The sequence below is a fragment of the Actinoplanes sp. NPDC049681 genome (assembly GCF_044465265.1).
In the GTDB taxonomy this organism is placed as follows: Bacteria; Actinomycetota; Actinomycetes; order Mycobacteriales; family Micromonosporaceae; genus Actinoplanes.
Genome location: NZ_JBITLP010000011.1, coordinates 120231 through 177901 on the forward strand (window position 1 = coordinate 120231; position 57671 = coordinate 177901).

The 57671-nt window shown below is 72.8% G+C and carries 44 protein-coding genes and 1 pseudogene (1 of these 45 only partly in view); 27 read left to right on the forward strand and 18 right to left on the reverse strand.

What is annotated here, in order from left to right:
* The 8 genes and pseudogenes from ACIBO8_RS34705 to ACIBO8_RS34740 form a co-directional block, all read left to right on the forward strand.
* Positions 1–332 (forward strand): annotated as a pseudogene (locus ACIBO8_RS34705) (hypothetical protein); the annotation flags it as partial.
* A 73-nt stretch (positions 333–405) separates the two neighbouring features.
* A complete protein-coding gene (locus ACIBO8_RS34710; RefSeq protein WP_396119709.1) occupies positions 406–897 on the forward strand; it encodes a chemotaxis protein CheW in 492 nt (163 codons plus the stop codon).
* Complete coding sequence (locus ACIBO8_RS34715) at positions 894–2306, forward strand: CheR family methyltransferase (protein WP_396119710.1); 1413 nt, start codon at positions 894–896, stop codon at positions 2304–2306. The genes ACIBO8_RS34710 and ACIBO8_RS34715 overlap by 4 nt, the downstream gene beginning before the upstream one ends.
* Positions 2303–2842, forward strand: coding sequence for a chemotaxis protein CheW (locus tag ACIBO8_RS34720; RefSeq protein ID WP_396119711.1), 540 nt, complete (start codon positions 2303–2305; stop codon positions 2840–2842). Before ACIBO8_RS34715 ends, ACIBO8_RS34720 begins: the two co-directional genes overlap by 4 nt.
* On the forward strand, positions 2842–4308 hold the full coding sequence (locus ACIBO8_RS34725; protein WP_396119712.1) for a methyl-accepting chemotaxis protein: 1467 nt from the start codon (positions 2842–2844) through the stop codon (positions 4306–4308). Before ACIBO8_RS34720 ends, ACIBO8_RS34725 begins: the two co-directional genes overlap by 1 nt.
* Positions 4305–6398: a response regulator gene (locus ACIBO8_RS34730; RefSeq protein ID WP_396119713.1), complete on the forward strand. Its 2094-nt coding sequence runs from the start codon at positions 4305–4307 to the stop codon at positions 6396–6398. The genes ACIBO8_RS34725 and ACIBO8_RS34730 overlap by 4 nt, the downstream gene beginning before the upstream one ends.
* The gene (gene cheB / locus ACIBO8_RS34735) at positions 6395–7462 is read left to right on the forward strand and encodes a chemotaxis-specific protein-glutamate methyltransferase CheB (protein ID WP_396119714.1); all 1068 of its coding nucleotides are present in this window, start codon (positions 6395–6397) and stop codon (positions 7460–7462) included. The genes ACIBO8_RS34730 and cheB overlap by 4 nt, the downstream gene beginning before the upstream one ends.
* Positions 7459–9414 (forward strand): response regulator, encoded by a 1956-nt coding sequence (locus ACIBO8_RS34740; RefSeq protein ID WP_396119715.1) that lies wholly within the window; start codon positions 7459–7461, stop codon positions 9412–9414. The genes cheB and ACIBO8_RS34740 overlap by 4 nt, the downstream gene beginning before the upstream one ends.
* Before the next feature lie 53 nt (positions 9415–9467).
* On the opposite strand, the gene ACIBO8_RS34745 is transcribed toward ACIBO8_RS34740, so the two are convergent.
* Positions 9468–12035 (reverse strand): FtsX-like permease family protein, encoded by a 2568-nt coding sequence (locus ACIBO8_RS34745; RefSeq protein WP_396119716.1) that lies wholly within the window; start codon positions 12033–12035, stop codon positions 9468–9470.
* Positions 12032–12823 (reverse strand): ABC transporter ATP-binding protein, encoded by a 792-nt coding sequence (locus ACIBO8_RS34750; protein ID WP_396119717.1) that lies wholly within the window; start codon positions 12821–12823, stop codon positions 12032–12034. The genes ACIBO8_RS34745 and ACIBO8_RS34750 overlap by 4 nt, the downstream gene beginning before the upstream one ends.
* Before the next feature lie 157 nt (positions 12824–12980).
* Here ACIBO8_RS34750 and ACIBO8_RS34755 point away from each other — a divergent pair, with 157 nt between their 5' ends.
* The 4 genes from ACIBO8_RS34755 (at position 12981) to ACIBO8_RS34770 (ending at position 16864) form a co-directional block, all read left to right on the forward strand.
* Entirely contained in the window at positions 12981–14150 is a 1170-nt protein-coding gene (locus ACIBO8_RS34755) for a sensor histidine kinase (RefSeq protein ID WP_396119718.1), read from the forward strand.
* On the forward strand, positions 14147–14785 hold the full coding sequence (locus ACIBO8_RS34760) for a response regulator (RefSeq protein ID WP_396119719.1): 639 nt from the start codon (positions 14147–14149) through the stop codon (positions 14783–14785). The genes ACIBO8_RS34755 and ACIBO8_RS34760 overlap by 4 nt, the downstream gene beginning before the upstream one ends.
* Before the next feature lie 75 nt (positions 14786–14860).
* Positions 14861–16024, forward strand: coding sequence for a PQQ-binding-like beta-propeller repeat protein (locus tag ACIBO8_RS34765; protein WP_396119721.1), 1164 nt, complete (start codon positions 14861–14863; stop codon positions 16022–16024).
* Positions 16025–16546: 522 nt separating this feature from the next.
* Positions 16547–16864, forward strand: a complete 318-nt coding sequence (locus tag ACIBO8_RS34770) for a MerR family transcriptional regulator (RefSeq protein WP_396119722.1) — start codon at positions 16547–16549, stop codon at positions 16862–16864.
* A gap of 14 nt (positions 16865–16878) precedes the next feature.
* Here the strand turns inward: ACIBO8_RS34770 and ACIBO8_RS34775 are convergent, their stop codons facing one another.
* The 4 genes from ACIBO8_RS34775 to ACIBO8_RS34790 are packed head-to-tail and all read right to left on the reverse strand — an operon-like array spanning position 16879 to position 19313.
* Positions 16879–17406, reverse strand: a complete 528-nt coding sequence (locus ACIBO8_RS34775; RefSeq protein ID WP_396119724.1) for a GNAT family N-acetyltransferase — start codon at positions 17404–17406, stop codon at positions 16879–16881.
* Between the two features lie 9 nt (positions 17407–17415).
* Positions 17416–17925: a MarR family winged helix-turn-helix transcriptional regulator gene (locus tag ACIBO8_RS34780; RefSeq protein ID WP_396119728.1), complete on the reverse strand. Its 510-nt coding sequence runs from the start codon at positions 17923–17925 to the stop codon at positions 17416–17418.
* 48 nt (positions 17926–17973) lie between these two features.
* Positions 17974–18570: a DUF305 domain-containing protein gene (locus tag ACIBO8_RS34785; protein WP_396119729.1), complete on the reverse strand. Its 597-nt coding sequence runs from the start codon at positions 18568–18570 to the stop codon at positions 17974–17976.
* Between the two features lie 2 nt (positions 18571–18572).
* Positions 18573–19313, reverse strand: a complete 741-nt coding sequence (locus ACIBO8_RS34790; RefSeq protein WP_396119730.1) for a lytic polysaccharide monooxygenase — start codon at positions 19311–19313, stop codon at positions 18573–18575.
* Between the two features lie 240 nt (positions 19314–19553).
* Between ACIBO8_RS34790 and ACIBO8_RS34795 the strand changes: the two genes are divergently transcribed.
* Positions 19554–20801 carry an EAL domain-containing protein gene (locus ACIBO8_RS34795; protein ID WP_396119732.1) on the forward strand — a complete coding sequence of 416 codons (1248 nt, stop codon included), beginning with the start codon at positions 19554–19556 and terminating at the stop codon, positions 20799–20801.
* A gap of 6 nt (positions 20802–20807) precedes the next feature.
* On the opposite strand, the gene ACIBO8_RS34800 is transcribed toward ACIBO8_RS34795, so the two are convergent.
* The 3 genes from ACIBO8_RS34800 to aceA all read right to left on the reverse strand — a co-directional run bounded on the left by ACIBO8_RS34800 (position 20808) and on the right by aceA (position 25361).
* Positions 20808–22286 carry a mannitol dehydrogenase family protein gene (locus ACIBO8_RS34800; protein WP_396119734.1) on the reverse strand — a complete coding sequence of 493 codons (1479 nt, stop codon included), beginning with the start codon at positions 22284–22286 and terminating at the stop codon, positions 20808–20810.
* A gap of 181 nt (positions 22287–22467) precedes the next feature.
* Entirely contained in the window at positions 22468–24084 is a 1617-nt protein-coding gene (gene aceB, locus ACIBO8_RS34805) for a malate synthase A (protein WP_396119735.1), read from the reverse strand.
* A complete protein-coding gene (gene aceA, locus ACIBO8_RS34810; RefSeq protein WP_396119912.1) occupies positions 24084–25361 on the reverse strand; it encodes an isocitrate lyase in 1278 nt (425 codons plus the stop codon). The genes aceB and aceA overlap by 1 nt, the downstream gene beginning before the upstream one ends.
* Before the next feature lie 134 nt (positions 25362–25495).
* Between aceA and ACIBO8_RS34815 the strand changes: the two genes are divergently transcribed.
* Complete coding sequence (locus tag ACIBO8_RS34815) at positions 25496–26950, forward strand: helix-turn-helix domain-containing protein (RefSeq protein WP_396119736.1); 1455 nt, start codon at positions 25496–25498, stop codon at positions 26948–26950.
* Between the two features lie 7 nt (positions 26951–26957).
* Here ACIBO8_RS34815 and ACIBO8_RS34820 read toward each other — a convergent pair whose 3' ends face one another.
* The 3 genes from ACIBO8_RS34820 to ACIBO8_RS34830 all read right to left on the reverse strand — a co-directional run bounded on the left by ACIBO8_RS34820 (position 26958) and on the right by ACIBO8_RS34830 (position 30268).
* Positions 26958–27326 carry a hypothetical protein gene (locus tag ACIBO8_RS34820; protein ID WP_396119737.1) on the reverse strand — a complete coding sequence of 123 codons (369 nt, stop codon included), beginning with the start codon at positions 27324–27326 and terminating at the stop codon, positions 26958–26960.
* A 124-nt stretch (positions 27327–27450) separates the two neighbouring features.
* Positions 27451–27843 carry a hypothetical protein gene (locus ACIBO8_RS34825; protein WP_396119739.1) on the reverse strand — a complete coding sequence of 131 codons (393 nt, stop codon included), beginning with the start codon at positions 27841–27843 and terminating at the stop codon, positions 27451–27453.
* 214 nt (positions 27844–28057) lie between these two features.
* Positions 28058–30268, reverse strand: coding sequence for a glycoside hydrolase family 9 protein (locus tag ACIBO8_RS34830; RefSeq protein WP_396119740.1), 2211 nt, complete (start codon positions 30266–30268; stop codon positions 28058–28060).
* A 177-nt stretch (positions 30269–30445) separates the two neighbouring features.
* On the opposite strand from ACIBO8_RS34830, the gene ACIBO8_RS34835 reads away from it, so the two are divergent.
* Positions 30446–33019 carry an Hsp70 family protein gene (locus ACIBO8_RS34835; RefSeq protein ID WP_396119742.1) on the forward strand — a complete coding sequence of 858 codons (2574 nt, stop codon included), beginning with the start codon at positions 30446–30448 and terminating at the stop codon, positions 33017–33019.
* Here the strand turns inward: ACIBO8_RS34835 and ACIBO8_RS34840 are convergent.
* Both ACIBO8_RS34840 and ACIBO8_RS34845 read right to left on the reverse strand, forming a co-directional pair.
* Entirely contained in the window at positions 33001–34431 is a 1431-nt protein-coding gene (locus ACIBO8_RS34840) for a dynamin family protein (RefSeq protein ID WP_396119743.1), read from the reverse strand. The genes ACIBO8_RS34835 and ACIBO8_RS34840 overlap by 19 nt on opposite strands.
* Complete coding sequence (locus ACIBO8_RS34845; protein ID WP_396119745.1) at positions 34428–36155, reverse strand: dynamin family protein; 1728 nt, start codon at positions 36153–36155, stop codon at positions 34428–34430. The genes ACIBO8_RS34840 and ACIBO8_RS34845 overlap by 4 nt, the downstream gene beginning before the upstream one ends.
* A 66-nt stretch (positions 36156–36221) precedes the next feature.
* On the opposite strand from ACIBO8_RS34845, the gene ACIBO8_RS34850 reads away from it, so the two are divergent.
* The 3 genes from ACIBO8_RS34850 to ACIBO8_RS34860 all read left to right on the forward strand — a co-directional run bounded on the left by ACIBO8_RS34850 (position 36222) and on the right by ACIBO8_RS34860 (position 41265).
* The gene (locus tag ACIBO8_RS34850) at positions 36222–36806 is read left to right on the forward strand and encodes an NAD(P)H-dependent oxidoreductase (protein WP_396119746.1); all 585 of its coding nucleotides are present in this window, start codon (positions 36222–36224) and stop codon (positions 36804–36806) included.
* A 140-nt stretch (positions 36807–36946) separates the two neighbouring features.
* Positions 36947–39646, forward strand: a complete 2700-nt coding sequence (locus ACIBO8_RS34855) for an Ig-like domain-containing protein (protein WP_396119747.1) — start codon at positions 36947–36949, stop codon at positions 39644–39646.
* Positions 39643–41265: an isovaleryl-CoA dehydrogenase gene (locus ACIBO8_RS34860; RefSeq protein ID WP_396119748.1), complete on the forward strand. Its 1623-nt coding sequence runs from the start codon at positions 39643–39645 to the stop codon at positions 41263–41265. The genes ACIBO8_RS34855 and ACIBO8_RS34860 overlap by 4 nt, the downstream gene beginning before the upstream one ends.
* Here ACIBO8_RS34860 and ACIBO8_RS34865 read toward each other — a convergent pair.
* On the reverse strand, positions 41262–42203 hold the full coding sequence (locus tag ACIBO8_RS34865) for a hypothetical protein (RefSeq protein ID WP_396119749.1): 942 nt from the start codon (positions 42201–42203) through the stop codon (positions 41262–41264). The two genes, ACIBO8_RS34860 and ACIBO8_RS34865, sit on opposite strands and share 4 nt — an antisense overlap.
* A gap of 135 nt (positions 42204–42338) precedes the next feature.
* Between ACIBO8_RS34865 and ACIBO8_RS34870 the strand changes: the two genes are divergently transcribed.
* From ACIBO8_RS34870 to ACIBO8_RS34890, 5 genes are all read left to right on the forward strand, one after another.
* The gene (locus ACIBO8_RS34870; RefSeq protein WP_396119750.1) at positions 42339–44567 is read left to right on the forward strand and encodes an EAL domain-containing protein; all 2229 of its coding nucleotides are present in this window, start codon (positions 42339–42341) and stop codon (positions 44565–44567) included.
* Positions 44568–44626: 59 nt separating this feature from the next.
* Positions 44627–46642: a molybdopterin cofactor-binding domain-containing protein gene (locus ACIBO8_RS34875; protein WP_396119752.1), complete on the forward strand. Its 2016-nt coding sequence runs from the start codon at positions 44627–44629 to the stop codon at positions 46640–46642.
* Between the two features lie 12 nt (positions 46643–46654).
* A complete protein-coding gene (locus tag ACIBO8_RS34880) occupies positions 46655–47104 on the forward strand; it encodes a (2Fe-2S)-binding protein (protein WP_396119754.1) in 450 nt (149 codons plus the stop codon).
* A gap of 160 nt (positions 47105–47264) precedes the next feature.
* On the forward strand, positions 47265–47669 hold the full coding sequence (locus ACIBO8_RS34885) for an NUDIX domain-containing protein (RefSeq protein WP_396119913.1): 405 nt from the start codon (positions 47265–47267) through the stop codon (positions 47667–47669).
* Positions 47670–47713: 44 nt separating this feature from the next.
* On the forward strand, positions 47714–48286 hold the full coding sequence (locus ACIBO8_RS34890; RefSeq protein ID WP_396119756.1) for an NUDIX domain-containing protein: 573 nt from the start codon (positions 47714–47716) through the stop codon (positions 48284–48286).
* On the opposite strand, the gene ACIBO8_RS34895 is transcribed toward ACIBO8_RS34890, so the two are convergent.
* Together ACIBO8_RS34895 and ACIBO8_RS34900 are read right to left on the reverse strand one after the other, a co-directional pair.
* Positions 48283–49638: a helix-turn-helix domain-containing protein gene (locus ACIBO8_RS34895; RefSeq protein ID WP_396119914.1), complete on the reverse strand. Its 1356-nt coding sequence runs from the start codon at positions 49636–49638 to the stop codon at positions 48283–48285. The genes ACIBO8_RS34890 and ACIBO8_RS34895 overlap by 4 nt on opposite strands.
* 610 nt (positions 49639–50248) lie before the next feature.
* Positions 50249–51706: an ATP-binding protein gene (locus tag ACIBO8_RS34900; RefSeq protein ID WP_396119757.1), complete on the reverse strand. Its 1458-nt coding sequence runs from the start codon at positions 51704–51706 to the stop codon at positions 50249–50251.
* Positions 51707–51913: 207 nt separating this feature from the next.
* Between ACIBO8_RS34900 and ACIBO8_RS34905 the strand changes: the two genes are divergently transcribed.
* Genes ACIBO8_RS34905 through ACIBO8_RS34920 form a run of 4 tightly spaced genes read left to right on the forward strand, consistent with a single transcriptional unit; the run spans position 51914 to position 57326 of the window.
* Positions 51914–53068: a DUF2786 domain-containing protein gene (locus tag ACIBO8_RS34905; RefSeq protein ID WP_396119759.1), complete on the forward strand. Its 1155-nt coding sequence runs from the start codon at positions 51914–51916 to the stop codon at positions 53066–53068.
* Between the two features lie 48 nt (positions 53069–53116).
* Complete coding sequence (locus ACIBO8_RS34910; RefSeq protein WP_396119761.1) at positions 53117–53497, forward strand: hypothetical protein; 381 nt, start codon at positions 53117–53119, stop codon at positions 53495–53497.
* A 17-nt stretch (positions 53498–53514) separates the two neighbouring features.
* Positions 53515–56043 (forward strand): caspase family protein, encoded by a 2529-nt coding sequence (locus ACIBO8_RS34915; RefSeq protein WP_396119915.1) that lies wholly within the window; start codon positions 53515–53517, stop codon positions 56041–56043.
* An 8-nt stretch (positions 56044–56051) separates the two neighbouring features.
* Positions 56052–57326 (forward strand): extracellular solute-binding protein, encoded by a 1275-nt coding sequence (locus ACIBO8_RS34920; protein ID WP_396119762.1) that lies wholly within the window; start codon positions 56052–56054, stop codon positions 57324–57326.
* A gap of 27 nt (positions 57327–57353) precedes the next feature.
* On the opposite strand, the gene ACIBO8_RS34925 is transcribed toward ACIBO8_RS34920, so the two are convergent.
* Positions 57354–57671, reverse strand: partial view of a M1 family metallopeptidase gene (locus ACIBO8_RS34925; protein ID WP_396119764.1) — the 3' portion only. The gene runs 1164 nt beyond the window's last position; the window shows 318 of its 1482 coding nt (coding positions 1165–1482); its start codon lies beyond the right edge, outside the window — the gene reads right to left on this strand; its stop codon occupies positions 57354–57356.

Here is a 57671-nt window from a genome sequence, read left to right on the forward strand (position 1 = left end):
GCGAGGCCGGCCCGGTGCGGCACGGCGAGGCCGGCCCGGTGCGGCACGGCGAGGCCGGCCCGGTGCGGCACGGCGAGGCCGGCCCGGTGCGGCACGGCGAGGCCGGCCCGGTGCGGCACGCGGACGCCGAGCCCGCCCGGCAGGCGGATGCGTGGCCGGCACCCGCCTGGGAGGGCGACGGCGGACCAGCACGGCACGCGGGGGCCGCGCCGGGGCCCGCAGGCGCTTCCGGGGGAAACGTGCCCGCCCAGCCGCCCGCCGGGGCGAGCCGGGCAGGCTCCGCCGAGGAGCCGGTCGTGTCGTGGTTCGCGGGGGGCCCGGAGCGGGAGTGACCGCGCCCCCGCACGGGCGGACGAAGTGAAACAATCTCGCTGATCGGCCGGAAATGCCCGCTAGCCTGAGCGAATGGGGCAGCCGGGACAAATGGCGCCACCGTCCGGGGCGCCCGGCGGTGCGGCGTCGCTCGTCTTCCGGGCCGGTCCGCTGCTCTGCGCCGTCCGCATCGAGGACGTCATCGAGACGATGCGTCCCCTGGCCGTGCACCCGCTGGCGGGGACGCCGCCGTTCGTCACCGGCATCTGCATCATGCGCGGGGTGCCGACCCTCGTCGTGGACGTTGCGCGGCTGCTGGGCGGTGTGACCGCCGCGGTGCAGCGGTTCGTCGCCGTGCGTACCGAGCGGGGTCCGGTGGCCTTCGCCATCGGGGAGATCCAGGGCGTACGGCCGGTCGCGGCGGACCCGGGGGCGCGGCAGGAGGCGCTGCTGGGCGAGGCGCCCGCCCGCCTCGTCGCCGCCGTCGGCACGCTGGACGCCGAGCCGGTCCTGGTGCTGCAGAGCATGCGGCTCGTACCCGACGAGGTGTGGGCGGCCGCCGCGGACCTGGCGGTGTCCTCGTGAGAGCGGGTCCCGACGTCATCCGGTTCCGGTCGGTGCTGGCCGTCCAGCTCGGGTGGGTCTTCGACGACAACGACGTGCCCCAGCTGACCGAGGTGCTGCGGCGCCGCGTGGACGCCGCGGGGCTGCCGCCGACCGCGTACCTGAGGCGCCTCGCCGGCGGCGGCTGGGACTCCGAGCTGAGCGCCCTCGCCGAGGACCTGACGATCAACGAGACGTACTTCTTCCGGCACGGCGAGCAGTTCCGCGCGCTGGCCGAGATCGTGCTCCCCGAGCGGATCCAGGACCGGTACGCCCAGCGGGTGCTGCGGATGCTCTCCGTGGGGTGCTCGTCCGGCGAGGAGGCGTACACGATGGGCATCGTCGCCCGGGAGGCCCAGCCGCATCCGGACTGGATCGTGGCGGTGCTGGGGCTGGACGCCAGCGCCGCGGTGCTGCGCCAGGCCGAACGCGCCGTCTATTCGGCATGGTCGCTGCGGGAGACGCCGGACGCGGTCCGGGAGCGCTGGTTCCGGCCGCAGGACGGCGACTACGTGCTCGACCCGCGGATCCGCGCGGCCGTGCGGTTCCGCCGCTACAACGTGGCCACCGAGGACGAGCTGCTGTGGCGCGCCGGGCAGTACGACGTCATCTTCTGCCGCAACCTGCTCATGTACCTGACCCCGGAGCTGCGGGAATCGCTGATCGAGCGGATGACCCGCGCGCTGGTCACGGGCGGCTATCTGTTCCTCGGGCACACCGACTCGCTCGGTACGCGTCCCGAAGGGCTCGAGCCGCGGCACACGCACGGGGCGTTCTACTACCGCCGGTCAGGGACGACGGCCCCGGCTCCGCGCGCCGTGCCCGCCGAGCCCGTCCGGACGGCACCGCCGCGGCCGCTGCCCCCGCCGGCGCCCGCCCCGGTCGCGTCGCGCAGCGCGTACGACAAGGCGCTGGGACTGCTGCGGGACGAGCGGTTCGCCGACGCCCTCGCGTGCATGGAGGCCGGCCTGGGGGCCGCACCGTCGTCCCGCGAGCTGCTGCTGCACTGCGTGCTGCTGGCCCAGGCCGGCCGTCTCGAGGAGGCCGAGATGGGCTGCCGCCGGCTGCTCGACGCCGACGGGCTGTACGCCGACGCCCATCACCAGCTCGGCGTCTGCCTCGAGGGCGGCGCGTCCGTCGACGTGGCGGTCGGCCACTACCGGCTGGCCGCGTACCTCGACCCCGGGTTCGCGATGCCACGGCTGAGGCTCGGCCTGCTGGCGCGCCGCCGGGGCGAGCGGGACGCCGCCGGCGTAGAGCTGGAACGGGCCCTCGACCTGCTCCGGCAGGAGACGGAGGACCGTCTGACGTTGTTCGGCGGCGGCTTCGGGCGGATCGCGCTGACCGCCCTGTGCCGCGCCGAGCTCGAGTCCGGCGGGGTGCGCCGATGAGCCTCAACGAGGTGGCCGGGCGGCTGGCGGAGCTGCGGGACGAGTTCGACCGCTCGTTCGCCGAGCCGGCGCGCCGCCACGACGTCGAGTACGCCGAGCTGCTCGCCGTGCACGCGGGCGGCCGCCCGTACGCGCTGCGCCTCTCGCAGGCCTCGGGGCTGCACTCCGACCGGCCGGTGACGCCGTTGCCCGGCCCACAGCCCGCCCTGCTCGGACTGGCGGGCTTCGGCGGCGCGATCGTCCCCGTGTACGACCTCGCCGCGCTGCTCGGGCACGCCGTACCGGAACGGCCGCGCTGGCTCGTGCTCGCCGCCGGCGCTCCCCCGCTCGCGCTGGCCTTCCACGAGCTGGACGGCCACGTCCGGGTCCCGGCGACGGAGATCGTCGAGGAGTCCGGCGGATACGACGGGCCCGCCGTGCTGCGCGGCATGGTGCCCATCGCCGGCCGGAGCCGCCCGATCGTCGACCTGCCCGCCGCCCGCACGGCGGTCCACCAGCTCACCGGCCACAAACCGTACGTCCACGAGGAGCAATGATGGCCAGACGCACCTTCGGCACCAAACTGGCGACCGGCCTCGGTATCAAGATGGCACTGACGGTGATCACCTGCGTCGCGTCGGTCGCCGCGCTCTCGGTCGTCGTGGACGCCAAGGACGGCGCGATCGAGCTTGCGGTCGACGACCTGGGCATGGCGCAGCAGATGGCTACCACGGCCGGGGACCGGATCTCCGACTACCGGGGCTACCTCGTGAACGGCACCCAGGACTGGCTGGATGCGACGACCGCCGACCGGCAGCAGTTCCTCGGCCTGGTCACGCAACTACGCAGCGGACTGTCCGATCCGACCGCGCGGACCCTGCTGGAGGCGGTGTCGACGGCGGAGGCCCGGCACGCCGCGGCCGTCGACCCGGTCATCGAGCGCCGGAAGACGATGACCGATCTGTCCGACATCGGCCGGCTCAACGAGACCGAGGTCGGGCCGGCCCGCAAGGCGCTGACGGAGGCCATCACCGCCCTGATCGCCCGGCTCCGCGCCGACGTGGAAAGCGCCCGGCGCGCGTCCTCGGGCAAGGCCACGCGCTCCATCATCGTCATCATCGCGCTGAGCGCGCTGGGCGTGCTCCTCGGCGCCTCGATCGCCTGGAAGCTCAGCCGCGACCTGCGCCGCGAGGTCGGCACGGCGGTCGGGCACATCCAGAGCTCCTCGGCCCAGCTCGAGGCCGCCGCCACCCAGCAGGCCGGCGGCGGCCGGGACCAGGCCAGCGCGATGAGCGAGATCACCACGACGATCAGCGAACTGCTCATCACCTCGCGGCAGATCGCGGACAGCGCCCAGCGGGTGTCCAAGATCGCCGAGGAGACCTCGGAGGCGGCGCGGACCGGTGACGCCACCATCGACCAGACCCGGGCCTCGATCGGGGCGATCCGCACCCAGGTCGACCAGATCGTGCAGCACATGCTGGCGCTCGGGGAGAAGTCCCAGCAGATCGGCGGCGTCGTGGACCTGGTGTCCGAGCTGGCCGAGCAGACCAACATCCTGGCGATCAACGCCACCATCGAGGCGAGCGGCGCGGGCGAGTGGGGACGCCGTTTCGCGGTGGTCGCGGAGGAGATCCGCAAGCTGGCCGACCGCACCGCCGGTTCCGCCAAGGAGATCCGCGCCCTCATCGAGGACGTCCGCGGCGCGGTCAACACCACGGTCATGGCCACCGAGATCGGCGCGAAGTCGGTCGACGCGGGCGCCCGGCAGTTCGACGACGCCACCGACTCCTTCCGGCGCATCGCCCAGCTCGTCGCCACCACCAACGACGCCACACGCGAGATCGAGCTGTCCACCAAGCAGCAGACCACGGCGGTGGAGCAGGTCAACGTGGCCGCGAACGACACCGCCCGGGTCACCCGCGAGACCGAGGCGAGCGCGGTGCAGACCCGGCAGACCGCGGCGCACCTGTCGACGCTCTCCAGCGACCTGCTCCAGCTCGTCGGCAGCGGCCGCCGATGAGCACGGATCCGCTGCGCTACTTCCGGGTGGAGGCGCGGGAGCTGGTCGACCAGATCAGCGCCGGCGTCCTCGACCTGGATCAGCGCCCCGGCGCCGAACCGGTGGCCCGGTTGCTGCGCTTCGCCCACACGCTCAAGGGCGCCGCCCGGGTCGTGCGCCAGCAGGAGATCGCCGACCGGGCGCACGCCTTCGAGGAGGTGCTCGTACCGCACCGCACCGACGAGGGGCCGCTGCCCGCCGACGACCTGCGGGAGCTGCTGCGTCTCAACGACGAGATCGAGGCGTACGTGGCGGCACTGGAACCGTCCACGGCGGTCGAGACGGCCGATCCGCCCGCGGCGCAGGAGGTGGCCGAGCCGGTGGGCGCGCGGGCCGCACCGGCGCCCGCTCCCCCGCCCGCCGCCGACCCCGCTCCGGCCGCGCGCGCCGCCACCGCGGACGTCGACGACCTGCTCGACGCGGTCGGCGAGGCGCACGCCCGGTTCGCGCCGCTGCGCAGCGGCGGAGCCTCGCTGGACCACTTGCACCGGGCCGCCGAGGCGCTGGCCGAGCAGCTGCGTGCGGGCCGGGGCCCGGCACCGCCCCCGGCAGCGCGGGCCGCCGCCCTGCGGCTGGCCGCGGACCTGAGCGCGTTCGGGCGCCGGCTCGCCACGACGGTCGACCAGGTAGAACGCGAGCTCGACGAGGTCCGCGGCCGGGCCGAGCGCCTGCGGCTGGTCGCCGCGTCCAGCATCTTCACGGCGCTGCACCGGGCGGTGCGCGACGCGGCCGAGGCGCAGGACCGGCGGGTCCGCTTCGAGGCCCGCGGCGGGGACCTGCGGATGGATCCCCACGTGCTGGCGCTCGCCAACGGCGCGCTGCTGCACATCGTGCGCAACGCCGTCGTGCACGGCATCGAGCCGCCGGACCGGCGGACCCGGGACGGCAAACCCGCGGAGGGCACGGTGGTCGTCGCGGTCGAGCGCCGCGGCCGCTACGCGGCATTCCTCTGTACGGACGACGGCCGCGGCTTCGACCTGGCGGCGCTCCGGCGCACCGCCGAGGCCCGCGGGCTGCTCACCCCCGGCAGTACGGAACCCGACGAGCGCACCCTGCTCGACCTCGTGCTGCGCGGCGGCATCAGCACCTCCCCCACGGTCACCGAGGTGGCCGGGCGCGGCATCGGCCTCGACATGGCCCGCGACGTCGCCGATCAGCTGGGCGGGAACGTCAGCGTACGAACCACCGCCGGCCAGGGAACCACGATCGAATTGGTGCTGCCGCTGGCCCTGCTGTCGCTGCACGGGCTCGTCGTGGAGGCGGCGGGCACCGTCGCCACCGTGCCGCTGGACAGTGTGCGCACCTGCGTACGCCTGGTGCCGGAGCAGGCGACGGCTGCGGCGATGACCGGCAGGCTCGCGCACGACGGCGAGGCCGTGCCCTTCCTGCCCCTGGCCCGCGCCCTCTACGCCGGAACCACCGTGCCGGAAGGTGGCGGCCCCGGCGTAGCGGTGCTCGTCACGGCGGACGGCGAGGCCGTCGCGGTGGGAGTGGACCGGCTCGCCGGCACGTCCACGCTGGTCGTACGCCCCCTGCCGGAGCTGGCACCCGCCGCCCCGGTGATCGGCGGCGTGGCCATGGACCTCGACGGCAATCCCCGCCTGGTGCTGGACGCGCACGGCCTGATCGCCGAGACGTCGCGGATCGGTCCCGGCGGTGCGCTGCCTCCGCCACCGCCGGAACCGCTGCCTATCCTGGTGGTGGACGACTCGCTCACCACCCGGATGCTGGAGCGCAGCATCCTCGAGTCCGCCGGCTTCGAGGTGGACCTGGCCGCGTCCGGCGAGGAGGGTCTCGAGAAGGCCCGCTCCCGCCGGTACGGGCTGTACCTGACCGACATCGACATGCCGGGCATCGACGGCTTCACCTTCGTCGCCGAGACGCGCGCCGACCCCGAGCTCGCCGGCGTGCCCGCGATCCTGGTCAGCTCGCGCGCCAGCGCCGAGGACCGGGCCCGGGGCGTCGCGGTGGGCGCCAGCGCGTACGTGGTCAAGGGCGAGTTCAACCAGGAGGAGCTGCTCTCCCACATCCGACGGCTGGTGGCGTCGTGATCCGGGTGCTCGTCGTCGAGGACTCGGCGACCATGCGGCACCACCTGCGCGAGTCGCTCGCCGCCGATCCGGAGCTGCAGGTGGTGGGCGAGGCCCTGGACGGCGGGCAGGCGGTGGAGATGGTCGGCCGCCTGCGCCCGGACGTGGTGACGATGGACATGATGCTGCCGACCATGAGCGGGCTGGTCGCCACCGAGCACATCATGGCCGAGTTCCCGACACCGATCCTGGTCGTCTCCTCGGCGGACCGGCAGGAGCTGTTCAGCACGTACAACGCCCTGGCGGCGGGCGCCGTGGACGTGCTCGAGAAGCCCCGGGGCGACGACTCGGACGCCGGGTGGGGGCGGCGGCTGTGCTCGGCCGTACGGATGGTGGCCCGGATCCGGGTGATCACCCACCCGCGGGCCCGGCTCGAGGGCCGCAGCCGGGCCGAGGCCGCCGCCTTGCCGGCGCCGGTGCCGGCGCAGACCGAATCGGCCTTGCAGGTGGTCGCCGTCGGCGCCTCGACGGGCGGGCCGGGCGCCGTCACCGACCTGCTGCGGGCGCTGCCGGTCGACTTCCGCACGCCGGTGCTCTGCGTGCAGCACATCGCGGCGAGCGAGCCGTTCGCCGTGGCGTTCTCCGACTGGCTCGCCGGGCAGACCGGGCGCAACGTCAGCTACGCGACCGACGGCGTGCCGCTGCGGACCATGGCCGGGCGGGTGCTGCTGGCGCCGCCGGACCGGCACATGCTGGTCGCCGACGGCCTGATCCGGCTCAACCAGGCCCCGCCGCGCCACTCGTGCCGGCCCTCCGTGGACGTGCTGTTCGAGTCCGTGGCCGCGGAGTACGGGGCGTCGGCGGCCGGCTGCCTGCTCACCGGCATGGGCCGCGACGGTGCGGAAGGGCTGCTGCGGATGCGCACGCGTGGCGCTGTCACGTTCGCGCAGGACGAGGCGAGCTGCGTGGTGTACGGCATGCCCCGCGAGGCCGCGCTGCTGGGCGCGGCCACCTACGTGCTGCCCCCGGCCAGGATCGCCGCCCGGGTCGGCGAGCTCGCCCCGCGGGTGGGGGTGCGCAGATGACGCCCTCCGTGTTGATCGTGGACGACAGCCTCACCGTGCGGATGGATCTGCACGAGGCCTTCGAGGCCGACGGCTTCACCACCGTGCTCTGCGCGACCGGCGAACAGGCACGGGCGGCGTTCCGCGCGGGCGGCTTCGACGTCGCGGTGCTCGACGTGCTGCTGCCCGACGCCGACGGCGTGGACCTGCTCCGGGAGCTGCGGGCCATGCCGGACCGCGCGGACACCGTCACCGTGCTGCTCTCCACCGAGGCGGAGGTCGCCGACCGGCTGCTCGGGCTGCGGACCGGCGCCGACGAGTACGTGGGCAAGCCGTACGACTCCGGCTATGTGGTTGCCCGTACCCGCCAGCTGCTCGGCGAGGACCGCACGCCGGCCGACCCGCGGACGACGGTGCTGGTCATCGACGACAGCGTGACGTTCCGCGAACAGCTGCGCCAGCTGCTGGAGCCAGAGGGATACGCGGTGCTGACGGCCGCCTCCGGCGAGGAGGGCCTGCGGACGGCGGCGGAGCGGCGCCCGCAGGCGGTGATCGTGGACGGTGTGATGCCGGGCATCGACGGCGCGACCGTGATCCGGCGCCTGCGGCTCGATCCGGCGCTGCGTGACACCCCCTGCCTGCTGATGACCGCCGCCGACGACTACGCCACCGAGGTGCAGATGCTGGAGGCGGGCGCCGACGCGTTCGTCCGCAAGCAGCAGGATCTGGCCGTGGTGCTCGCGAAGCTGGCCGCGGTGCTGCGGACCAGCGCCGAGCAGCTGCCCATCGAGGCGACCGGCAGCCTGCACGGTCCCGGCAAGGTCCTGGCCGTGAGCGGGGACCGGCGGCGGGTCGACGAGTGGGCCGACGCCCTGCGCGACGACGGCTTCGACGTGGTCGCGGCGACCGGCGGCGACGAGGCGCTCGACCTGCTCGCCGCGCAGCCGGTGGACTGCATCGTGCTCGGGCTCGACGGCGACGCCCGGCGGACGTGTGCCCGGATCAAGGAGGTGCCGCAGATCCGCGACACCCCGCTGGTGATGACCGGCGACCGGGACGACGCGCTGCTCGAGAGCCTGGCGGCGGGGGCCGACGACTACGTGCGCTCGGCGGACGGGGCGGCGACACTGCGGGCGCACGTACGGGCCCAGATCCGACGCAAGCAGTCGCTGGACGAGAGCCGCCGGATCCGCGAGGAGCTGATGCGCCGCGAGCTGGACGCCGCCGGTGAGCGCGCCGCCCGGCAGCTGGCCGAGACGCGGGCCGCGCTGGTCGAGGAGCTGGAGTGGCGCAACCGGGAGCTCGAGGCCTTCAGCGGCTCGGTCTCGCACGACCTGCGCGGACCGCTGCAGGTGATCAGCAGCTACGCCGAGACCATCCTCGAGGAGGACGATGAGCCGATCGGTGCGGAGACCCGGTACCGGCTGCAGCGCATCCACGCGGCCGCCGGGCGGATGGCGGACCTGGTGGAGTCGCTGCTGATCCTGGCCCGGGCCAGCCGCGGAGACCTGCGCCGGCAGCGGTTCGACATGACCGAGACCGCCTGGCAGGTGATCCGCGACGTGGAGGCCCGCGACCCGGAGCGTGGGATCGAGTTCCGGGTGGACGAGGCGATGACGGCCGACGCGGACGAGGGCCTGGTCCGGGTGATCCTCGAGAACCTGATCAACAACGCGGCCAAGTTCACCCGCAAGGTCGAGAAGCCGGTGATCGAGGTGGGCTGGACCGGGCCCGGCGAGGAACCGCGCTTCCACGTCCGGGACAACGGCGCGGGCTTCCCGGCGGGAAAGGCGGGCGAGCTGTTCCGGCCGTTCGCGCGGCTGCACAGCGCCGCCGACTTCCCCGGCACCGGCATCGGCCTGACCACCGTGCACCGCGCGGTCGAGCGGCACGGCGGGGAGATCCACGCCGAGGGCGAGGACGGCCGCGGCGCGACCTTCTGGTTCACGCTGCCGTCGGCGCGTCAGGCCTGACCGGCGTCACCCCCGGCCCGCACGGGACCGGGGGTGAGCACCGAGCACTGCGGTCAGTCCGTGGCGAGGGCCGCCACCGGGCTGACCTTCGCGGCGCGGCGCGCGGGCAGCACTCCGGCGGCCGCGGTGAAGAGCACCAGGACGAGGAACACCACCACGAGCTGGCCGATCGGCAGTTCCAGCGGTGCGTTCACCCCGAGCGCCTTGAGCGCCAGCCAGGCGTACGGCACGCCGAGCACGACACCGATCGTCGCGCCGATCACTCCGTACAGGCTGGACTCCGCGGTGAGCATCATCCGCAGGCTGCCGCGGGAGAGACCGACCGCCCGCAGCAGGCCGGACTCGCGGACCCGTTCGACCACCGACAGGGCGGTCGTGGTGCCGACGCCGACCACGGCGATCAGCACGGTCAGCCCGACCAGTCCGATGACCACCGCCAGCACGCCGTCGAGCACGGTGTTGAACTGGTCACGCTCGTCGGCGAGGACGTCGACGCCCAGCCCGGCGTGCCCCTGGGCCAGCTGCCGCATGGCCTTCTGCCCGGCCGTGCGCCCGTCCTCGCCGGCCTTGGCGGCGTCCGCGAGCAGGCCCGAGAAGGTGACCGGCGCGCCGAGCTTCGTCAGGTCGGACGGATCCATCACGATGGACGACTGCAGCGGCGCGGAGTCCGGCAGGGTCGCCGCCACCTCGACCTGGATCTTCTTCTTGCCCGAGGTGAGCGTCGTGGTGTCGCCCACCTTGAGCCCGGAGATGTCGGTCGCGAAGGCCGCGAGGGCGACCTTGCCGGGGCCCACGGCGGCGAGCGAGCCGCCGTTCACGTCGATCTTCTGCAGCGTCGGCAGCGCGGACATGACCAGGTCGGTGGCGGTCACCTTGGTGTCGCTGGTGCCGCCGATCTGGACCTCGGGCAGCCGCCGGTACGGCGTCACGTGGGTCAGTTCCGCACTGGCCTTCGCCTGCTCGACGAGGGCGGGCGCGACGGGGTCGTCCCCGTTCGCGGTCAGCTCGAAGTCCGCCGGCACCGACGATGCCATCTCGCGGTCGGCGAGCACCCGTACCGAGGCCCCGGTCACGACCACGCCGGCGATCAGCGTGACACCGAGCGCGACCACCACCGACACGGCGGCCGCCCGGCGCGGCGCACCGCCGACCCCGCCGACCGCGAGCCGGCCGATCGGTCCCAGCCGGCGCAGCGGCCAGCCCACCGTGGCGAGCACGGGCCGCACCAGCAGCGGGCCGAGGGCCATGAGCGCGAAGAAGGCCAGGGCTCCGGAGCCGACCACGGCGAGCATCATCGGCTGGGGGTCGTAGTCCCGCGGGTCGCGGCCGGGCAGGTTCAGGAACACGTACGCGGCCAGCAGCGCCGCCCCGCCCGCGAGCAGGAGCCCGAACGCGGCGCGCACCTTGCCGATGCTCTTGCGCCCGGACGTGGTGCTGGCGGAGCGCAGCGCCTCCAGCGGAGCCACCTTCGCGGCCGAGAACGCCGGTGCCAGTACGGCCAGCACGGTGATCGCCACGGCCAGCAGCACCACGCCGGCCGCCGGCATCAGCGGCAGGCCGGGGGCGGCGAGGTCCACGTCGAAGGCGCCGGCGATCGGCGGTACGGCGTACCCGAGGGCCAGCGCACCGAGCACGCCGGCCACGCCGGCGACCAGGCCGGTGAGCGCGCCCTCCGCGGCGAGCGCCCGCCACAGCGCACCGCGCCCCGCGCCGACCGCGCGCAGCAGGGCCAGCTGGCGCATCCGCTGAGCGAACACGATGCGGAAGGTGGAGGTGGCGACCAGCCCGGCCGCGCAGACCGCGACGGCCACGAAGACACCGACCGCGATGAAGACCTCGTTGAGCTCGGAGGCGGCCTGCTCGGCCTCGGCCCGGCGCACGTCGTCACCGGTACGGACCGCGGCCCGCTCGAAGCCTTCCTTCGGTGCGGGGGCGGCCGCGACGATCCGCTCGGCGGCGGCCTGGACGGCCGCGGCGTCGGTACCGGGCTGCAGCCGCAGATCCACCCGCTGCACGAACTCCGAGTCCTCGCCGAGCAGCGGCGACACCGTGCTCTGCGGCGCGTACGCGGTGAAGCCGAAGTCGCTGTCCGCGTCCACGATCCCGGTGACCTTGAGCTTCACCGGCTTGATCGGCTTGCCCTTGTCGTCCCACGCGGTGTGGACGGTGGCCGTGGTCCCCAGGGGCAGACCCATCCGGTCGGCGGTACGCGGGGTCACGGCGATCTCGCCGGGCGCGGACGGATAGGTGCCCTGCTTGACGTGGATCGAGGCGAGCGGCCCGGTGCCCGGGTCGGCGACGATGGTGAGATAGTCGCCGTTGAGCTCGCCGGACGCCTCGACCCGGCCGGCCGCCTCCGCCACGCCGGGCAGGCCCCGGAACTTGGCGAGGTCGGCGGTGGTGATCCGGGCCGATCCGCCGTTCTCGTCAGCGGTGCCGATGACGAGGTCCACGGCGGCGGGGGTGCCGCTGAGGCCGTCCAGCGCGGTGCGCTCGGTGATCTGCTGGGCGAGCACGGTCGCGTAGACCACGAAGGACGCCACCAGCACGGCCAGGCCGGTGAGCAGCAGCCGGGCCGGGCGCTTGGCGACGCCCGCGAGCTGGGTGCCGAGAACCTTCATCGGTGGTTCCCCAGGCTCTGCAGGGCCTCGGCGACGGAGGCGCGGTCGGGGTGGTCGATCTCGCCGGCGATCCGGCCGTCGGCGAGCAGGACGACGCGGTCGGCGTACGCGGCGGCACCCGGGTCGTGGGTGACCATGACGACGGTCTGGCCGAGGTCGCGGACGGAGTTGCGCAGGAACGACAGCACCTCGGCACCGGAGCGCGAGTCGAGGTTGCCGGTCGGCTCGTCGGCGAAGACCACCTCGGGGCGCGCGACCAGGGCCCGGGCCAGCGCCACCCGCTGCTGCTGGCCGCCGGAGAGCTCGCTGGGCCGGTGCTTGAGGCGGCCGGCGAGGCCGAGCACCTCGGTGAGGTGCGCGAGCAGCCCGCGCTCGGGGGTACGGCCGGCCAGGTCGAGCGGCAGTGTGATGTTCTGCTCGGCGGTGAGCTGCGGCAGCAGGTTGAAGGACTGGAAGACGAAGCCGATCCGCTCGCGGCGGACCTTCGTCAGCACCCGGTCGGGCTGCACGGTCAGGTCCGTGCCGCCGAGCAGGGCCCGGCCGGAGGTCGCCGTGTCGAGCCCGGCGAGGCAGTGCATCAGCGTGGACTTGCCGGAGCCGGACGGGCCCATGATGGCCGTGAACTGGGCGCGGGCGAAGCCGACTGTCACGCCGTCGAGGGCGCGGACCGCGGTGTCGCCGCTGCCGTACACCTTGACCAGGTCCACGGCCGCGACGGCGGTCAGACGCCCGTCCGGTCCGCCCGCGGCGGGTGTCGTCGGCACGTCGGCCGGGGACTGCGTGTACATGGGGATTGCCTCCGGGATCGCAGATGGGTCGAACGGGGTGAATCTTGCGGGAGGAGGCACGCTGGGCGCATCGGTCCGCAGGTGGGGATCGGTGCCGGGCGCGGATCTGCCTTTCGGCCGATGGAGGGCGCGTGAGCAGCCGTTACGCTGGGTCACGATGTTGAAGCAACGCGACCTGTTCCTGCGCCTGGCGCAGCTCGCCGCCCTGTTCCTGATGGCCTGTCTCGGTCTGTTCGACCTGGCCAACGGCCTCACCAACAGCGGCTCGCTGGTGCTGCTCCAGGTGTTCAGCGCGGTCGCGACCGCGGTCGTCTGGCTGCCGCGGCATCGCCAGGGTTCGAAGCGTCTGCCGAAAGTCGCAATGGCACTGGGCGTCGCGTCGCTGCTGCTCACCATGGTGGTCGCGGCGGGCGGTGCGGACGGCGGCAGTTACGGCATCGCGGAGACGGTCGGGCTGCTCGGCGTGCTGTTCGTGGTCAGCCGCCGCGGCGATGCGCAGTGGGCCGTCGGCGCCGTCCTGGCGGTCTCGATGGCGCTCGGCTTCCTGCCCCTGCGCAGCGGCCTGGACACCGAGCGGATCATCATCGGGCTGGTCCAGGGCCTGTTCGCCACCGCCGTCATCGGCCTCGGCGTCTACCTGCGGACCATCGAGGCGACCCGGAGCCGGGCCATGGACGCCGTACGCGCGGAGCAGCGCGCCGAGTTCGCCCGCGACCTGCACGACTTCATCGCCCACCACGTGACCGGCATCGTGGTGCAGGCCCAGGGCGCACGCTTCATCGCCGAGCAGGACCCCAAGCGGGCGATCCTCGCGCTGGAACAGATCGAGGCGGCGGGAGCCGAGACCATGGCGTCGATGCGGCGCATGGTCGGCGTCCTGCGTGACCCCCACGCACAGCCGGACGCGCCGCTGACCCCCCTCGCCGGGGTGGACGAGCTGGGCCCGCTGCTGGAGCAGTTCACGAACTCCGGCGGCCCGCTGGCCCGGCTGCACGTGGACGGCAGCACGGCCGGGGTGCCGGTCGAGGTCTCCACCTCGGCGTACCGGGTGGTGATGGAGGCGCTGACCAACATCCGGCGGCACGCCCAGGGCGCACGGGTGGCCGACGTCTGGGTCCGGCGTACGCCCGACTGGCTGCTGGTCCGGGTGGCGAACGACGGATTGCCGCCCAAGGCGCCCGCGGTCCGGGAGGCGCCGGGGTACGGTCTCGTGGGCCTGCAGGAGCGGGTCCGCGCGGTTGGCGGGCGCATCACCGCCGGGCCGGGCATCGACGGCGGCTGGGTGGTCGACGCGGCCCTGCCCCTGGACCAGGAGGTGGCGCGGTGATCCGCGTGATGATCGCCGACGACCAGGCGATGGTACGCACCGGCTTCGGCATGATCATCGGTGCGCAGCCGGACATGGAGCTGGTCGGCGAGGCGTCCGACGGCGTCGAGGCGGTCGCCATGGCTCGCAAGCTGAAGCCCGACGTGGCTCTGTTCGACATCCGCATGCCGCGTATGGACGGGCTGGAGGCGCTACGGCTGCTCGCGGGCCCCGGCGTCGCCGACCCGATGAAGGTCGTCGTGGTGACGACCTTCGACCTCGACGAGTACGTGCACCAGGCCCTGCGCAACGGCGCGGCGGGCTTCCTGCTCAAGGACTCCGGCCCGTCCCTGCTGGTGGAGGCGGTGCGCGCCGCGGTGTCCGGGGACGCGCTGATCAGCCCGTCGATCACCGTACGGCTGCTGGAGCACCTGTCGCCGCCCGCACCGAGCACCGACGACGGGGGTCTGTCCCCGCGCGAGCTCGACGTGGTGAAGCTCGCGGCCCGGGGCCTGACCAACGCCGAGATCGCCACCGAGCTGTTCATCTCGGTCGGCACGGTCAAGACGCACCTCGGCAGCGTGCAGACCAAGCTGGGCGCCCGTAACCGGGTGGAGATCGCCGCCTGGGCCTGGGAGCGCCGACTGGTGAGCTGACCCTGATCGGGGGAATCGGCGGCTTTGTCGATCAATACCCGGCGGGCCGCCCGCCGAGCCCCGACGATCGTGCCCATGCAGCTCAAGCGATGTGCACGCCTCGGCCTGGCCGCGGCGACCGTGCTCCTGACCACCGTCACGCTCGCCGGGCCGGCCGCCGCGGCCGGCCCGGCGGAGAACTGGGCCCAGGACGGGTACGGCGCCGGCCACACCTTCTACAACCCCGGCGAGTCCGTCATCAACTCGGGCACGATCAAGAAACTGAAGACCCGCTGGACCGTGACCCCGAAGGCGGCCGTCGACAGCTGTCCCCTGGATCCCGTCGCCCCGGTGGTCGTCGGCGGCCGGATGTTCGTCCTCGAGCCGGACGGCAACGGCGTCGGCGCGTACGACACGAAGACCGGCAAGAAGCTCTGGTCCTACTTCGCCGGCTACCTGGAGGCGACCGGGCTGGCCGTGTCCGGCGACACGGTCGTCGTCACGGACGTCGCCTGCTACTCCAACAGCAACTACGACAGCAACGTGATCGCCCTGGACGCCGCGACCGGTGAGGAGCGGTGGAGCAGCCTCACCGGCTGGACCACGGACACCGTGGTGGTGGACGCCGGTACGGTCGCGGTCTCGGGCTACTGCGGGGTCTGCGACGGCGAGGAGAACGGCGTCCAGGCCTTCCGCCTCTCCGACGGGGCATCCCTGTGGAGCCGCCCCAACGCGGTTCTGGCCGGGCCCGTCTCGGCGGGCGGCCGCATCCTGCTCGCCGGTACGACCAGCCCCTACACCCAGGCGGTCAGCATCAGCACCGGCATCGGCACCTGGACCACCGGCCTGCGGTACGCCGCCGGGGCCGCCGACCCGGCGCGTCCCCAGTTCTACGTGTCGAACACCGCGGGCCTGCGCGCCCTCGCCACCACGAGCGGCAAGACACTCTGGACGGTGAAGAACGAGTCGGGCGAGCTGTCCACCGACGGCCGGCGGGTCTACGTGGCGTCGGCGGGGCGGATCAACGCGTACGACGCCGTGAAGGGCAAGCCGCTGTGGACCCGGGCGCTCAAGACGCCGGGCCACCTGGTCCGCGCCGGCGGGCTGCTCTACGCCACCAGCGGGACCTCCCTGATGGTGCTGGCGCCCACCAGCGGCAAGACGATCCGTACCTTCGGCACGGCCACCGACCATGTGGTCCTCGCCGGCGGCCGGCTCTTCGTCACGAACGGGCGAACGGTGCGGACGTACACGCCCTGACCCGCGGCAGCGCCGGAAGCTCAGGCGGCCACCGAGAAAATCTCTGACGAGGTTACTAGATTTTCTTGGCGAGGGCGGCTAAGGTTTCTGACGTCGCACAGAGATCCAGCAAAGACGCAGACGTATCAGCCGAGCGTCAAGCAGGGCCCGGGACCACGCCGTGGCTCGCTCGGCAAGGAGCTCGTCGCACGTGTCCGGGGCCATGAAGTCGAGTGGGGTTCCGGCACCGGCGGGCCAGCACGGCAGCACCATCAGAAAATCGGAAGCAGAGGAAAGGGAGGGCTGAGCACCGTCGGATCGCCCGCCACCGGGACGTAGTTCGAGTCCGGGGCGGTCACCGCAGTATCCATCGAACGAGAGGTGGTCTCCGGTCACGCTTATGCGATCCTCGCACCCGACGCCGCCGACGGCGGCCGGTGCGGATACGACAAACCGACGAACCTGTCGGTAAATGGTGTTTCTTCCCGTAAATCCCGGGCCCCGGCGCTCCCGCGCCGGGGCCCTCGTCTTGGAGAGATGTATATGGGCCAACCCGACGACATGTTCGGCGACGACGACTACCCCGCCTACACGATGGGCCGCGCCGCGGAGATCACCGGCGCCTCGCAGGACTTCCTGCGCCGGCTCGACGAGGCAAAGCTGATCACCCCGTCCCGGTCGGCCGGCGGCCACCGCCGGTATTCCCGCTACCAGTTGCGCCTCGCCGCGCGGGCCCGGGAGATGGTCGAACAGGGCACGGCCCTGGAAGCGGCCTGCCGGATCATCATCCTCGAGGACCAGCTGGACGAAGCCCTCCGGCAGAACGAGAACTACAAGCGCCAGCAGGAAGCCGGCGCCTGATCCGGCGGCCGGCTCTACGCCAGGGCGATCCAGTAGCGCCGCACCCCGCGACCCTCGACTTCACGGATGTCCTCCAGCGCGCCGCCGTTGCGCTCGATCGTGCGGCGCGACGCCTCGTTGTCCACATCGCACGTGATCAGCACCCGGTCCAGCCCTCTCCCCTGCGCGTACGCCAGCACCTCGGCCAGCGCCCAGGAGGCGAGGCCGCGGCGGCGGGCGCTCGGGCGTACGCCGTAACCGATGTGCCCGCCGCTGCGCAGCAGCGAATCGGTGAGCTCGTGCCGCAGCGCGATCGCGCCCAGCATCTCGTCGCCGTCGACCATCCACCAGTACGTGCAGTGCACCCACCCGGGCACCGGCGGCACGGCCGGATCGGACTCCCGCAGCAGTTTGCGCACGAAGGCCGCGAAGCCGTCCGCGGTGTCCACTTCGTCGTCCGGGCGCAGGCCGGACCCGTCCTGGTGCACGCCGCGCCCCCACTCGTCGCGGGAGGCGAGCCATTGCCGGTGCAGACGGGTGGTGGGGGCGATCAACTGCGGCATGCAGGGAGGCTAGCCGGGGGCCGGCCGGGCGGCGACCGGATTCGGCTCGGCGCTCTCGAGGCGGGCCAGGATGCGGCGGGCCATGGCGCCGAGCTCGGCCAGCTCCTCGCCGGTGAGGACGTCCAGGACGAGGGTGCGTACGGCCTCGACGTGGCCGGGCGCGCTCTGCTGCACCTTGCGCCAGCCGGCCTCGGTGAGCACGGCGTTGGTGTAGCGGCCGTCCTCGCGGCAGGCCGTGCGCTCGACCCAGCCCTTGCCCTCGAGGCGCTTGACGACGTGCGACAGCCGCGACAGCGAGCCGCTGGCCAGCGCGGCCAGGGCGCTCATCCGCCGGGTGCGCTGCGGCGCCTCGGACAGGTTGGCCAGCACCAGGTATTCGAAGTGGCTCAGCCCCGAGTCACGCTGCATCTGGGCGTCGAGGGCCGCCGGCAGGCGCAGGAGCAGGCCGCCGACCGGCAGCCAGGACGCGAGCTCGTCCGGGCTCAGCCAGCGGGCCGGGGTGGCGGATTCGGCACTCACCACCCCATCGTACCGACGGTTTGAAGCTTCAACTAGGAATCGATCGGGCTACGCCGCGAGCGCGAGCAGCCGCTGGATCTGGATCTGCCGGGCCGCCGTCATGCGTTCCGCCAGCGCGCGGGCCGGCGGATAGGCGCCGCCGGCGGCCTCCATGCGGCTCACCTCGACACAATTGTGCAGGTGTCCGAGGAGCAGGCTCACCGCCGTACGGTCGAACTGCTCACCCTTCGCCGCCGTGAGCTCGGCGATGTCCGACGGCCGCAACGAGTGCAGGTCGCCGTGACCCGCGTGCGCCCCGGCGGTGGGATCCGCGGACGGCGGTTGCTGCCAGCCGGTGAGCCAGCGCCCCATGGTCAGGCCCTCCGACCGCCACTGCCCGGCCAGCTCGGCGGCAAGCGCCCGCAGCCGGGGCGCCGTCGCCCGCTGCGCGGCGACGGCGACGACCTGGTCACCCTGGTCGATGTAGGCCAGGCTCATCTGCAGGAACATCACGTCGGTGCCGTTGTACGCCGGGGACGGCGCGGACGCCCCAGGACGCGGGGCTTCCCCGCACGCCGCGAGCAGGAGCAGGAGCACGGCGGCCACGGCGGCCACGACGGCCGGAACGGGCCCACGCCGGAGGACATGGACCCGTTCCGGAGTCATCGTCAGATCCGTTCCCAGAGCGCCGGGACGTTCGGCGGCTCCCAGCCGGCGATGGCCGTGTGCGCCTGGCGGCAGCGGTACGTCGCCCCGCCGTACGTAACAGTGTTACCGACCGAGTACGCCGTGCCGGCCGCCCACGTGCCCCCGGCCGGAGGCTGCGTGGGCGGGGTGGTCGGCGGCGTGGTGGGCGGGTTCGTCGGCGGCGTGGTGGGCGGCGGCTGCGTGCCGCCACCGCCGATGTTCAGGTCGACGCACGAGTAGAAGGCGTTCGCCGTGTCGGCGATGTTCCACCGGGCGAGCAGCGTCTGGCGCCCGGTGAAGCCACCCATGCTGACCGTGTGGGACTTGGTGGCCCCGGGCTGCGCGCCGCCGTCGTTGAAGACCGCCAGCCGCGTGTTGCCGATGAAGTATTCCCACGTGCTGGTGGCGTGGCGGGCGGTGAGCACCCAGTTGAACGTCACGGTCTGCCCGACCGAGGCGGCGGGCCAGTTCTTGCTGTTGTCGTTGAGCACGGCGAAGCGGCTGCCACCGCCGTTGCACTGCATCGAACCCTTGGGCGCCTCGACGCTCTGCGGCTCGTAGATGATGTCGCCGCAGTTCGCCACCGCACCACTGGCGCAGTTGGCCTGCCGGCTGGGCGGTGACGAGATGTACCCGTGCGCGGACGCGGGCGCCACGGCAACGAAGAACGAGGCGCCCAGGGTGGCGGCGCTCAGCAGGGGGAGAGTGATTCTGCGTCTCATGAAGGGCTCCTCTTCATGGGGGACGGCAGGCCGGGAGGGGGTGACCCGGCCCGCCGCGGGAATCGACCGGGATGAGCATGGGGGACGCTCCCGGCTCTCCGCCCAACATAATTTAAAGCTTGTTAACAGTAAAGAGAGATAACGAAGATTTTCAATGCGTCATGACGAAGCTGTTACGCGGGCGGACCGGCGGGCCCGCACCCGGCTCAGCTTCCCGGCGTGCCTGCCGAAGTCGTCTGAGTGGTGGACATTCACGACGTGATCGACGCCCGCACCGTCACCTCGGTGTTCCAGCCGCTGGTGTCGCTCGCCACCGGCGCCCTCGTCGGCTACGAGGCGCTGAGCCGGGGCCCGGCCGGCACCGCCTGGGAGTCGCCGGCGGCCCTCTTCGCCGCCGCCCGCGAGGCCGGGCGCGACGGTGAACTCGACTGGGTCTGCCGTGCGGCGGCATACCGGGCCGCCATCGATGCCGACCTGGGCACCACGCTGTTCGTCAACATGGAGCCGGCGGCCTGGCGCGTGCCCTGCCCTCGTGACCTCACCGACGTCGTCGCGGCGGCCCAACGCCGGCTGCACGTGGTGACGGAGATGACCGAGCGCGCCATCGCCGACGACCCGTCCGCCCTGCTGGCCGCGACGGCGAGCTGCCGGGAGGCGGGCTGGGGCGTCGCCCTCGACGACGTCGGCGCCGACCCGATGTCCCTGGCCCTGATGCCGTTCGTCCACCCCGACGTGGTCAAACTCGACATGAGCCTGCTGCGCTCACCGTCGGAGCCGTACACCGCGCAGGTGGTCGCGGCCGTGCAGGCGTACGCGGAGGACAGCGGCGCCACCATCCTCGCCGAGGGGGTGGAGACGGAGGACCACGAACGCACCGCCCGCACCATGGGCGCGACCGTCGGCCAGGGCTGGCGCTACGGCCGCCCGGCGCCGCTGCCGGACACTCCCCCGGCCTGCGACCCGCTTCCGCCACCGGCATCGCGGCCGCCGTCCGCGCCGGGCACCCCGTACGAGATCGTGTCGGCCCGCCGGCCGGTCGTGGAGACCACGAAGGCCGCCCTCATGCCGATGAGCCGGCACGTCGAGGCGCTGGCGGACGACGGCCAGATCCTGCTCGCCTGCTTCCAGGACGCCCGGCACTTCGGTGCCGGGACCGCCCGGCGCTTCGCCCGCATCGCCCGGCACAGCCCGATGGTCGCCGCCTTCGGCGCGGGCCTGCCGGAGGAACCGGCACCGGGGGTACGCGGCGCCGCCCTCGCCGCGGCCCACCCGCTGCGCGGCGAGTGGAACGTCATCGTCGTCGGCCCGCACCGGGCGGTGGCGCTCGTCGCCCGCGACCTGGGCGACACCGGCCCGGAGGCGGAGCGCCGCTTCACCTTCGCCACCACCTACGACCGCGCCCTGGTCGTCGCGGCCGCACGGTCATTGCTGCAGGTCATCTCCCCGGCGCGCGGTTCCGCGATCCCCGGCCTCCTGACCACCGTCTGAGCCGCCTCAGGGCGCGCTGTCCAGATCCTCCAGCGTCGCCCGCGCGCCCTTGGTGTGCAGGGAGGACAACATCGAGCGGTACGCCGACACGAACCGCTCGTTGTCGATCAGGTCGCCGAAGACCTCGCGGTTGGCGATGAAGGCGAGCGGCTCCTCGTACTGGCGGCGCGCGATCGGCACCAGGACGTCGCGGAGCCGGTCCACCACCTCGATCGGGTGCCCCTGCTCGTCCACGCCCTCGGCGTAGCGCGCCCACGATGCCACCACCGCGGCCGAGCGGAGGATCTCCCCGCCGGTCTGCAGATTGTGGCGGATCACCGGCAGCAGCCACTTGGGGATGCGGTCGGAGCTCTCCGCACACAGCCGGGCGACCGTGTCCTTCACCTGGGCGTTGGAGAAGCGGTCGATGAGCTGGTGCTTGTACTCGTCGAGGTCGATGCCGGGCACCGGCGCGAGCGTGGGGGTGGCCTCGCGGTCCATGTACGCGAGCAGGAACCGCGCGAACAGCGGGTCCTGGGCCACGTCGTGCACGAGCCGGTAGCCGGCCAGGTATCCGAAGTAGCACAGCGCCTGGTGGCTGGCGTTGAGCAGGCGCAGCTTCATCAGCTCGTACGGCTCGACGTCCGGCACGACCTGCACGCCGGCGTCCTCGAACGGCGGGCGGCCGAGCGGGAACGCGTCCTCCAGCGCCCACTGGGTGAAGGGCTCGCAGACCACCGGCCACGCATCGTCCACACCGAACCGCTTGCGGACCTCCTCGCGGTCGTCGTCGGTGGTCACCGGCGTGATCCGGTCCACCATGCTGTTGGGGAACGCGACGTGCTCCCCCACGTACGCGCCCAGCTCCGGGTCGCGCAGCGTGGCGAACGCGACGAAGCTGCGCCGGGCGGCGTGGCCGTTGCCCTGGATGTTGTCGCAGCTCATGATCGTGAACGGGGCCAGCCCGCGCTCGCGCCGCCGGGCCAGCGCCTCGGTGATCAGGCCGAACGTCGTCCGGGGCACCGCGCCGGGCCGCAGGTCGTGCTGCACGCCGGCGTCCTCCGCGTCGAACTCGCCGGTGACCGCGTTGAAGTTGTAGCCGCCCTCGGTGACGGTCAGCGAGACGATCCGTACGTCCTCCGCCGCCATCTTCTCGATGACGGCCTCGGGATCGTCGGGTGCGTACAGATACTCCTTGATGGAGCCGATCACCCGGGGCTCGAGGGTGCCGTCGGGCGCCTTGACGACGAGCGTGTAGAGGCCGTCCTGGGCGACGAGGGCGTCGCGCATCCGCTCGTCGAACGGCATGACGCCGACGCCGCAGATCGCCCAGTCCAGCGCCGCGCCCGCGGACATCAACCGGTCCAGATACATCGCCTCGTGCGCCCGGTGGAAACCGCCGACGCCGAAATGCACGATCCCGGTGCGCAGGGCGCCGCGGTCGTACGAGGGAACGGGGAGATCGGGCGGCAGGGACGCCAGGTTCCGGGCATTGAGCGGCAACATCGGGGTGTCCTCCCAGCGCTGCGAGGGGGCTCATGACGCCCTCAGCATGGCACTCGGGAAAGGTCCCCGCCCGGCCAGGAAGTCCACCATCTTTTCGCGGGATGACAACCCGGGCACGCCCGGGCCGCAAACGGTCACGGCCCGGCAGCGCATCGCCGCCGGGCCGTACCGTTCCCGCTGCTCAGGCGGACAGTGCCTCCGCCGGAGCAGGCTTGTCCCCGGTCATGTGCCGCAGGTACGCAGGCAACGTGAGGAACTCCGGGCAGGTCCGCTCCGTGAGCAACACGGTGAGCAGGGTGCGGGCCTGCCCGAAGCGCCGGGCGGCGTCCTCGTCGAGTGCGCCGGTCTCGGCGAGCACGTCCAGTTCCTCACGGAGCATCCGGGTCACGAGCCCGGCCGTCACCGGCACGCCGTAGTCGGTCGGGGTGCCCGTGGAGATCCACTGCCAGAGCTGGGCCCGGCAGATCTCCGCGGTCGCCGCGTCCTCCATCAGCCCGCCGAGCGCCACCGCGCCGCGGCCGCCGAGCCACGCCGCCACGTACCGCAGGGCGACGCTGACGTTGTTGCGCAGTGCCACCTCGCTGACCGTGACCGCCGTGGCGCGCACGTCCAGCAGCTCCTTCGCGGTGACGTTCACGTCGTCGCGGCGGCGCACGATCTGGTGCGGCTCGAAGCCGAGCCACTGGTCGAAGACCTCCTTGCAGGTCTCCACCAGGCCCGGGTGCGCCACCCAGGAGCCGTCGAAGCCGTCGCCGACCTCGCGCCGCTTGTCCTGCCGGACCTGGTTGAGGGCCCGCTTGGCCGCGACCGGGTCGCGGCTGGGCACGACGGCGGCCATGCCGCCGATCGCGTGGGCCCCGCGCTTGTGGCAGGTCTTGACCAGCAGTTCCGTGTACGCCCGCATGAACGGTGCCGTCATCGTCACCTGCGAGCGCTCGGGCAGCACCACGTCCGGCCGGTTCTTGATCATGCTGAAGAGGTAGTCCCACCGGCCCGCGTTCAGGCCGGCCGAGTGCTCGCGCAGCTCGTACAGGATCTCTTCCATCTCGAACGCCGCCGTGATCGTCTCGATCAGCACCGTCGCGCGGATCGTGCCGCGCGGGATACCCAGCAGCTCCTGCGCGTAGACGAACACGTCGTTCCACAGCCGGGCCTCGAGGTGACTCTCCAGCTTCGGCAGGTAGAAGTACGGGCCGCTGTCGCGCTCGAGCTGCTTGCGTCCGCAGTGGAACAGGTACATGCCGAAGTCGAACAGCGACGCCGACACCGCCCGCCCGCCGATGCGCAGGTGGCACTCGGGCAGGTGCCAGCCGCGCGGCCGCACCATGATGGTCGGGAGGTTGTCCCCGATCTTGTATTCCTTGCCGTCCGGCGCGGTGTAGTCCAGCGTGCCGTCCAGCGCGTCCCGCAGGTTGAGCTGGCCCAGGATGACGTTCTCCCAGGTCGGCGCGGTGGCGTCCTCGAAGTCCGCCATCCAGACCTTGGCGCCGGAGTTGAGCGCGTTGATGGTCATCTTGCGCTCCGGCGGCCCGGTGATCTCCACCCGGCGGTCGGTCAGGTCCTCGGCCGGCGGCGCCACGGTCCACGAGTCGTCCTTGCGGATCGCCTCGGTCGAGGGCAGGAAGTCCAGTTCGGTCGTGCGAACGGCCCGCCGGCGACGCCGGCGCTCGAGCAGCTGCACCCGCCGGGCGCCGAACTCACGGTCCAGCGCCACGACGAACTCGATCGCTTCGGGGGTGAGGATCTCCGCGTACCTGCCTTGGCTCTCGCCGCAGATGGTGACCTCTTCGCCGCCCATCAGAACTGCTCCGCCTCGGTGGAGCCCGACAGCGCGGTCGTGGAGCTCTCCGGGTTGAGGGCGGTCGAGACGGCGTCGAAGTAGCCGGTGCCGACCTCGGCCTGGTGCTTGGTGGCGGTGTAGCCGTCGGCCTCGGCCGCGAACTCGGCCTCCTGCAGCTTCACGTACGCGCTCATGCCGGTCTCGGAGTAGCCCTTCGCCAGCTCGAACATCGAGTGGTTCAGGGCGTGGAAGCCGGCCAGCGTGACGAACTGGAACTTGTAGCCCATCGCGCCGAGCTCCTTCTGGAACCGGCCGATCGTCGCGTCGTCCAGGTTGCGCTTCCAGTTGAACGACGGCGAGCAGTTGTACGCCAGCATCTTGTCCGGGTGCTTGGCGTGCACGGCCTCGGCGAACCGCTTGGCGAACTCGAGGTCGGGCTTGCCGGTCTCGACCCAGAGCAGGTCGGCGTAGTCGGCGTACGCGACACCGCGGGCGATCGCGGAGTCCTCGCCCGGGCGAACCCGGAAGAAGCCCTCGGCGGTGCGCTCGCCGGTCAGGAACGGCTTGTCGCGCTCGTCCACGTCGGCGGTCAGCAGGTCCGCGGCGAGCGCGTCGGTGCGGGCGATGACCAGGGTGGGGACGCCGGCGACGTCGGCCGCGAGGCGGGCCGCGTTCAGCGTGCGGATGTGCTGCTGGGTCGGGATCAGCACCTTGCCGCCCAGGTGGCCGCACTTCTTCTCGGAGGCCAGCTGGTCCTCCCAGTGCACGCCCGCGGCACCGGCGGCGATCATCGCCTTCATCAGCTCGAACGCGTTGAGCGGGCCACCGAAGCCGGCCTCGGCGTCGGCGACGATCGGCGCGAACCAGTCCTTGTCGGTGCGGCCGGCGGCCACCTCGATCTGGTCGGTGCGCAGCAGCGCGTTGTTGATCCGGCGCACCACGGCCGGCACCGAGTTGGCCGGGTAGAGGCTCTGGTCCGGGTAGGTGTGGCCGGAGAGGTTCGCGTCGGCCGCCACCTGCCAGCCGGAAAGGTAGATCGCCTTCAGGCCGGCCTTCACCATCTGCACGGCCTGGCCACCGGTGAGGGCGCCGAGCGCGTTGATGTAGTCCTCGGAGTGCAGCAGGTCCCAGAGCTTCTGGGCGCCGCGCTCGGCGAGGGTGTGCCGTTCCTGGAGGCTGCCACGAAGGCGGACGACGTCCTGCGCGGTGTAGTCGCGCTTGACGCCCAGCCATCGGGGATCGCCGGCCCACGCCCGAGTGAGGTCCGCGGCGGTACCGCCCCTGACTTCGGTCAGCTGATCAGTCATCTCAAGTTTCCTTTCCAGCCCTGCTCCGTGCGGGAAGAACTTGACTGTGGCGCATCGCGCAACCCCCCTTGAAGCCGTTTGTGAGGAGAAGAAATGAGAATCTTCTGCTAACGTGAAAACCCGTGACGGCTTCATCTTCTGACGGCTCGGTCGATCTCGTGACCCTCGGCCAGCGGCTGCGGCACCTGCGGCGCTCCAAGAACATGACCCTCGACCAGCTCAGTTCGGCGGTCGGCCGGGCGCCCTCCCAGCTGTCCCTCATCGAGAACGGCAAACGGGAGCCGAAGCTCAGCGTGCTGCAGGCGATCGCGGGTGCTCTGGGCGTACCGATGCAGGACCTGTTGCGACCGGAGGCGCCGAGCCGGCGTGCCGGGCTGGAGATCGAGCTCGCCCATTTCCAGCGGGAACCCGCCTATCAGGCGCTGGGGCTGCCGATGGTGCGCGGCGGCAGGCGCCTGCCCGCCGACGCGCTGGAGTCCCTGATCGGCCTGCATCGCGAACTGACCCGGGTGCTGACCGAGCAGAGCGCCACCCCAGAGGTGGCGCGGCGGGCCAACCAGCAGCTGCGCGAGCAGATGCGCGAACGTAACAACTACTTCGCCGACATCGAGCAGGCGGCGGCCGAGATCCTGCAGTCGGTCAAGCACACGACCGGCCCGCTCTCGCAGCGCGGCATCCTGGACATCGCGGCGCAGCTCGGCTTCACCCTGCACTACGTGCCGGACCTGCCGGACTCGACCCGCTCGGTCACCGACCTGCGCAACCGCCGCATCTACCTGCCCCAGGTGGCGAGCAACAAGGGTCACGACCCCCGCGCGGTGGTCCTGCAGACCCTCGGCCACTTCGTGCTCGGCCACGAGGACCCGTCGGACTACGGCGACTTCCTGCGTCAGCGGGTGGAGGCCAACTATTTCGCGGCGGCGCTGCTGATGCCGGAGAAGTTCGCGGTCGACTTCCTGCGCGACGCGAAGGCGGACCGGGCCCTGGCGATCGACGACTTCCGCGACGCGTTCGGCGTCTCCTACGAGACCGCCGCGCACCGCTTCACCAACCTGGCGACCCACCACTTCGGCATCCCGGTGCACTTCTGCCGGGTGCACGAGAGCGGCACCGTCTACAAGGCGTACGAGAACGACGGGGTGCGCTTCCCGGCGGACGTGACCGGCGCGATCGAGGGCCAGCCGGTGTGCCGCAACTGGGCGTCGCGCACGGTCTTCCAGAGTGCCAACCCGTATTCGTCCTTTTACCAGTTCACCGACACGGTGGGCGGTACGTACTGGTGCACGGTGCACGTGGAGTCGACCCGATCCGGCGAGTTCTCGGTGACCGTCGGCACGCCGTACGAGCACGCCCGCTGGTTCCGCGGCGGCGACACGACCCGGCGTACGGTGTCGCGCTGCCCCGACCCGGACTGCTGCCGCCGGCCGCCCGCGGCGCTGGTGGAGCAGTGGGCGGGCCACGCCTGGCCGAGCGCGAGGGTGCACTCCCACCTGCTGGCGGCGCTGCCGCCCGGAACCTTCCCCGGCGTGGACGCGCAGGACGTCTACGAGTTCCTGGAGCGGCGCGTCCAGTCCTGACGGCGGATCACGGCCACTCGGTGTTCTGAAGGACCGAAGTGATGAGAAGGCAGCCGCACAGGACCAGGGCGGCGCCGACGATCGTCGCTCGGCGCCGGGTCACGATCGCCGTGACGCATCCGGCCAGGACGAGAACCGCTCCGTAGCCGAGCAGGAGCAGGAAAACCGCGCCGAGGGTTGCCAGCCTTCGCCAGGTGTCGCCGTCGACGAGACAGTGCGCGATCGTGCGGCACAGCGGGAGCCGCGGCGACGCGATGTCGGTCAGCCAGAACGGAAGATCTCCGAGCGGGAGGCCGGCGATGACGCCGAGCCCGGCGGCGGCCACCAGCGTCAGCAGCACCTCGAGACGCCCGCGCCGCCTGTCACCGATGGCCACACCCGGCATTGAACCACCGGATCGAGTCCCTCAGGCCCTTTTCGCGCCCCGGTTCCCGCCGCCGGGGCACGGCGACGGGAACCGGGTCATCCCCCCAGTAAGGTCTGGCGAGCGAAAGGTGCGCTCAGCGCACGAGAAGGGTGTAGTTCGGCGCGATTCCGGTGCGGCAGCGGAATGTCGTCCACACCTTCCGGGCCACCCCGTCGGCACCCACCTTGTTGCATTCGCCCTGAGGGTCGGCAACCTCGTTGTACATCGCGGTGTAGACCTGCTTCTCGGCCGGGTAGGCGGCGGTGCGCGGGGTGTACGTGACGATCAGGTCGTCGCCGGCGAAGCCGGAACGGACCTGCGCTCCGGTCCAGAGTCCCGCTGCCTGACCACCGGCGGCGATCGCCTCGGCCCGGCCGAAGCTGTAGGTGCCCAGCAGATCGGTGGTCTGCCCGGGTGCGGCGTGAGCGGCACCGGGGGTGAACAGGGCGGCGGCGGCCACGGTCGCGGCCAGAACGACGCTACGCATTTCTCGACATCCTCCGAAACGGCTGCGGGGGTTTCCCGCAGCTCTCTTTGCAGTTACCCCGGGAGGGTCTTCTCCACAGCGGCAAGGAATGACCGTACGCGGCGATTTCGATGCGCGGTGCAAGCAAGCTCACACGAAATGAAGAAGAAGCTGTTAAACCATTAACGATTGTTCAGTCGAACGGTTTTCCCCGGGCTTTCGCGGAGGCGTGACGTCAGCGCTGGGCGGCCACGAAGGCCGACACCCAGGCGAGAGCGGAGTTCCAGTTGATGGTCAGCTCGTTGGTGGACCAGGACTGGATGTCGTCGATGTAGCAGAACTGGGCCACGCAGCCGGTGAGCTTGCCCTGGGCGTACGGGTCCTGGATGGACGAGTTGGCGCCGCCGGCCAGCGATCCGGCGGGCGGGTGGGGCAGGGCCGGGTCCAGCTCGTGCGCGTACCAGCGGCTGTGCTGGTTGCGGGAGCTGACCTCGCCGTAGCCGGTCACGTACGACACGTTGAGCGCGTTACGGCCCAGGATGTAGTCCATGCCCTCGAGGACGGCGTCGCGGTACCGGCGCTCGCCGGTGAGGTCGTACGCGGACGCCACCACGACCAGGTTGTTGAGGATCAGGCTGTTCGAGCCCCAGTCCCAGCTCGTGTTCCCCGGGGCGTAGGCGACGCCGTACGGGTGGGCCTGCTGCACGGCCAGGTACTTCTGCGCGCCGCGTACCACCGACGCCTCGACCTCGGCGCGCCCGGGCAGCTTGCTGGGCACCAAGGCGAGGTCGAGGCGGCCGGCGGCCGCGGTGTTGCCCCAGTCGAAGGCTCCGCCGGGGCCGAAGACGTCGGCGGTGTGCACCGGGGAGGCGAGAACGAAGTCCGCGTAACCCTTCTGCCCCGTGCTCAGGTACAGCTCGGCCGCGGCCCAGTAGAAGTCGTCGTCCACGACGCTGTCGTCGTAGGCGCCACCACCGTTGCCGTCGGAAGCGGGGGCGTAGAGCGCCGGGTTGGCCTGGGCCGCGGAGAACGCCGTGCGCGCGGCGGCCAGGGCGCGCTTCGCGAACGCCGGGTCGTAGCGGCGGTAGAGGCGGGCCGCCTGGGCCGCGGTCGCGGCCAGGTTCAGCGTCGCGGCGGTCGAGACCGGATGCAGCTCACGCTGCTGCGGATCCAGGTGCGGCAGCAGCGGCAGGCCGGTCCAGCTCGCGTCGTGGACCTTGTGGTGGACCATGCCCGCGTACGGGTGACCCGCCGGCACCTGCATCTCGAGCAGGAACTCCAGCTCCCAACGCGCCTCGTCCAGGATGTCCGGGACGCGGTCGCCGGACTCGGGGATCGCCAGCGCCGGGTTCGCGGCGTGCGTACGGGCGTTGCGCTCGTACTCGCTGAGCAGCTGCCACGTCGAGATGCCGCCGTTGACGACGTACTTGCCGTGGTCGCCGGCGTCGTACCAGCCGCCGGTCACGTCGAGGCGGTAGTCGCAGACGCCCGGCTGGCAGGGGACGTTGCCGTCGCCGAGGTTCGGGGGCACGTCGACGTGGCCCGCCGGGCGGGCGTACCCGGGACGCAGGTCGTCGCGGATCTCGATGCCGCTGCGCTGCGTGTAGAAGAACTTGAGCGCGTCGGTGCGCAGCCGGTCGTACGCGGCGGTGCCGAGATCGAACGGCCGGCTGGTCTCGCCGTCGGCGACCAGGGTGAACCCACTGCCGGCCCGGCGGTAGCCGCTGAAGTCGATGGAGTGCACGTTCTGGCCGGACGAGACGTCGACGCCCCTCGGCCTGGTCGCGCCGCGGGCGACGACCCGGCCGGCCGCGTTCCGCAGCTGCCACGGCAGCGCGGCGGTCGCGTCGGTGACCAAGGTGGCCCGCTTGGGCCCGGTCGGCAGGTAACCGACCTGGTTGACCCGGACCCGCGGGCCGGTGTCCGGCACGTAGACCTCGGGCGGGACGCCACCCAGCAGCGACACGTCATCCACGCAGAAACTCCAGCTCTCGGCGCTGCCGCCGAGCTGGAACGCCACCTGCGCCCGGTCGGTGGTCACCGCCGAGGTGAAGGTGTACGAGTACGCGTCACCCGCGGTGGTCAGGGCCGGCGAGGCTTCGTAGTACGTGTCGTACGGCGCGACGGAGAGCCCGGTCAGCGCGCGTACGACGTGCCCCTCGGGCGCGCCGGAGGCCCGGAACGAAAAGCGGTAGGTCTCCCCCGCGACGAGGTCGATGTCGTTCTGGCCGAGGGCGACGTCCCACTTGTTCGTCGTGCCGCCGGGCACCGTGACGCACGCCCGCCCGTCCGTGACCGCCATCGGCATTCCCGGGCTCGACCACCACGGGTCGGTGCCGTCGGTGAAGCCGCCGTTGACCACCTGCTCCACCTCGTCGGCGTGGGCCGGGACGGACGGGACGACAAGGAGAGCCGCCGCGAGAGCAGCACCGAGGGCACGTTGCACGGACAGCCTCCTGGGAGCGCTTCCATAGGTCAGTGGACATATGTTGATGGGTGCGTCACGCGCTGTCAACGTCGGGTTAACGAGTGGTGATCTTTTACGCCGTTGCGGGTGACACGGATCCGACACCGGCCGTCCGGCGGTGCCGCCCATGGCATGCGGGCAATAAGGTCGGGAACTGTGGAGGAGCAGTACGGCCTGGGCATCGACCTCGGCACGACCCAGACGGCGGCCGCCGTTCGCGTCGACGGCCGGATCGACGTCGTGCGCCTGGGCGGGCGCCGGGCGGAGATCCCGTCCCTGATCTTCGTGACACCCGACGGCGGCCTGCTCATCGGCGAGGCCGCCGAACGCCGCGGGCTGAGCGAACCCGCACGGCTCGCCCGCGAGTTCAAGCGGCGCATGGGCGACCCGGTGCCGGTGCTTGCCGGCGGCGTGCCGTTCTCCGCCCACGCCCTGACCGCCAAGCTGCTGCGCCACGTCCTCGACACGGTCACACGGCTGCAGGGCGGCCCGCCCGCCGTGCTGACCGTGACCCATCCGGCCAACTGGGGGCCGTACAAGCGGGAGCAGCTCGACCAGGCGCTGCGCATGGCCGAGACCGGGCCGGCGCTGCTGCGCACCGAACCCGAGGCGGCCGCCCTCCAGCACGCCACCGCCCGCCGCATCGCCGAGGGCGAGACCGTCGCCGTGTACGACCTCGGCGGCGGCACCTTCGACGCGGCGGTGCTGCGCCGCGAGGGCGAGGGTTTCCTGCTGCTCGGCGAGCCGGAAGGGGTCGAACAGCTCGGCGGCGCCGACTTCGACGAGGCGGTCTTCGCCCACGTCCTCGAGACGCTCGGCGACGCGGCGGAGGGCCTCGACCCCGACGACCCCGAGGTGCTGGCGGCCCTCGCCCGGCTGAGGCGCGACTGCGTCGAGGCCAAGGAGGCGCTCTCGTTCGACACCGAGGTGATGATCCCCGTGGCTCTGCCCGGGATGCACACGCGCGTCCGCCTCAACCGCTCCGAGCTGGAGTCGATGATCGCGCCGGCGCTCGAGGACACGGTCGCCGCGATGCGGCGCGCCCTGCGGACCGCCCGGGTGGCGCCCGAGGAGCTCGACGCGGTGCTGCTGGCCGGTGGCTCCTCGCGCATCCCACTGGTCAGCCAGCTGCTCACGGCGGAGTTCGGCCGGCCGGTGGTCGCGGACCCGCACCCCGAGCACAGCATCGCCATGGGGGCGGCGGTCGCGACGGCCCTCATCACCGGCGGCGAGTCACCGTTCGCCGCGGCGGTGACCCCGGCCTCACCCGACGGGGCCCAGAAAAGGGCCGCGGCCGGCGAGACTGCAGCGGACAAGACAGCCGCGGCCGGGACGGCCGACGACGCCGAGCAGACGACCGTGGTGGCCCTGCCGGCGACGAGCGCGACCGAGCCGGCGACCAGCTTCCCGCAGCCGACGACGAGCTTCCCGGAACCCGCGACCAGCTTCGCGGAGCCGGCGACGAGCGAGACACAGCCGCTGGTGGATCCGGTGACCGCGCGGGCGGCCGTCGGGGCCGCGCCGGCGCCGCCCGCGACCCGCGCCGCGGACAACCCGGCGGCGACCATGGTGGACACGCCGGCGCCGGCCGTGTCCTTCTCCCGCGGCACGGCCTCCGTCGGCGCGGCGAGCGCGTCGGCACCCGTGACCCGTACCCAGACCTTCGACGCCCCGCCGGTCCACCACCCGCCCGGTCCCCCGGTCTCCCCCGGCGCGCCGGTGCAGTACCCGCCCGGCGGGTTCGGCGCCGAGCCGCCGCCGTCACGGCGTACCGGGAAGCTGCTGCTCGCCGGTGCGCTGACCGCTGCCGTCATCGCCGCCGGGACCGTGACCGCCATCGTGCTCAACCGGGGCGGCGACGACAAGGACAAGCCGCAGGGGCAGGCCGCCGCACCGACGGCCGTGCCGTACCCGACCGACGGCATGCTCATCCGGGTGGACACCGGCGGCGCCGCACGGCCGGAGCGCAAGTCGAAGATCATGCTGCTGACGCCCGGCAAGGACGGCCGGAAGCTCATCTCCGACACCGGCGGCGACGCGCTGCCCGAGTGGTCGCACAACCGTCAGCGGATCGCCGTGACCCGCAATCTCGACGACGGCACCAACGAGATCTGGATCATGGACCGGGACGGCAAGGGTGCCAAGAAGCTCATCGGCGGCGTCACCGGCGGCCGGGCGTCCTGGTCCGCCGACGACACCAAGCTCGCGTTCATGATGCCGGTCGGCGGCCGGGCCCAGATGTTCGTCATGCCGGTGGCCGGCGGCGAGCCGAAGCAGCTCACCTCGTCGGGCGACACCAAGGACGACCCGGCCTGGTCACCGGACGGCAAGGAGATCGCCTACTGGGTGGAACGCGACGGGCGGCGCGACATCTACGCGCTGACGGTCGCCGACCCGCAGGAGCCCGGCCGGCGGATCACCGAGGGCGACGCCGGGCCCGGCGTCGACCCGGCCTGGTCGCCCGACGGCGACACGATCGCGTACACCCACGGCACCGGCCCGGGGCTCTCCGACATCTGGGCGGTCGACGCCGACGGCGGCAACCCGCGCGCGGTCGTCGAGGACGCCCCCCGGGAGATGGACCCGTCCTGGGCGCCGCACGCCGACTGGATCGCCTTCACCCGGGGCCTGTTGGAGCAGCCGCGGATCGTGATCGTGAAGGCCGACGGCACCGGCGAGGTGGAGCTCACGAAGGGCGATGCCCGCGAAGGTCACCCCTGCTGGTCCTGAGCGAGCATTCCCTCGCAGCTGCGGGTCACCGCCCGGGCCGCGGTGCGCAGGTCCCGCGCCGAGAGCGGATGCTCCGCCATCGCCTGCCAGCGCGCCAGCGCTTCGCGGGCCGCTGCGACGACCGCCTCCGGTGCGGCGTCCGCGGGCAGCCCGAGCCGCTGCTGCGCCGCCGCGCCCTCCCCGCCGAGCAGCCGGTCCATCTCGGCCAGCTGCTCCGGCCGCCCCGGCATCCGGCCGGAGCGGATCAGATGCAGCAGGCGCAGCTCGGCGAACTCGTGCGCGCTGGCCCGGATGCGCTCCGCCTCGGCCGCCGCGTCGGACTCCGGGTCCAGGTACTCGTCCAGGACCGCGAGCGCCGAGCGCGCCTTCAACACCGCGCTGCGGCCGGCGAACTGCGCGGCGAAGACCTCGCGCAGCCGCTCGATGCCGCTGTGCGCGGTCAGCGCCCGGGCCAGGTCCGCCGAGTCGTGCACCTTCTGCTCGCGGATCAGCCGTACGGACAGCCGTACGCCGAACAGCCCGAACCGTTCCAGCACCGTGCGCCGGGCGGGCGCCGAGGCGGCGAACCGGTCCGCGGTGAGCAGCAGCTCGACGATCGCGTCCATCGGCTCGGCCGCGACCGTGGCCAGCGTGCGGTACTCGTCCTCGCGCAACGTCGCACCCGCCGCCCCGAGGAGCCCGGCGACCGGCACCACCACCGGGCAGAGCCGGCGCAGCCGTTCGTCGGCGGCGTACCGCGCGGCGACCCGGGCGGCGGACTCCATCGCGTCCAGGCGGGCCCCGCCGATCTCGTCGGCGCGTGACAGCACACCCACCGCGTTGACCGGGCTGCCGCCGCTGACGCCGTCGCCGTGAAACGACTCCAGGAAGCGGACGTCGCTGGCGTGCATGTGGCGCAACAGGTAGAGGACCGCGTCGGTCTGCGTGGCCCGCGCCCCCTCGGCCTCCAGGAACGCCATGGTGCGAAGAGAGACGTCGGTCGACAGCGAGGCGATGCCCGGGGTGTCGATCAGCGTGTGCTGCCGCAGCCGGGCGCTGGGCACCCGCACCTCGAGGTGGTCGACCTGCTCGGCCGGCCGGCCCAGGCCGATCCGCACGGCACCCGCGACCCGCTCGAACGGGCGGGGCTCGGCCGTGCCGTCACGCAGGTGCGCGGTGACCGAGTACGCCGGCCCGTCGGCGTACCAGGTCACGATGCGCGTGCACTCCCCCGCGTCCGTGGCAGCGAGCCCCTCGCCGACCAGCGCGTTGAGCAGCGTGGACTTGCCCGCCTTGACCTTGCCCGCGATGGCTACCCGCAACGGCTCGTCGATCCGCCGGCGGGCGGCCGCGATCGCCGTGCGGACGGCGGGGTCCCGCGACTCGGCGAGGGCCCGGTCGAGCAGGCCCCGTACGTCGGCGAGCAGGCTCATGAGAGGCGGTCCAGTTCGGCGCGCAGGGCCGCCAGCTGCCGGGCGCGGGCCTGGCGGGCGTCGTCGGGCAGGGCGGCGGTCTCGCGTACGGCGGCCGCCGTGGCCGCGGCGGAGCGCTGCATCTCGGCGGCGCGGGCGGCGAACTCGTCGCGCAGGAAGCGCTGCGTCCGCCGGACCGCCTCCCGCGAGTCGCGCCCGACGTGGAACGTCACGTCGTCGACGTAGCGCCGTAGCGCCGCCTTGGCCTGCTGACGGCGCTGCAGCACCTGGCGTTCGCGTTCCTGCTTCATCAGCCGCCGGCCCAGCGTCAGCCCGGCGATCACGCCGATCGGCGCGGCCAGGGCCACGTTGAACAGGGCGCCGACCGCGCCGAGCAGGTAGAAGCCGCCGTAGGTGATCCGCGCCGCGGTGAACGCGCCGAGGAACTGCTGCATGCCGGAGCGCTGGAAGGTGACGTCGAGGTCGGCGACCTTGGCGAGGCCTTGGACGGGGGTGGGCAGGTCGGCGCCGGCGGCGTCCACCTCGAGGTCGAAGCGCTCGGCGACCTCGCGGGCGAGCTGCTCGCTGCGGGTCACCAGGAGCATCAGGTTGTCCGCGGCGGCCGAGGCGGCCTCCCGGGCGGCCCAGGCCTGGAAGTCGGTCCAGGTGTCCTTCGGGTCCGACGTGTCGATCAGGTCCTCGCCGTCGCGCAGCAGCCTGCGCAGCCGCTCGCGCAGGTCGTGGTCGACGTCGGCGGTCAGGTCCTGGATGCCATCGCCCAGCACCGTCTGCCAGGAGCCGGCCGCCTGGGTCCGGCGCTGCTTCTCGGCGTACCGCTGGGAGAGATCGGATGCGGCGGTGGGCGCCGCCGCGGCAGCGTGCTCGGCCACGACCCCCTCGCGGAGCTGACCGACCACGAACGCCAGCTCGGCGCGCGCCGCGGCCTCGGCACCCGCCCGGGCCGCGCCGAGCACATCGCGGCGCAGCATCTCGACCAGGCGCGGGAAGCCGGACTCGGCGTTGAGCTCGGTGCTGTCGCGGGCCTGGGCGCGCAGCCGCAGGAACGACGAGACGGCGACGATCGGCACGTCGAGTCCGGCCTTGGCCAGATGCGCGGCGTCGAGCTCGACGATGCGGCGCCACTCGGCGTGCAGATCCGTCTTCGTGACCACGCAGACGACGGCCGGGCACCGTTCCGCCACCCGGCGCAGGAAGTCGACCTCGGGCGCGGTCAGCTCCTGGGCGGCGTCGGTGACGAACAGCGCCGCCGCCGCGGTGGCGAGCGACGCCAGGGTCATGTTGCCCTGGGCGGAGTCGAGGCCGCCGACGCCGGGCGTGTCGATGAAGGTGAGCCCGGTGCCCAGCAGCCGCCGGTCCAGGCGGATCTCGACGCCGTGGGTGCCCTCGGTGACGTGCCGGCGTACCTCCTCGAACGGCACCGGGACCGCGGTCATCTCCCCGTCGTCGCCGGGCACCCGCAGGTGCACGGCCGCGGGCGTGCCGTAGCGCAGGACGGTCGGCACCGCGGTGACCACGTCGGCGTCGACCGGGCAGACGTCGGTGCGCAGCAGCGCGTTGACCAGGGTGCTTTTGCCCTGCTTGAACTCGCCGACCACCGCGACGGCGACCTCGCCCGCGCCGAGGCGCGCGGCGGCCCGGTGCAGCCGTTCGGCGAGATCGGGCCGGTCGTTGCCGGCGGCCAGGCGGCGGGCCGCCTCCAGCTCTGCCGGCAGGTCCCTGGGCAACCGTTTCTCACCCTTCCTCGACGCGGGCCACGAGGTCAAAGCGTACGGGTACGCAAGGATGGGCGCGTGACTCAGGTCCATGTCGTCTATGCGCATCCGAGCGACCGCAGCTTCACGCGTGAGGTTCTCGACGCCTTCACGGGCGGGCTCGACGATGCCGGGCACACGCGTACGGTGTCGGATCTCTATGCGATGGGGTTCCGCTCGGAGCTCTCCGTCGAGGAGTACGAACGGGAGTCCGGCCACCGTTCCGGCGCGGACGTTCCGGACGACGTGGCGGCCGAACACGCCAGGCTCGAGGCGGCCGACGTGTGGGCGTTCGTCTACCCGGTCTGGTGGGCGGACTGCCCGGCCCGGCTCAAGGGCTGGTTCGACCGGGTCTGGACGGTGGGATTCGCGTACAAGCCCGTACGCGTCCGCGTGGCGCGCAAGGCACTGGTGCTGTGCACCGCCGGTTACAGCGTCGCTGAGCTCGAGGCGTCCGGCTGCTATCAGGCGATGAGGACCACCATGCTCACCGACCGCATCGGGGAGCGTGCCCGGTCCAGCGAGTTCGTCGTGTTCGGCGGCTCGGCCGGCGGCGCCGGGCAATGGGCGGAGATCAGCGCCGGGCACCTGCGCCGGGCGGCGGAGATCGCGCAGTCGATCTAGGTTTGCCCCGATGCGCCGCAGCCTTCCGTTCCCGCTGATCGCCGGGGTACGGACGAAACGCACCCGGCCTTGAGCTGGGCGGACACCGGCGGCAGATTTCCGACAGCCGGGCCCGGCGGCCCCCGTGCTGGCATGGACGGGTGGGAAACCGTCGCTTGTGGATCGTCGTCACGGCCGCGCTCGCCGCGCCGTTCGCCGTCGCGGGGCCGGCCCGGGCGGCCGTCCCGCCCGTCGCCCGGGTGAATTTCCAGCCGGCGTCGTCCGCCGTGCCGGCCGGCTATACCGCCGACACCGGCGCCGCGTACGACGCCGGGCGGGGCTCGGGCTGGGTGGTGCAGGGGTCCGCGACGCCGCTGGACCTCAGCCGCAACACCCGGGACCGGGCCCGCACGGGGATCGACGCCCGGCTCAACACGCTCATCCACATGCAGTACGGCGACGTGGGCGGCAGCAACGGGGTACCCACCCCCGGGGCGTGGGAATACGCGCTGCCGGCCGGCTCGTATCAGGTGACCGTGTCGGTGGGTGATCAGCCCGCGTACGACAGCTCGCACACCGTGCGGGTGGAGGGCGTGGCGGCGATCTCCGGTTTCGTGTCGACGGCGGCGGCCGAATACCGTACGGCGACGGTGACCGTGGCGGTGACCGACGGCCGCCTCACCGTGGACGCGATCGGCGGCAGCAACACCAAGCTCAACTACATCGAGATCGCGCCCGCCTTCGCCTTGAAGGTCAACTTCTCCGACGCGGCCACCGCACCGCCGGCCGGCTACGTGCGCGACTCGGGCGGGGCGTACGCCGACTCCCGCGGCTACGGCTGGGTCAGGGCCGGGACGACCACCCCGCTCGACCTCACCGGCAACGGGCGCAACCGCAACCCGGCGGCCGGCCAGCCCGACGTACGCCTCGCGACGCTGATGCACATGCAGCTGCCGGCGGGCTCGGCCGGCGTGACGACCCCGGGGTCGTGGGAGGTCGCGGTGCCGGCGGGGGCGTACACGGTCACGGCGGCGGTCGGTGATGCGGGTACCGCCGTGGACAGCTCGCACTGGCTGAGCATCGAGGATCAGAACGGCGTGGCGGCGTTCGTCGCGACGGCCACGACCAAGCACGCCACGGTCACCCGTACGGTCACCGTCACGGACGGCCGGCTCACCTTGAGCGCGGCCGGCGGGACCAACACGAAGCTGGACTACGTGGACATCGCCGGCGTCCCCGCCGCCGGCACGATCCCGGCCGTGCGGACCAGCACGCCGGCGAACGGCGCCACCGGCGTCGCGCCGACGACCAGCGTCGTCGAGGACCTGATCCTGCCGAACGGCGGCGTCGACCAGGCCACCCTGACCAGCGCCACCGTGACGCTCACCCGGGTCGGCGACGGTTCCCCGGTGCCCGCCACCGTCATCACCAGCGGCGGCGGGGACGTCGTCAACCTCTCCCCCACCGCGCCGCTCGCGCCGTCGACGGCATACCGGTTCAGCCTGACCTCCGGGGTGCGCGACGTGAGCGGGCGGGCGTTCCAGCCGTACTCGATCGTCTTCACCACCGGCACCGGCGGCGGGCCCGGCGGCCCGGCCGCCTTCGACAAGGTGGTCGGCGTCGCGACCGGCGCGTCCTTCACGACGGTGGTCACCGGCCCCGACGGGCGCCTGTACGCGGGCACGCTCGACGGCCGCATCCTGCGCTTCCCGATCAACGCCGACGGCACGCTGGGCGCCGCCACGGTCATCACCGCCGTCCGGGACAACGCGGCGGCGCTGGGATTGCCGGGCGCACCGGACCGCACGATCATCGGCATGGCGTTCGACCCGGCGGGCGGCCTGTGGGTGACGGACAACTACGAATACGTGGGCCCGCTGAACGTCCCCGAGTGGTCGGGGCGCATCGGCCGGCTCAGCGGGACGGATCTGGGGACGTACACGCCGAAGGTGGTCAACCTGCCCCGCTCGGTGAAGGACCACGAGACGAACTCGCTGGCATTCGGCCCGGACGGCGCGCTGTACGTCTCTCAGGGCGCGAACAACGCCATGGGCGCCGCGGACTCCACCTGGGGCAACCGCCCGGAGCAGCTGCTGAGCGCGGCGGTCCTGCGGCTGGACACCACCCGGCTGGGCACCGGCCCGCTCGACGTGAAGACGGCCGACGGCGGGAGCTACGACCCGTACGCCGCCGCCGCCCCGCTGACGATCTACGCCTCCGGGGTGCGCAACGCGTACGACCTGGTCTGGCACCGCAACGGCCACCTGTACGCCCCCACCAACGGCTCGGCGGCGGGCGGCAACACCCCCGCGACCCCGTCCCCGCTGCCGTCGTCGTGCGCCCGCCGCGGCTACACCGGCCCGGCCGTGCCCGCGCTGACCTCGGTCCCCACCGCCGAGACGGACTACGTCTTCGACGTGAAGCGGGGCCGCTACTACGGCCACCCCAACCCGCTGCGCTGCGAGTGGGTGCTGGCCGGCGGCAACCCGACCACCGCGGCGGACCCGTTCGAGGTGGCCGCCTATCCGGCCGGGACCGGGGCCGACCCGAACTACGACCTGACGGGAACGTACGACGCCGGCCTGCACGCCTCGGCGGACGGCGCGATCGAGTACCGCGGCGGCGCCCTGGACGGCAGGCTCCTGGTGGTCCGCTACTCGTCCGGCCAGGACATCGAGACGTTCGACGTCGCCGCGAACGGCGTGCTGAGCAACCGCACGACCGGCATCACCGGTTTCACGGGCTTCAGCCAGCCGCTCGACCTGACCGAGGACCCGGCGACCGGCAACCTCTACGTCACCGAGCTCGGTGCCTCCCGTATCACCCTCCTCAGGCCCCGCGCGGCTACATTCACCCGATGAGCACCCACGAGGTCGTCAACCAGCCGCCGCCCCTTGCCGGTCACGACGTCGCCGCCGATGCCGCGTTGCTCGAGGCCGTCGACCGGGAGGGCGCCGGGTGGGCCGGGGACGAGCTGCACCGGCTGGGCAAGCTGGGCGGCGGGACCGAGCCGCAGCGCTGGGCCGAGGAGGCCAACCGGCACGAGCCGCGGCTGCTCACCCACGACCGGTACGGCCACCGCATCGACGAGGTGGAGTTCCACCCGTCGTGGCACCGGCTGATGGACGTGGCGGTCGCCGAAGGTCTGGCCGGCGCGCCCTGGGGCGATCCGCGGCCGGGGGCGCACGTCGCCCGTGCCGCCGGCGTGTACGTCTGGAGCCAGGTCGAGGCCGGCCACATCTGCCCGATCTCGATGACGTACGCCGTGGTGCCGGCCCTGCGCCACAACGCCGAGCTCGCGGGCGTGTACGAACCGCTGCTGACCAGCCGGGCGTACGACCCGGGGCTGCGTACCCCGCAGGCGAAGCGCGGACTGCTCGCCGGCATGGGCATGACCGAGAAGCAGGGCGGCTCGGACGTCCGCGCGAACTCGACCACCGCCACCCCGGCCGGCGACGGCACCTACCGGCTGCGCGGCCACAAATGGTTCACCAGCGCGCCGATGTGCGACCTGTTCCTCGTGCTCGCGCAGGCCCCGGCCGGCCTGTCCTGCTTCCTCGTGCCCCGGGTGCTGCCCGACGGCAGCCGCAACACGTTCCGGATCCAGCGGCTCAAGGACAAGCTCGGCAACCGCAGCAACGCCAGCAGCGAGCCCGAGTTCGACGAGACGGTGGCCTGGCTGGTCGGCGCGGAGGGCCAGGGGGTCCGCACGATCATCGACATGGTCGCGATGACCCGGCTCGACTGCGTCGTCGGCTCGGCGGCCGGGATGCGGGCGGCACTGGTCCAGGCGCTGCACCACGTGCGGCACCGCTCCGCCTTCGGCGGCCCGCTGATCGGCAAGCCGTTGATGCGCAACGTCTGCGCGGACCTGGCGGTGGAGACGGAGGCGGCGACGGCGCTGGCTCTGCGGCTGGCCGGGGCCGTCGATCGAGGGGTACGCGGTGACGCGGGCGAGCGTGCGTTCGGCCGCCTGGCGGTGGCGGTCGGCAAGTTCTGGGTCTGCAAGCGCCAGCCCGCCGTGGTGGGTGAGGCGCTGGAGTGCCTCGGCGGCAACGGCTACGTCGAGGAGTCGGGCCTGCCGCGGCTCTACCGCGACGCGCCGCTGAACTCGATCTGGGAGGGTTCGGGCAACGTGCAGGCCCTGGACGTGCTGCGGGCGCTGCGTCGCGAGCCGGGCAGCCTGGAGGCGTTCCGCGCCGAGATCGCCGCGGCGGCCGGGGCCGACCGGCGCCTCGACGAGGCGGCGGCCGGCCTGACGGCGATGCTGGGCGGCGACGACCTGGAGTCGCAGGCCCGGCGCGTCGTGGAGCGGATGGCGCTGGTGCTGCAAGGGTCGCTGCTGGTGCGGCACGCCCCGGCCGCGGTGGCCGACGCGTTCTGCGCGAGCCGGCTCGGCGGCGACTGGGGTCACACCTTCGGCACCCTCCCCGCCGGCGTCGACACCGCCGCCCTGCTGACGCGCGCGATGCCCGGCTAGGGCGCGAGCGTACGGTGCCAGACGGCGTCGTCGTTGCCGATCACCGCGACGTCGACGCCGGTGGCCGACCCGGCCGCCGCGGGACCGGAGTTCAGCCGGCCGCCCGCCGACGACCAGCCGGACCAGGTGCCGTCGTACGACTTGCGCCAGAGCGCACCGTCGTTGCCCGCGGCGAAGAGGTCCAGCCGGCCGGTCCCGGTGGAGGCGATCGCCGGGGCCGACGCCACGTCGCCACCTCGGGACACCCAGCGGCTCGACCAGGCGCCGGACGCGTACGTCTTCTGCCACACCGCGTCGTCCGTGCCGGCCACCACGACGTCGACGCGGCCGGGGCCCCAGGAGACGGCCGACGGCAGCGACGCCGCGTACCCGCCCAGGGAGGTCCATCCGGACCAGGTGGCCGACAGCGATCTGACGTAGATCTCGCGGTCGGTGCCGACCGCGACGAGGTCGAGGCTGCCCGGGCCGCGCGAGGCGATGGCGGGCGCGGAGATGAGCGTGCCGCCGAGCGACTCCCAGCGTGACCACGCGCCGTCCGCGTAGGCCAGGTGGATCACGTCGTCGGCCGAGCCGCGGGCGACCACGTCGATGCGCCCCGGGCCCCAGGACACCGCGGCCGGAGCCGAGGTCAGGGTGCCGCCCAGCGACTCCCAGGTCGACCAGGCCCCGGCGGTGCGCGCTTTGTGCCACAGCGCGTGGTCCGCCCCCGCGATGAAGACGTCCAGCCGGCCGGCGCCGTCGGAGGCCACGGCCGGCTGGGAGATCGCGGTGCCGCCGAGCGAGGCCCAGTCCGTCGCCGCGCCCGCCCGCGCGGAACGGTGCGTGACCAGCCCGCTCATCGGGTCGGGAGCCGCGGCGGCCTCCGCGGGTGCCGCTGCCACGATCAGCGCGCCTGCGACGATGACCGTCGCCAGCATCGACCGGACACGAGCCCTCATGAACACCCTCCAATGATTGATGTATATCAATCCGTGCATCCTAGGGGCCGGTCCGGGCCGGCCGCCCGGTGACACGCGTCTCGTGAACCGGTACAGCACTCAGCTCAGCGGCGCCGCGGCCGATGGCAGAACGTGGTGCGGGATCGGTACTGGTGGTGGTGGCTCGCGGCGGGATCGCTCGCCACGGCCGCCTACTTCCTGCTGCCGTCCGACGGTCTGGCGTCCAACCTCGGGTACGACGCCATCGGCCTGACCGCCACCGTCCTGATCGTGGCCGGTGTGCGGCTGCACCGGGCCCGCCGGCCGGCGATGTGGTACCTGTTCGCCGCGGGCCAGTTCACGTGGGTCGTAGGCGACCTGGTGTGGGAGTACTACCGGTACGTCCTGGACGTGGAGCCCTATCCGTCACCCGCCGACTACTTCTATCTCAGCGCGTACCCGATGCTCGTCGCCGGGCTCGTCCTGCTGATGCGCGGGCGCTCGGACGCGGCTCGCGACTTCGCGGCCCTGGTCGACGCCGCCATCGTCGCGATCGGGCTGGGCCTGGTCTTCTGGGTCTTCGTGATGCATCCCATCGCCGCCGACTCGACCGCGTCGACGTTCGAGCGCATCGTCGGCGTCGCCTACCCGGCCGCCGACGCACTGCTGCTGGCCATGCTCGCCCGCTTCTACACCGGCGTGGGCACCCGCTCCCAGAGCGTCCGCCTGCTCGGTGCCGCCGCCCTCCTGCTCCTGATCGGCGACGTCACGTACTCGCTCATCGAGCTGTACTCGGACGCCGACGAGGGGATTCTCGACGCCGCCTGGCTGCTGTCGTACGTGTGCTGGGGCGCCTCGGCGCTGCACCCGTCCATGCGTACCGCCGGCACGGCGCCGGAGCAGGTCCGCGGCGCCCGGGTGGGCCGGTCCCGGCTGGTGCTGCTGGCGGTCTGCTCGCTGCTCGCGCCCGGCCTGCTCTTCCTGCCCGGCATCGGGGCCGACCCCGTCGACCGGCTGGCCATCGCCGGCGGCGCCGTCGTCCTCTTCCTGCTGGTCGTGGTCCGGATGTCCGGATTCGTCGGCCAGGTGCAGCACCAGGCCGACCTGCTCGAGGACCTCGCCATGGCGGACGACCTCACCGGCCTGGCGAACCGGCGCCGCTTCGAGCACGGCCTGCGCACCGCGCTGGCCGCCGGCCGGGTCCAGGTGGCCCTGCTCGACCTCGACGACTTCAAGGGCGTCAACGACCGGCTGGGGCACGGCGTCGGCGACCACCTCCTGATCGTGATCGCCCAGCGGCTACGGACCGCACTGCGTTCCGAGGTGCTGGTGGCGCGCATGGGCGGCGACGAGTTCGCCCTGCTCATGCCCGGCGCGACGAACGCCGAGGCGGACCGGATCGTGGCCCGGCTGGCGGACACGCTGCGCGCCCCGGTCACCACCGGCGAGCACGAACTGCTCGTCGGTGCCAGCATCGGGGTCACCGACGGCTACGGCACCGACGACCCGTACGAGGTGCTGCGCCGCGCCGACGTCGCCATGTACGCCGCCAAGAAGGCCGCCGACCGGCCCCGCCGCTACGCCGCGGAGCTCGACGAGCAGTCCGACGAGCAGGCGCGGGTCGGCGCGGAGCTGCGCACGGCGCTGGACACGGGCCAGTTCCGCGTGGTCTACCAGCCGATCGTGGCGCTGTCGTCCGGGCGTACGGTCGCGGTCGAGGCGCTCGTGCGCTGGGACCACCCGGAACGCGGCCTGATCCCGCCCGACCGGTTCATCCCCGCCGCCGAGCGCAACGGCCTGATCGTCGAGCTCGGTGAGTGGATCCTGCGCACCGCCTGCACCCAGGCGGTCGAATGGCGCGCCGAGTACGGCGACCTCGCGCCGGAACGGATGAGCGTCAACGTCTCCGCCCGCCAGCTCGCCGAGCCCGGCTTCGCCGACCTGGTGGCGGCGGTGCTCGAGGAGACCGGGATGAGCGCCGGCATGCTGACCGTCGAGGTCACGGAGACCGCCGTGTTCGGCGGCGGCCAGGCGGTGCAGGCCGTGCAGGACCTGCACGACCTGGGGATCCACATCGCCCTGGACGACTTCGGCACCGGCCACTCGTCGCTGGGTCTGCTGCAGACCGTTCCCGTGGACGTGCTCAAGGTGGACAAGTCCTTCATCGACGGCATCACGACGGCCGGGCGCCCCTCCGTCATCGCCACCGCGCTCATCCAGGTGAGCGCCGGGCTGGGACTGACCGCCGTGGCCGAGGGCGTGGAGACCGCCGAGCAGGCAGCGGAGCTGCAGCGGCTCGGGTACGAGCTGGCACAGGGCTACCACTTCGGCCGGCCCGTCGCCGAACCGCCGTTCCCGCTGCCCGGCCTGGTGGCCCGGCACTGAGACATCGGTGATCTCCCACCTCACACGAGCCTCACGTCCGCAGCGGCATCCTCTCCTGCATGGATCGCCGGAAGGTCGTCGTCTATGCCCTGTCGGCATCAACCCTGACCCTGGTCGCCCCCCTGGGCATCCGGCGGCTGGCTGAGGCCTCGTCGGCGCCGCCCCCGCCGGCGGGGACGCGGCGCTCCGACGTGGTCGCCGTCGGCGCCGACGAGGAGAAACTGGTCCTGGAGGTCACCCCGGCCAACACGGTACGGGTGAAGCTGCCGCGCGCCGAGGTCGGCCAGGGCATCACCACGGCGGTGGCCATGATGATCGCCGAAGAGCTGGACGCCCGGCTCGCCGATGTGGACATCCCGCTGGCCGACGCCCGCACCGACGGCGGCAACCAGTTCACCGGCGGCTCGAGCTCCGTCAGCTCCCTGTACGACCCCGCCCGTCACCTGGCCGCCACCGCCCGCGCCCGGCTCGTGACCGCGGCAGCCCGGCGCTGGCACCTGGCGGCGAGCACGTTGAAGACCAAGGACACGATGGTGGTCGCGCCGGACGGCCGTACGGCGACCTTCGGCTCGCTGACCGCCGCCGCGAGCGTCATCACCCACCCGGACGTTCCCGCCACGCCGAAGCCGGCCTCCCGACACCGCACGATCGGGCGGCCCGCGACCCGCATCGACGCCCGCGACCTCGTGACCGGCAAGGCGACGTACGCCGGAGACCTCTCCGTGGCCGGCGCCAAGCCCGCCGTGGTGGCCCGCTCCCCCAAGCTCGGCGGCACGATCATCTCGGTCGACGACGCCCGCGCCCGCGCCATGCCGGGCGTGCTGGCGATCGTCCGCATCCCCAGCGGCGTCGCGGTGATCGCGGAGACCTTCCACCACGCGTTCCAGGCGCGCGACGCCCTGAAGATCAAGTGGTCGCCGGGACCGATCGCGACGCTGTCCGACGCCGGCATCCGCTCCCGGCTCCGCGCCGCCCTTCCCCCGCCCAGCGCCCCGCCGCGCGGTTCCAGCCAGGTCCAGGGCGAGTTCGAGTTCGCCTTCGTCAGCCACGCCCCGATGGAGGTCCTCACCGCGGTGGCGGACGTCCGCGCCGACCGGGCGGAGGTCTGGTTCTCGTCCCAGACGCCGGTCGAGGCCGCGCAGAGCATCGCCGAAGCGGTCCGGCTGCCCGCCCGGGCGGTCCGTGTCCACGTCGTCCGGGGCGGCGGCTCGTTCGGACGCCGCCTCAACTACGACGCCGCGATCGAGGCGGCGCTCATCTCGAAGGCGGCCCGGCGCCCGGTCAAGCTGATGTGGAGCCGCGCCGACGACACCCGGCACGGCCGGATGCGCCCGGTCGCGTACCGCCGGGTCCGGGCCAGCGTCAAGGACGGGCGCATCGCCCGGCTGGACCACGACGCGACCTCGGTCAATGAGGGCCCCGGCCGTGGCCTCGACCTGCCGATCCCCATGGGCGCCTGGCGCTCGGTGGACTCCGGGACCTCCCGGGCGGCCGAGGAGATCATCCTCGACGAGGTCGCCCGCTCCCTCCACAAGGACGAGGTCGCGTTCCGGCGCACGACCCTCCACAGCGCCGCCGCCAAGGCCGTCCTCGACAAGGTCACCGCCGGCCGCTGGGGCCGCCGCCTGCCGGCACACTGGGGCCAGGGCGTCGCCGTCCACGAGGAGTACGGCTCCTTCCTCGCCTGCCTCGCGGAGATCGACGCCACCGACGCCCGCAACCCCCGCGTGACCGCGATGGTGATGGCGGTCGACGTGGGCACGGTCATCAACCCGCGCGGCCTGGAAGCCCAGCTGATGGGCGCCGCGATGGACGGCATCTCCACCATCCTGTACGCCGGCCTGCACATCGACCACGGAGCGGTCCGGGAAAGTACCTTCGCCGATTTCCGCTACGCCCGCCAGCGCCAGAGCCCCCTCGAGCTGAAGATCCACATCATGCCGTCCGAGCGCGCCCCCGGCGGAGCCGGCGAACTCGGCGTCCCGGCTACAGCGGGCGCCGTCGCCAACGCGTACGCCCGGGCCACCGGCACCAAACCCCGCCGCTTCCCGCTCATCACCAGCATCGTCAGCTGAGGAGCCCGCCCGATGCCGCAGTACACCTTCACGCTCAACGGCAAGCCGGTCACCGTCGACGCCCCGGCCGACATGCCGCTGCTGTGGGCGCTGCGCGACCTCCTCGGTGTCACCGGCCCGAAGTACGGCTGCGGCATCGGCGCCTGCCGAGCCTGCACCAGCCACCTCGACGGCGCGGAGATCCAACCCTGCGTGGTACCGGTCGCCGACTGCGCCGGCCGCCGCGTGACCACCATCGAAGGCCTGACCGACGGCGACCGCCTCCACCCGGTCCAGCAGGCCTGGCTCGACTGCGACGTGGCCCAATGCGGCTTCTGCCAGCCGGGCCAGATCATGGCAGCGGTAGCCCTCCTCGACCGCACCCCCCACCCCACCGACGCCGACATCGACAAGATCGAGAACGTCTGCCGCTGCGGCACCTATCACCGGGTTCGCCAGGCCATCAAGAAGGCGGCCGGATAGGCGAAAACGCCTGGAGGCATCGACGTCGTTCCCCCAAGGGTCCGTCCGTGCCGCAACAGATCAAGACCAGACCCTGCGCCCGCGTAGTCCTGCTCGACGATGCGGACCGTCTCCTCATGCTGAAGATCCACGACCCCGCGGCGGCCCGGGGCCGAACCCCATTCCTCCTGACTTCTGGCTGCTCGCCGGCGGTGGCGTGCGGCCGGGTGAAACCTTCGAGCAGGCGGCCCACCGGGAAGTCGTCGAGGAGACCGGGCTGACGGGCGCCACCATCGGTCGGTGCGTGTGGACCCAGGAGAAGCTGATCACCGACCCTTCCGGGGAGCTCCAGCTGGTGGAAGCACGCTTCTTCCTGGGCCGCATCACCTCGCCGCCGCCGGTCAGCTTCGCCGGCCACGAACCGTACGAAACCGCGACGATCAGGGGCTGGCGCTGGTTTCGGCACCACGAGATCGTCGCGAGGGAACGGGAAGAAACATTCCTGCCGCCCGGCCTCGGCGGGCTGCTCGCTGATGTCCTCGACGGGACCGCGGGTGATCCCGTCCCGCTCATCGGCGGCCGCTGAGGTCTGCCCGAAGGCAGGCTGCCCGAACCGCGGATACTTGCCGGATGACCGACGACCGGACTACCGCCCTGACCCGCTGGACCATCCACGGGGAGCGCACCGTCGACGACACACGCCGTGCGCGCCTGAGCATCGCCGAGGTCGAACTCCCGGACGGCGTACGGTTCGAGCAGTACGTGATCCGTGCTCCGAAGTCGGCGATCGTCGCGGTGCTGGACGATCAGGCTCGGCTGCTGATGATGTGGCGTCACCGATTCGTGATCGACCGGTGGGTCTGGGAGCTGCCGGGCGGTTACATCGACGACGCGGAGGATCCGGCGGCTGCCGCTGCGCGCGAGGTCGAGGAGGAAACGGGGTGGAGGCCCCGGTCCGTCAAGCATCTGCTGTCTTTCCAGCCGTGGGTCGGCACCGCCGATGCGGAGAACATGCTCTTCATCGCCGGAGGCGCCGACCATGTCGGCGGACCGGTCGACGTGAACGAGGCCGAGCGGGTCGCCTGGCTGCCGCTGGACGAGGCGGCTGCCTGCATCGCCCGCGGCGAGATCGTCGGGGCTGCTTCGGTCATCGCGATCTACGATCTGCTGGCACGTGCACAACGTGGCGACCTTACCGTCTAGCGTCGTCGACCGAGTGCGGACTCCGCATAGGTGAGGAACCGCCGCACTGCGGGCCGACCCCGATGCGTTGCGAGCTGATGTTGCAGGTCTCGTACGTATCGAACGGCTCGGGCAGACTTCAGCCCGGCGGTCACAGCTACCGCCTCGAGGCCTACCGCGGCGGCGCGATCGGGCTCATTTTGCTGAATGTGCGTGGCGGCCAAAAGCGACAGATTGAATGCCCGTCCGCGTACATACCGATCGTCCATGTGCAGTGATCGAGCAGCGAACCGTTCGGCAGGCTTCCCTTGGCCGAGCGCGCGGAAGCAGTGTGCAAACTTGGCGGACAAGTACGCCTCGCCGAAGTAGGCGATCCACTGAGGGTCAGATCTGCGATCCGCCCTGTCCAGCGCCGTCTCCGCAGCGTGGAGAGCGGCCGCGCAGGTCCGGCTGTCCCCTGCACCCGCCTGGGCGTGTGCTTCCAGCACGAGGGCCTCGGCGACGAGCGCCGGGACGCCGGCCCGCTTGGCTGCCCGACCCGCAGCGCGGGCGAGGTCGACCCCGGTCGTGGTATCGGCGAGGTAGGTTGCCTGATGGCTCATGGCCGCCAGAATCTCTGCGCCGAGGCTGTCATCGCTCGCATCGCGAGCCAGGTCGAGTGCCAGGACGAAATAGCGCTGGGCGATGCCGTGCTCGGCGATGTCGTATGCCTGCCAGCCGGCGAGCCGCGTCAGTTCCGCGGTAGCGCTGAGCAGCGCCCTGCCCGTCACCGCATCAAACCTTCCCTCTTGAAGGAGCGGTGCCACCTCCGTGTGAAGGTAACGGGCGACAGCGTCACGCGCGTGACCGCCGCCGTATTCGTCGTCCAGGCGCCGGTACGTGGCGGTGACTTCCCGAATCGTGCCGACGTCCGGCTGACCCACCGTGCGACGACCGTTGGTCGCAGGCTCGACCGGTGGTGCAGTGAACCAGCGAAGCGCCGGCACGGTGTAGCCGGCCGAGCTGAATGCCGCCTGTCGAAGAACCTCTCGCCGGTTCACGTCACCTCGCCACATCTCGACCGCGCTGTCCACATCCTCACGCCAGGAACGTGAGCTCGGAATTGCCTCGATACCCCCGGCCGAAGAGAGTCGCCAAGGCGGCACGTTCGCGGCCAATCCCAACAGGTGCCGGGCAGCGTCCGGCATCGCGAAACCCTCGGCCAACCGCTCCAGCACCTCGATCGAGGTGACTCTGCGACCCGCGATCACACGGCTGACGTAGCCCTGCTCGAGTCCCACAGCCGCACCGATCCGGCTCTGGCTCGCTCCTACCTCGCGCATCACCAGACGAAAGACTTGGCCGATGTCCCGCGCCGCCAAGGCTTGCTGCATCTCGTGACGGGCCCAGACGTGCTGGGGAACACTCAACGAGCCGCCGGTCACGTGGCTCTCCGCCTTCCGACGATTAATCGGTCACCGCCCCGCAGAGTAGGACTGTCGGATCACGCGGTCGAGCCCGCTCATGTCACGGTGACATGACTTCGGGCCATGGGCGGCGACCGTGTCGGCCCGCCATGGTGCCGACATGTTCGTCCCCGCTGATCTGCCTCAGCCGTTGACCTTCTGGCGATTCCTCGCGACAAGGGTTCAGGGCGTATTGCGGTTCCGATCGATGGCGCGGCGGAGAAGTCGAAGACGGCAGGCGGTCCTCGATGCCGCCGCCCGCCATGACGCCCGCGAATGCGAGATCGCCCGCGAGCGCCTCCTCGAGGCGGCCCGCTGCCAGGGAGCCCAGGGGCCGACCCAAGGGCTTCGCCACCGTGGTGCCGGACGATGAGCAGCCTCCGCCGGGGCGACGAATACCTGCATCACTGCGACAGCTCCCACCGTTGGACCGGCGGCCCGCTCGATCCGGCGCAGCGTGAGGTCTTTCTCCAAGCACTCCGCAATCACCTCGACGAGCACCGCAACCAGGGTGCGCGACCGGCCGGTGGCGACGGGCCTAGCGCTGGCCGAGCAGGTCCCGGATGCTCGCCGTCAGGTCGGCCTGGCTGATCGGCTCCACCATGCCTGCCGTACGGGCGTCCTGCATCGCCTTGGCGAGCTGGACGCGGCGCAGGGCCTCCTTGATGTCCGCTCCCGTCATGCCGTGGCTCAGGCGGCCGAGCTCACCGAGGTCCAGGTCATCGGCGAACATCGTGAAGCCCGGTTCCTCGTGGGCGGCCGCGAGCTGGGCGATCATCTTGCGGAAGATCTCCGCGCGGCTGGTGTCGTCCGGTTTGGGGACCGAGATCTTGACGTCGAAGCGGCCGGAGCGGATGAGGGAGTCGTCGACGCGGTGTGGGAAGTTGGTCGTGGCGACCACGATGACGTTGGGATTCGCTTCGATCAGATCGTTCATCTCCTGCTTGAAGATGCCCGCCACCGCGTTGATCGCCTGGCTGGCCGCGTCGCCGCCGGCGCCCGCGTAGCTGATGATCGAGTCGAATTCGTCGAAGAGGATCAGGGTGGGGACGCGGTAGCGGCGGGCGTCGCGGAAGATCTGCTTGATGTTGCGCTCGGAGCCGCCGAGCCACTTGTCCAGGATCTCCGGGGTCCGGACCTCCCGGAAGTCGGCGCCGATCTCGTTGGCCAGGGCCCTGGAGAGCATGGTCTTGCCGGTGCCGGGCGGGCCGTACATGAGGATGCCCTGCGGCCGCCGGGCGCCCCAGCGGGCCATCGCCTCGGGGTGGCGGAACGAGACCGCGATCTGGCGGAGCTCGGCCACGACGTCCGCGAGGCCGCCGACCTGGTCGAGGGTGACCTCCTGGGTGGTCGTCGCCACCCTCGGGATGCTCTCGCGGCTCACCACGTAGCGGCGGCCGGCGAGCGGTTCCGTCGACGGGGGCAGCAGCTCGATCACCGCCTGCAGGACCAGGCGCACCATGGCCGTGAGGTGCTCCGGCCGCACGTCATCGCGGGGCACCTCGGCGCGCAGGCGGACCAAGCTGCCGTTGGACTCGTAGGTGACCGCTGCCTGGAGGCCGGCGGCCGCGTCGGCCAGGACCGCCGTCTCCGGCTCGCGGTCCGCGGGGGTCCCGGTCGGACGATCAAGACCGAGTTTCTTGTACGCCGCCACGGCTGCCGTGCCGACCCCGTCCACGATGCGGGTGGCGATCGGGTCGCCGGCCGCGATCCGCTTGGCGAGCAGCGTGCCGACGGGGTCGTTGCCGAGCACCACCGCGCGGATCCGGTCCTTCTGCGGGGCGTCGGTCACGGCGGTGCTGATCTCGGCCGCGAACACGTGGACCGGGCCCGCCGCGGTGTCGGCGCTGGACACGGTCAGCTCGGCACGGCGTACCGGTGGGGGGAAGGTGGCGCGGCGCAACAGCTCCACGGGGTTGACCCGGGCGGCGGCGAGGATGGTGCCGGCTTCGACGATCTCGACGGTGGCGCCGGCGTACCGGAAGGACTCGGTCATGGTTGTCCCCTCTCCAGCCCCAAGAGTGACACAGACGGGAGATAGTCCGGAGACGCGCTGCCCGGCGGAACGACGGGGACGGCGACCGCCGACGCTCCGCGCCTCGGCGGCTGGAGCGGGTCCTGTCCGACATCGTCGCGGAGGGCGGGAAGCCCCTCCCCCGCCCCGGAGTCGGAGCTGGTCAACGCCGGTCTCTAGGCTTGGTGGGTGGATTCGGTGCGGGAGACGGTCGCGGCCGTGCTGGGCGGGCGGATCGGGTACGAGGACGGGCTCGACCTGCTGACCGTCGCCCCGCCCGCCGAGGTGGATCCGGTGCTCGGGCGGGCCCTGTTCGAGGCCGCCGCCCGGCTGTTCCGCGACGGGTGGCAGCCGGCGGAGCTCCACCGGGTCGTCGCCCGCCGGGGCGACCCGGCGCAGGCCCACCTGATCGTCGACGCTGTCGCCGCGCACCTGCGGGGATTCAAGCCGCGCGCCGTCGACCCCCGGTGGCGGGCGCAGGCGGACGAGCTGGACGCCCGGGCCTGGTGGGGCGCCGACGACGACTATCTGCGGCAGGTGACCGCGCGGCGGCGTACCGATCGGATCGCCCTGATCGACGCCTTCCTGGGCGCGCTGCAGGTGCTGGCCACGCTGCCGCCGATCGACGTGCTGATCCCGCCGCCGGGCCGGGTGGCACGCGCCGCCCGGAGCGGCGGCGGCAACGAGGCGATGCTCGGGCGGGTCCGGGCGCTGCTTGCCAAGGCGGAGGCGACGACGTTCCCCGCCGAGGCCGAGGCGTTCAGCGCCAAGGCCCAGGAGCTGATCTCGCGCCACAGCCTGGACGAGGCGCTGGTCGAGGCCGGGGACACCGCGATCACCCCGTACGCCCGGCGCCTCGGGGTGGACCATCCCTACGAGAGCGAGAAAGCCTCCCTGCTCGACGCGGTCGCCCGCGCCAACCGGTGCCAGGTGGTCTGGTCGCCGGAGTTCGGCTTCGCCACCGTGTTCGGCTTCGACGCCGACATCGACGCGGTCGACCTTCTGCACGCCTCCCTGCTCGTCCAGGCGCATCGGGCGATGGCGCGGGAAGAACCGCCCGGCGGCAAGGCCGGGCGGGCACGGCTCAAGGCCTTCCGGCAGTCCTTCCTCATCGGGTACGCGGTCCGCATCGGCGAGCGCCTGGCCGAGGCGGACCGGGCGGCGCTGGCCGGCTCGGGCGACGCCGCCACGCTGCTGCCGGTGCTGGCGTCGCGCGAGACTCAGGTGCGGGAGGCGCGGGAGCGGGCGTTCCCGCGTACGGTCCGCGGCCGTGGTTTCCGGGTGGACAGCGAGGAGGGCTGGGAGTCCGGCCGCACCGCGGCCGACCGGGCGACCCTGCACTGAGGAATCACGGACAGTCGGATCTTGACTCCACTGTGTATGGTGCACAGCGTGGGTACGACAACCGTGGCGCGCATCACAGTGGTGGCCGGTGACCCGGTCGCCTCCGACGAGGCGGCGCAGAAGCTGCTGAAGGAGCTGCACGACCTTCCCGAGATCATCGCGGTCGAGCCGGCCACCGTCCCCGGCGGGGGCGACGGCGCCCGGGGGGTCGACGCGGTCGCTGTCGGCACGTTGCTGCTGACCATGGCCGCCACCCCCGAGGTGCTCGGCGGCGTGCTGACCTACCTCGTCGAATGGCTGCGCCGGCCCGGCAACCGCGGGTCCGTCCGGTTCAAGGTGGGCGACAAGGAGATCGAGGTCAGCAACCCGACCGCGGCCGAGCGCAAGAAGATCATCGACGCGTTCGTCCGGGAGTTGAGGCGACGCTGACCCACCGCCATGCCCTGATCATCGCCTCGGAGCGCTATCTCGACCCCGCCCTCTCCGAGCTGCCCGGCACCACGAGGGATGCCGGGGACCTGCGCCAGGTCCTCGGCGACCCGCACGTCGGCGACTTCGACGTCATCGTGCTGCAGGACCCGGACGTCCTCACCGCGGGCCGGCAGATCAAGCGGTTCTTCTCCCGCGCCGAGCCGGACGACATCCTGCTGCTGTACATCGCCGGGCACGGCCTGCGCAACGACGAAGGGAACCTGTACTTCGCGGTCGGCGACACCGTGCCCGACCTGCTCTGGGTGACGGCGCTCGCGGCCAAGGACATCACCCACGAGATGGAGACCAGCCCGGCCCGGCGCATCGTGGTGCTCCTCGACTGCTGCTACGCGGGCGCCTTCGCCGACCGCCAGGACCTCGACCACGCCGGGCCGCCCCCGGCGCCGGCCGCGCCGCCGGTCGGCACCCCCGGACCGGAGGGGGCCGGCCTGCCGCCGGCCGACGATGCGCACGTACGCGGCCAGGTGGTCATCGCCGCCGCCACCTCCATCCAACAGGCGATCGAGGGGCGTACCGGCGGGCTCTTCACCCGGTGCGTGGTGCACGGGCTGCGGACCGGGGAGGCGGACCTCAACCATGACGGCGACGTCGACGCCCACGAACTGCATCTCTACGTCGACGCGCGGATGCGGCGGCTCGGTGCGGGCGTCGAGCAGCATCCGTCGTACTCGGTGCACCGGCTGCAAGGCATGCTGCGGATCGCCCACCGGGCCGGTGCCCCTCCGCCGCCACCGTCTCCCCCGCCCGCGCCGCCGTCGCCTCCGCCGACCGCGCGCGAGGCCCGTCCGCTCAGCCGCTGGGCGCGTACCGCTCTGCTGATCGCCGTGCTGCTGCTGGCCGGGTGCGCCGTCCAGGCGGACAGCCAGGTCGCCGGGGACGGCTGCCCGGTGCCCACCCACCTGCGCGTCGCCGCGGCGCCCGCGGGGCTGGGCGCGTACCGGGACCTGGCCACGGCGTTCGAGGACTGGGTGGCCGCGCAGCGCCACGGCTGCCGCTCCGCCGACCTGTACGTCTACCCCGTCAGCGCCCAGGAGATGGCCGACGGGCTACGGCGCGGCTGGGGGCAGGAGGCGGACGGGCGCTCGTACCTGCGCGACGTCGGCCCGCACCCGGACGTGTGGCTGCCCGCCGCCGCGACCGACCTGCCCCCGCTGAGCCGGCCGGCCTCGGACGTCGTCTCCGGCGCCGAGGAGGTGGCGCGGACGCCGATCGTGCTCGGCGTACCGCAGCGGGCCGGCCTGGACGAGGACATCCGGCGGGCCGCAAGGACCTGGGCGGAGCTGTTCGCCCTCGCCGAGCCCCGGGTCGGCGTCGTCCGCGGCGACCCGGAGCTCTCACCGGTGGCACGGATGGCGACCGCGAAGCTGTACGCCGACGGCACCGTCGACCCGGCGACCGCCCGTAACCGCTACGAGCAGCACCTCGAACAGTCCCTCGACGCGGGCGGCTACCCCGTGGGCGACGAGGCCGCACTGCTCTGCCGGCAGGCGGTGCGGCGCGACGGCGCCGCGGTCGTGCTCACCGAGCAGCAGCTGGTGCGCTTCAACGGCGGCGACCCGTCCGGGGGCTCCTGCCCGGCGGCCCCGGTGCCGCAGGGTGGCGAGCGGCTGCGCGCGTTCTACCCGTCCGACACGCCTGCCGTGCGGCAGCTCGTGGTGACCTTCGACTGGCCGCGCGAGGTGCAGGCCGGGACCACCGAGGCGTACGCGCGATGGTTCGCCCGGTGGCTGCACACCGGCCCGGGGCGGGCGGCGCTGGTGCGGGTGGGGCTGCGGCCGTGGGCGTACGACGCCGGGCCGCCGCTCAGCGCCGATCGCGGGGCGCTGACCGACTGGCCGTTCGCGCGGGTGGTGCAGCCCGAACCGGACGCCTTCGTCCGCCGCGACGTGAACGCGATCTACGCGCGGGCCCGCCGTCCTGGGCACTTCCTGGTGGCCCTGGACTCGTCCGGGTCGATGAACACGGTGACCGCCGATCCGACGCGTACCCGGTGGGAGGTCGCCGTCGGCGCGGTGGAGCAGGCCGTCACCCGCCTCGGCGGCCGGGACCGGTTCGGGTTGCTCACGTTCGCCGACACCGGCGACGGCCGCCTCACGCGCCGGCTCCTGCGGCCGGCCGCGCCGGGTGCCGACCCGGTGGGGGCGGTCCGTCGCGCCACGGCTGGCATCCGGCCCGGCGGGAACACCCCGCTCTACGAGGCGGTCCGGCGCGGGGCCGAAGCCCTGCGGCGGGAACCCGGCACCGGCGACCCGCGGCGCACCCTCGTCGTGCTCACCGACGGCAAGAACACCGGCGCCCACCCGCGCCCCACCCCCGCCCAGACCGCGGGGGTCCGCGTCGTCGTCATCGCGGTAGGGGACGTGACCTGCGCCGACGCGGACCTGAGGCGGCTCACCGGCGACACCGGCGGAAGCTGCTTCGAGGCCGGCCTGGGCTCGCTCGAACCGGTGCTCACCCGGGTGTTCCGGACGATCTGGGGATAGGAGAACCCGTGCGGGTACGCGGCAAACCCTGGTGGATCTTCGTCGCCGGAAACGTGACCGGTGCCGCCCTCGTGGCGTCGCTGTTCCTGATCGGACCGCTGGCCGCGCCGCCCGAGCTGGAACCCGGTGAACTGGTCGTCCTGAGTGGCCAGGACGACAGCACCGGGGGGCAGCGGCAGCAGCTGATCAACCTGTGGAACGACAGTCACCCGCGGAACCCCGCGAAGATCGTCACGGTGCCGCAGGCCGCCGACGGCCAGTGGGTCGAGATGGCCAACCGTGCGGAGGACGCCGACACCGACATCTTCAACCTGGACGTGGCGTGGACGGCGTACTTCGCGGACCCGCCGTCGGGACGCCGGCTGATCCGGCCGATCGACGAGTCGTTGCTGGCCGGCAAGCCGGAGCGGGCGTTCATGGCGAAACCGCTGGAGACCTGCCGGTACGACGGCAAGCTGTGGGCCCTGCCGTTCAACACGGACGCCGGGCTGCTGTACTACCGCACGGATCAGGGTCTGAAGCCGCCCTTCGACTGGGCCGCCATCGAGAAGGCCGCCGGCCGCAAGGGGTTCGAGGCGGCGTACACGACCCAGCTCGCCGGCTACGAGGGCCTGACCGTCAACGTGCTCGAGGCGGTCTGGGCGGCCGGGGGCCGGCTCGAGGTCGCGCCCGACGGACGGGTCACCCTCGACCTCGACAAGTGGGACGAGGCGGTCCGCCGGCTCACCCCGCGGCGCACGGGACCCGCCGTCGTCCTGCCCGAGTCGACATCCTTCGACGAGACCGGCAGCCGCGGCGCCTTCCAGGACGGGCGGGTGGCCTTCATGCGCAACTGGCCGGTCGCTTACCGGGCCATGACCGCGGGTGACCAGCCCCAGGCGGCACCGGGGCTCGTGCGCTTCGACGTCGCCCGCCTGCCCGGGCCCAGCGTGCTGGGCGGGCAGAACCTCGCCATCTCCGAGCGGACCCGCAGGCCCCGGGCGGCGCAGGCGCTGATCGAGTTCCTGACCAGCGAGCGCGCCCAGCGCAGCCTCTTCGACCCGGGCGGGTTCGCCGCGACCCGGGCCGCCGTCTACGAGGACGAACTGATCAAGCAGAAGTATCCGTACGCCCCGCTGCTGCGTGAGGCGGTCGACACGGCCCGGCTGCGCCCGGTCTCGCCGAACTACGTGACCTTCAGCAAGCTGCTGTACCAGCTGGTGTCCGAGGTCCTCAGCGGACGGCAGCAGCAGCTGCCGCGCGACCTCGCCGACCGCCTGACGCGGGCCCTGCGGGGCAAGTAGCTCCCGCAGGGCCCGCGTGGCGCTCGCTCAGTGTTCGTGCAGCAACTCGTGGGTCCGCTTGATCGTCTCCCACGACTTCGGCTCCACCGGTCTCCTGGCCGCGAACGAGCTCGCCAGGACCGGTTTCGACGGGGTGTACAGCCACGTCTGGAACAGGTCGTCGAGCTGCAGCCCGGAGATCTTCTCCGACAACGCGATGAACTGCTCGATGGTGGCGTTGCCGTACCGGTGCTCGGCCACCCAGGTGCGCAGGATCTCGAAGAAGTGGTCGTCGCCGACCGTCTTGCGCAGCTGGTGCAGGGTCATCGCGCCGCGGTCGTAGACGGCGCCGTCGAACAGCCGGGG

Coding starts and splice junctions, on each gene's coding strand:
- ACIBO8_RS34710 (WP_396119709.1), top strand. CDS start 406: ATGGGGCAGCCGGGACAAATGGCGCCACCGTCCGGGGCGCCCGGCGGT.
- ACIBO8_RS34720 (WP_396119711.1), top strand. CDS start 2,303: ATGAGCCTCAACGAGGTGGCCGGGCGGCTGGCGGAGCTGCGGGACGAG.
- ACIBO8_RS34725 (WP_396119712.1), top strand. CDS start 2,842: ATGGCCAGACGCACCTTCGGCACCAAACTGGCGACCGGCCTCGGTATC.
- ACIBO8_RS34730 (WP_396119713.1), top strand. CDS start 4,305: ATGAGCACGGATCCGCTGCGCTACTTCCGGGTGGAGGCGCGGGAGCTG.
- ACIBO8_RS34740 (WP_396119715.1), top strand. CDS start 7,459: ATGACGCCCTCCGTGTTGATCGTGGACGACAGCCTCACCGTGCGGATG.
- ACIBO8_RS34745 (WP_396119716.1), bottom strand. CDS start 12,035: ATGAAGGTTCTCGGCACCCAGCTCGCGGGCGTCGCCAAGCGCCCGGCC.
- ACIBO8_RS34750 (WP_396119717.1), bottom strand. CDS start 12,823: ATGTACACGCAGTCCCCGGCCGACGTGCCGACGACACCCGCCGCGGGC.
- ACIBO8_RS34755 (WP_396119718.1), top strand. CDS start 12,981: ATGTTGAAGCAACGCGACCTGTTCCTGCGCCTGGCGCAGCTCGCCGCC.
- ACIBO8_RS34765 (WP_396119721.1), top strand. CDS start 14,861: ATGCAGCTCAAGCGATGTGCACGCCTCGGCCTGGCCGCGGCGACCGTG.
- ACIBO8_RS34770 (WP_396119722.1), top strand. CDS start 16,547: ATGGGCCAACCCGACGACATGTTCGGCGACGACGACTACCCCGCCTAC.
- ACIBO8_RS34775 (WP_396119724.1), bottom strand. CDS start 17,406: ATGCCGCAGTTGATCGCCCCCACCACCCGTCTGCACCGGCAATGGCTC.
- ACIBO8_RS34785 (WP_396119729.1), bottom strand. CDS start 18,570: ATGACTCCGGAACGGGTCCATGTCCTCCGGCGTGGGCCCGTTCCGGCC.
- ACIBO8_RS34790 (WP_396119730.1), bottom strand. CDS start 19,313: ATGAGACGCAGAATCACTCTCCCCCTGCTGAGCGCCGCCACCCTGGGC.
- ACIBO8_RS34800 (WP_396119734.1), bottom strand. CDS start 22,286: ATGTTGCCGCTCAATGCCCGGAACCTGGCGTCCCTGCCGCCCGATCTC.
- aceB (WP_396119735.1), bottom strand. CDS start 24,084: ATGGGCGGCGAAGAGGTCACCATCTGCGGCGAGAGCCAAGGCAGGTAC.
- ACIBO8_RS34825 (WP_396119739.1), bottom strand. CDS start 27,843: ATGCGTAGCGTCGTTCTGGCCGCGACCGTGGCCGCCGCCGCCCTGTTC.
- ACIBO8_RS34840 (WP_396119743.1), bottom strand. CDS start 34,431: ATGAGCCTGCTCGCCGACGTACGGGGCCTGCTCGACCGGGCCCTCGCC.
- ACIBO8_RS34860 (WP_396119748.1), top strand. CDS start 39,643: ATGAGCACCCACGAGGTCGTCAACCAGCCGCCGCCCCTTGCCGGTCAC.
- ACIBO8_RS34865 (WP_396119749.1), bottom strand. CDS start 42,203: ATGAGGGCTCGTGTCCGGTCGATGCTGGCGACGGTCATCGTCGCAGGC.
- ACIBO8_RS34875 (WP_396119752.1), top strand. CDS start 44,627: ATGGATCGCCGGAAGGTCGTCGTCTATGCCCTGTCGGCATCAACCCTG.
- ACIBO8_RS34880 (WP_396119754.1), top strand. CDS start 46,655: ATGCCGCAGTACACCTTCACGCTCAACGGCAAGCCGGTCACCGTCGAC.
- ACIBO8_RS34890 (WP_396119756.1), top strand. CDS start 47,714: ATGACCGACGACCGGACTACCGCCCTGACCCGCTGGACCATCCACGGG.
- ACIBO8_RS34895 (WP_396119914.1), bottom strand. CDS start 49,638: ATGCAGCAAGCCTTGGCGGCGCGGGACATCGGCCAAGTCTTTCGTCTG.
- ACIBO8_RS34900 (WP_396119757.1), bottom strand. CDS start 51,706: ATGACCGAGTCCTTCCGGTACGCCGGCGCCACCGTCGAGATCGTCGAA.